The sequence below is a fragment of the Psychrobacter aquimaris genome, assembly GCF_016107525.1.
Lineage (GTDB): Bacteria > Pseudomonadota > Gammaproteobacteria > Pseudomonadales > Moraxellaceae > Psychrobacter > Psychrobacter aquimaris.
Map to the genome: position 1 here is coordinate 1 of NZ_JABASR010000017.1, position 57,671 is coordinate 57,671.

Annotated in this window: 60 protein-coding genes (1 of these 60 running past the window's edge); 14 read left to right on the top strand and 46 right to left on the bottom strand. The window is 41.9% G+C overall.

The annotated features are described in order from the left end of the window. Nucleotides 1-453: 453 nt before the first annotated feature. On the bottom strand, nt 454-1,356 hold the full coding sequence (pssA, locus tag JFC10_RS13225) for a CDP-diacylglycerol--serine O-phosphatidyltransferase (protein WP_226914340.1): 903 nt from the start codon (nt 1,354-1,356) through the stop codon (nt 454-456). A gap of 42 nt (nt 1,357-1,398) precedes the next feature. After that, nucleotides 1,399-2,274: a 23S rRNA (adenine(2030)-N(6))-methyltransferase RlmJ gene (locus tag JFC10_RS13230; RefSeq protein WP_045446718.1), complete on the bottom strand. Its 876-nt coding sequence runs from the start codon at nt 2,272-2,274 to the stop codon at nt 1,399-1,401. 129 nt (nt 2,275-2,403) lie between these two features. On the opposite strand from JFC10_RS13230, the gene JFC10_RS13235 reads away from it, so the two are divergent. Both JFC10_RS13235 and dapE read left to right on the top strand, forming a co-directional pair. Continuing rightward, on the top strand, nt 2,404-3,159 hold the full coding sequence (locus tag JFC10_RS13235; RefSeq protein WP_198333313.1) for a 2OG-Fe(II) oxygenase: 756 nt from the start codon (nt 2,404-2,406) through the stop codon (nt 3,157-3,159). A 113-nt stretch (nt 3,160-3,272) separates the two neighbouring features. Then, on the top strand, nt 3,273-4,487 hold the full coding sequence (gene dapE, locus JFC10_RS13240; RefSeq protein WP_198333314.1) for a succinyl-diaminopimelate desuccinylase: 1,215 nt from the start codon (nt 3,273-3,275) through the stop codon (nt 4,485-4,487). A gap of 116 nt (nt 4,488-4,603) precedes the next feature. Here dapE and JFC10_RS13245 read toward each other — a convergent pair whose 3' ends face one another. The 6 genes from JFC10_RS13245 to JFC10_RS13270 all read right to left on the bottom strand — a co-directional run bounded on the left by JFC10_RS13245 (nt 4,604) and on the right by JFC10_RS13270 (nt 9,249). Beyond that, nucleotides 4,604-5,086 (bottom strand): GyrI-like domain-containing protein, encoded by a 483-nt coding sequence (locus JFC10_RS13245; protein ID WP_193011527.1) that lies wholly within the window; start codon nt 5,084-5,086, stop codon nt 4,604-4,606. Nucleotides 5,087-5,161: 75 nt separating this feature from the next. After that, entirely contained in the window at nt 5,162-5,371 is a 210-nt protein-coding gene (iscX, locus tag JFC10_RS13250; RefSeq protein ID WP_011279849.1) for a Fe-S cluster assembly protein IscX, read from the bottom strand. A 130-nt stretch (nt 5,372-5,501) separates the two neighbouring features. Then, nucleotides 5,502-6,065 (bottom strand): acyl-CoA thioesterase, encoded by a 564-nt coding sequence (locus tag JFC10_RS13255; RefSeq protein WP_198333315.1) that lies wholly within the window; start codon nt 6,063-6,065, stop codon nt 5,502-5,504. Nucleotides 6,066-6,224: 159 nt separating this feature from the next. Continuing rightward, nucleotides 6,225-7,625 (bottom strand): NAD(P)(+) transhydrogenase (Re/Si-specific) subunit beta, encoded by a 1,401-nt coding sequence (locus tag JFC10_RS13260; RefSeq protein ID WP_406947308.1) that lies wholly within the window; start codon nt 7,623-7,625, stop codon nt 6,225-6,227. After that, nucleotides 7,622-7,966 carry a proton-translocating transhydrogenase family protein gene (locus JFC10_RS13265; RefSeq protein ID WP_198333355.1) on the bottom strand — a complete coding sequence of 115 codons (345 nt, stop codon included), beginning with the start codon at nt 7,964-7,966 and terminating at the stop codon, nt 7,622-7,624. The genes JFC10_RS13260 and JFC10_RS13265 overlap by 4 nt, the downstream gene beginning before the upstream one ends. Before the next feature lie 116 nt (nt 7,967-8,082). Then, entirely contained in the window at nt 8,083-9,249 is a 1,167-nt protein-coding gene (locus tag JFC10_RS13270) for a Re/Si-specific NAD(P)(+) transhydrogenase subunit alpha (protein ID WP_198333316.1), read from the bottom strand. A 493-nt stretch (nt 9,250-9,742) separates the two neighbouring features. Between JFC10_RS13270 and yaaA the strand changes: the two genes are divergently transcribed. Next, nucleotides 9,743-10,543: a peroxide stress protein YaaA gene (yaaA, locus tag JFC10_RS13275; protein WP_198333317.1), complete on the top strand. Its 801-nt coding sequence runs from the start codon at nt 9,743-9,745 to the stop codon at nt 10,541-10,543. 103 nt (nt 10,544-10,646) lie between these two features. Here yaaA and JFC10_RS13280 read toward each other — a convergent pair whose 3' ends face one another. The 3 genes from JFC10_RS13280 to JFC10_RS13290 all read right to left on the bottom strand — a co-directional run bounded on the left by JFC10_RS13280 (nt 10,647) and on the right by JFC10_RS13290 (nt 14,870). After that, nucleotides 10,647-12,260, bottom strand: a complete 1,614-nt coding sequence (locus JFC10_RS13280) for a glucosamine inositolphosphorylceramide transferase family protein (RefSeq protein WP_198333318.1) — start codon at nt 12,258-12,260, stop codon at nt 10,647-10,649. A 555-nt stretch (nt 12,261-12,815) separates the two neighbouring features. After that, on the bottom strand, nt 12,816-14,465 hold the full coding sequence (groL, locus tag JFC10_RS13285) for a chaperonin GroEL (RefSeq protein ID WP_193011518.1): 1,650 nt from the start codon (nt 14,463-14,465) through the stop codon (nt 12,816-12,818). A 111-nt stretch (nt 14,466-14,576) separates the two neighbouring features. After that, complete coding sequence (locus tag JFC10_RS13290; RefSeq protein WP_025652227.1) at nt 14,577-14,870, bottom strand: co-chaperone GroES; 294 nt, start codon at nt 14,868-14,870, stop codon at nt 14,577-14,579. A gap of 549 nt (nt 14,871-15,419) precedes the next feature. Between JFC10_RS13290 and JFC10_RS13295 the strand changes: the two genes are divergently transcribed. Further along, entirely contained in the window at nt 15,420-16,190 is a 771-nt protein-coding gene (locus JFC10_RS13295) for a DUF3108 domain-containing protein (RefSeq protein ID WP_193011516.1), read from the top strand. A 91-nt stretch (nt 16,191-16,281) separates the two neighbouring features. Here JFC10_RS13295 and JFC10_RS13300 read toward each other — a convergent pair whose 3' ends face one another. Beyond that, complete coding sequence (locus JFC10_RS13300; protein ID WP_198333319.1) at nt 16,282-16,764, bottom strand: hypothetical protein; 483 nt, start codon at nt 16,762-16,764, stop codon at nt 16,282-16,284. Nucleotides 16,765-16,826: 62 nt separating this feature from the next. Then, on the bottom strand, nt 16,827-17,444 hold the full coding sequence (gene wrbA / locus JFC10_RS13305) for an NAD(P)H:quinone oxidoreductase (protein WP_193011513.1): 618 nt from the start codon (nt 17,442-17,444) through the stop codon (nt 16,827-16,829). Nucleotides 17,445-17,757: 313 nt separating this feature from the next. Here wrbA and JFC10_RS13310 point away from each other — a divergent pair, with 313 nt between their 5' ends. From JFC10_RS13310 to JFC10_RS13325, 4 genes are all read left to right on the top strand, one after another. After that, nucleotides 17,758-19,299, top strand: a complete 1,542-nt coding sequence (locus tag JFC10_RS13310; RefSeq protein ID WP_198333320.1) for a YihY/virulence factor BrkB family protein — start codon at nt 17,758-17,760, stop codon at nt 19,297-19,299. A gap of 210 nt (nt 19,300-19,509) precedes the next feature. Then, nucleotides 19,510-22,281: a M66 family metalloprotease gene (locus JFC10_RS13315; protein ID WP_227698059.1), complete on the top strand. Its 2,772-nt coding sequence runs from the start codon at nt 19,510-19,512 to the stop codon at nt 22,279-22,281. Nucleotides 22,282-22,474: 193 nt separating this feature from the next. Continuing rightward, a complete protein-coding gene (locus JFC10_RS13320) occupies nt 22,475-24,103 on the top strand; it encodes a DUF2254 domain-containing protein (RefSeq protein ID WP_320159289.1) in 1,629 nt (542 codons plus the stop codon). A 126-nt stretch (nt 24,104-24,229) separates the two neighbouring features. Continuing rightward, nucleotides 24,230-25,504 carry a cation:proton antiporter gene (locus JFC10_RS13325; protein ID WP_198333321.1) on the top strand — a complete coding sequence of 425 codons (1,275 nt, stop codon included), beginning with the start codon at nt 24,230-24,232 and terminating at the stop codon, nt 25,502-25,504. A gap of 173 nt (nt 25,505-25,677) precedes the next feature. On the opposite strand, the gene JFC10_RS13330 is transcribed toward JFC10_RS13325, so the two are convergent. Genes JFC10_RS13330 through JFC10_RS13340 form a run of 3 tightly spaced genes read right to left on the bottom strand, consistent with a single transcriptional unit; the run spans nt 25,678 to nt 28,564 of the window. Next, the gene (locus tag JFC10_RS13330; RefSeq protein ID WP_227685803.1) at nt 25,678-26,226 is read right to left on the bottom strand and encodes a DUF2127 domain-containing protein; all 549 of its coding nucleotides are present in this window, start codon (nt 26,224-26,226) and stop codon (nt 25,678-25,680) included. After that, the gene (locus JFC10_RS13335; protein ID WP_198333323.1) at nt 26,219-27,430 is read right to left on the bottom strand and encodes a dihydroorotase; all 1,212 of its coding nucleotides are present in this window, start codon (nt 27,428-27,430) and stop codon (nt 26,219-26,221) included. Before JFC10_RS13335 ends, JFC10_RS13330 begins: the two co-directional genes overlap by 8 nt. A 60-nt stretch (nt 27,431-27,490) precedes the next feature. Next, on the bottom strand, nt 27,491-28,564 hold the full coding sequence (locus tag JFC10_RS13340) for an aspartate carbamoyltransferase catalytic subunit (RefSeq protein WP_198333324.1): 1,074 nt from the start codon (nt 28,562-28,564) through the stop codon (nt 27,491-27,493). Between the two features lie 416 nt (nt 28,565-28,980). Here JFC10_RS13340 and JFC10_RS13345 point away from each other — a divergent pair, with 416 nt between their 5' ends. Together JFC10_RS13345 and JFC10_RS13350 are read left to right on the top strand one after the other, a co-directional pair. Then, nucleotides 28,981-29,964 (top strand): class 1 fructose-bisphosphatase, encoded by a 984-nt coding sequence (locus tag JFC10_RS13345; protein ID WP_193011086.1) that lies wholly within the window; start codon nt 28,981-28,983, stop codon nt 29,962-29,964. 103 nt (nt 29,965-30,067) lie between these two features. Beyond that, the gene (locus tag JFC10_RS13350) at nt 30,068-30,862 is read left to right on the top strand and encodes a TrmH family RNA methyltransferase (RefSeq protein ID WP_198333325.1); all 795 of its coding nucleotides are present in this window, start codon (nt 30,068-30,070) and stop codon (nt 30,860-30,862) included. A gap of 85 nt (nt 30,863-30,947) precedes the next feature. Here JFC10_RS13350 and JFC10_RS13355 read toward each other — a convergent pair whose 3' ends face one another. The 8 genes from JFC10_RS13355 to JFC10_RS13390 form a co-directional block, all read right to left on the bottom strand. Then, nucleotides 30,948-31,880, bottom strand: coding sequence for an electron transfer flavoprotein subunit alpha/FixB family protein (locus JFC10_RS13355; protein WP_198333326.1), 933 nt, complete (start codon nt 31,878-31,880; stop codon nt 30,948-30,950). 156 nt (nt 31,881-32,036) lie between these two features. After that, nucleotides 32,037-32,786, bottom strand: a complete 750-nt coding sequence (locus JFC10_RS13360) for an electron transfer flavoprotein subunit beta/FixA family protein (protein ID WP_198333327.1) — start codon at nt 32,784-32,786, stop codon at nt 32,037-32,039. A 464-nt stretch (nt 32,787-33,250) separates the two neighbouring features. Continuing rightward, nucleotides 33,251-33,631, bottom strand: coding sequence for a DUF421 domain-containing protein (locus JFC10_RS13365; protein ID WP_227685802.1), 381 nt, complete (start codon nt 33,629-33,631; stop codon nt 33,251-33,253). Between the two features lie 253 nt (nt 33,632-33,884). After that, nucleotides 33,885-34,097 (bottom strand): cold-shock protein, encoded by a 213-nt coding sequence (locus JFC10_RS13370; RefSeq protein WP_057758834.1) that lies wholly within the window; start codon nt 34,095-34,097, stop codon nt 33,885-33,887. 379 nt (nt 34,098-34,476) lie between these two features. Further along, complete coding sequence (locus tag JFC10_RS13375; RefSeq protein ID WP_198333328.1) at nt 34,477-34,902, bottom strand: hypothetical protein; 426 nt, start codon at nt 34,900-34,902, stop codon at nt 34,477-34,479. 296 nt (nt 34,903-35,198) lie between these two features. Then, nucleotides 35,199-36,215, bottom strand: a complete 1,017-nt coding sequence (gene ilvC, locus JFC10_RS13380) for a ketol-acid reductoisomerase (RefSeq protein ID WP_198333329.1) — start codon at nt 36,213-36,215, stop codon at nt 35,199-35,201. A 147-nt stretch (nt 36,216-36,362) separates the two neighbouring features. After that, a complete protein-coding gene (ilvN, locus tag JFC10_RS13385) occupies nt 36,363-36,860 on the bottom strand; it encodes an acetolactate synthase small subunit (RefSeq protein WP_198333330.1) in 498 nt (165 codons plus the stop codon). Further along, nucleotides 36,860-38,572, bottom strand: a complete 1,713-nt coding sequence (locus JFC10_RS13390) for an acetolactate synthase 3 large subunit (RefSeq protein WP_198333359.1) — start codon at nt 38,570-38,572, stop codon at nt 36,860-36,862. Before JFC10_RS13390 ends, ilvN begins: the two co-directional genes overlap by 1 nt. Before the next feature lie 983 nt (nt 38,573-39,555). Between JFC10_RS13390 and JFC10_RS13395 the strand changes: the two genes are divergently transcribed. Further along, complete coding sequence (locus JFC10_RS13395) at nt 39,556-40,053, top strand: DUF4124 domain-containing protein (protein ID WP_198333331.1); 498 nt, start codon at nt 39,556-39,558, stop codon at nt 40,051-40,053. Between the two features lie 8 nt (nt 40,054-40,061). Here the strand turns inward: JFC10_RS13395 and JFC10_RS13400 are convergent, their stop codons facing one another. Beyond that, a complete protein-coding gene (locus JFC10_RS13400; RefSeq protein WP_198333332.1) occupies nt 40,062-41,789 on the bottom strand; it encodes an NAD(P)H-hydrate dehydratase in 1,728 nt (575 codons plus the stop codon). A 192-nt stretch (nt 41,790-41,981) separates the two neighbouring features. On the opposite strand from JFC10_RS13400, the gene queG reads away from it, so the two are divergent. Further along, nucleotides 41,982-43,214 (top strand): tRNA epoxyqueuosine(34) reductase QueG, encoded by a 1,233-nt coding sequence (queG, locus tag JFC10_RS13405; RefSeq protein WP_198333333.1) that lies wholly within the window; start codon nt 41,982-41,984, stop codon nt 43,212-43,214. Between the two features lie 98 nt (nt 43,215-43,312). Here queG and lysM read toward each other — a convergent pair whose 3' ends face one another. From lysM to JFC10_RS13435, 6 genes are all read right to left on the bottom strand, one after another. After that, on the bottom strand, nt 43,313-43,822 hold the full coding sequence (gene lysM, locus JFC10_RS13410; RefSeq protein ID WP_055125278.1) for a peptidoglycan-binding protein LysM: 510 nt from the start codon (nt 43,820-43,822) through the stop codon (nt 43,313-43,315). A gap of 286 nt (nt 43,823-44,108) precedes the next feature. Beyond that, on the bottom strand, nt 44,109-44,345 hold the full coding sequence (gene acpP / locus JFC10_RS13415; protein ID WP_025652201.1) for an acyl carrier protein: 237 nt from the start codon (nt 44,343-44,345) through the stop codon (nt 44,109-44,111). A gap of 282 nt (nt 44,346-44,627) precedes the next feature. Continuing rightward, nucleotides 44,628-45,356 (bottom strand): 3-oxoacyl-ACP reductase FabG, encoded by a 729-nt coding sequence (gene fabG / locus JFC10_RS13420; RefSeq protein ID WP_198333334.1) that lies wholly within the window; start codon nt 45,354-45,356, stop codon nt 44,628-44,630. Then, entirely contained in the window at nt 45,353-46,321 is a 969-nt protein-coding gene (fabD, locus tag JFC10_RS13425) for an ACP S-malonyltransferase (RefSeq protein WP_193011075.1), read from the bottom strand. Before fabD ends, fabG begins: the two co-directional genes overlap by 4 nt. 437 nt (nt 46,322-46,758) lie before the next feature. Continuing rightward, nucleotides 46,759-46,941, bottom strand: a complete 183-nt coding sequence (gene rpmF / locus JFC10_RS13430; RefSeq protein WP_011512869.1) for a 50S ribosomal protein L32 — start codon at nt 46,939-46,941, stop codon at nt 46,759-46,761. A gap of 337 nt (nt 46,942-47,278) precedes the next feature. Further along, complete coding sequence (locus tag JFC10_RS13435) at nt 47,279-47,872, bottom strand: YceD family protein (protein ID WP_198333335.1); 594 nt, start codon at nt 47,870-47,872, stop codon at nt 47,279-47,281. Between the two features lie 184 nt (nt 47,873-48,056). Here JFC10_RS13435 and JFC10_RS13440 point away from each other — a divergent pair, with 184 nt between their 5' ends. Both JFC10_RS13440 and JFC10_RS13445 read left to right on the top strand, forming a co-directional pair. Next, nucleotides 48,057-48,788 carry an elongation factor P hydroxylase gene (locus JFC10_RS13440; protein WP_198333336.1) on the top strand — a complete coding sequence of 244 codons (732 nt, stop codon included), beginning with the start codon at nt 48,057-48,059 and terminating at the stop codon, nt 48,786-48,788. A 218-nt stretch (nt 48,789-49,006) separates the two neighbouring features. Beyond that, nucleotides 49,007-49,627, top strand: a complete 621-nt coding sequence (locus JFC10_RS13445) for an L-threonylcarbamoyladenylate synthase (protein WP_193011072.1) — start codon at nt 49,007-49,009, stop codon at nt 49,625-49,627. 79 nt (nt 49,628-49,706) lie between these two features. Here JFC10_RS13445 and rplQ read toward each other — a convergent pair whose 3' ends face one another. The 15 genes from rplQ to rplE all read right to left on the bottom strand — a co-directional run. After that, complete coding sequence (rplQ, locus tag JFC10_RS13450) at nt 49,707-50,066, bottom strand: 50S ribosomal protein L17 (RefSeq protein WP_021813387.1); 360 nt, start codon at nt 50,064-50,066, stop codon at nt 49,707-49,709. 19 nt (nt 50,067-50,085) lie between these two features. Continuing rightward, on the bottom strand, nt 50,086-51,093 hold the full coding sequence (locus JFC10_RS13455) for a DNA-directed RNA polymerase subunit alpha (protein ID WP_045446643.1): 1,008 nt from the start codon (nt 51,091-51,093) through the stop codon (nt 50,086-50,088). Nucleotides 51,094-51,173: 80 nt separating this feature from the next. Next, on the bottom strand, nt 51,174-51,815 hold the full coding sequence (gene rpsD, locus JFC10_RS13460; RefSeq protein WP_010196731.1) for a 30S ribosomal protein S4: 642 nt from the start codon (nt 51,813-51,815) through the stop codon (nt 51,174-51,176). A 48-nt stretch (nt 51,816-51,863) separates the two neighbouring features. Next, nucleotides 51,864-52,253: a 30S ribosomal protein S11 gene (rpsK, locus tag JFC10_RS13465; RefSeq protein ID WP_045454458.1), complete on the bottom strand. Its 390-nt coding sequence runs from the start codon at nt 52,251-52,253 to the stop codon at nt 51,864-51,866. A gap of 20 nt (nt 52,254-52,273) precedes the next feature. After that, on the bottom strand, nt 52,274-52,630 hold the full coding sequence (gene rpsM / locus JFC10_RS13470) for a 30S ribosomal protein S13 (RefSeq protein ID WP_021813384.1): 357 nt from the start codon (nt 52,628-52,630) through the stop codon (nt 52,274-52,276). Nucleotides 52,631-52,883: 253 nt separating this feature from the next. Continuing rightward, nucleotides 52,884-53,000, bottom strand: a complete 117-nt coding sequence (rpmJ, locus tag JFC10_RS13475; protein WP_010196721.1) for a 50S ribosomal protein L36 — start codon at nt 52,998-53,000, stop codon at nt 52,884-52,886. Between the two features lie 31 nt (nt 53,001-53,031). After that, nucleotides 53,032-54,363, bottom strand: a complete 1,332-nt coding sequence (gene secY, locus JFC10_RS13480) for a preprotein translocase subunit SecY (RefSeq protein ID WP_193011088.1) — start codon at nt 54,361-54,363, stop codon at nt 53,032-53,034. Nucleotides 54,364-54,382: 19 nt separating this feature from the next. Continuing rightward, nucleotides 54,383-54,823 carry a 50S ribosomal protein L15 gene (gene rplO / locus JFC10_RS13485; protein WP_193011071.1) on the bottom strand — a complete coding sequence of 147 codons (441 nt, stop codon included), beginning with the start codon at nt 54,821-54,823 and terminating at the stop codon, nt 54,383-54,385. After that, the gene (gene rpmD, locus JFC10_RS13490; RefSeq protein ID WP_010196714.1) at nt 54,823-55,002 is read right to left on the bottom strand and encodes a 50S ribosomal protein L30; all 180 of its coding nucleotides are present in this window, start codon (nt 55,000-55,002) and stop codon (nt 54,823-54,825) included. Before rpmD ends, rplO begins: the two co-directional genes overlap by 1 nt. A gap of 20 nt (nt 55,003-55,022) precedes the next feature. Continuing rightward, on the bottom strand, nt 55,023-55,538 hold the full coding sequence (gene rpsE / locus JFC10_RS13495; RefSeq protein WP_010196711.1) for a 30S ribosomal protein S5: 516 nt from the start codon (nt 55,536-55,538) through the stop codon (nt 55,023-55,025). 2 nt (nt 55,539-55,540) lie between these two features. Next, on the bottom strand, nt 55,541-55,891 hold the full coding sequence (gene rplR, locus JFC10_RS13500) for a 50S ribosomal protein L18 (protein ID WP_193011070.1): 351 nt from the start codon (nt 55,889-55,891) through the stop codon (nt 55,541-55,543). Between the two features lie 11 nt (nt 55,892-55,902). Then, nucleotides 55,903-56,436: a 50S ribosomal protein L6 gene (gene rplF / locus JFC10_RS13505; protein WP_021813380.1), complete on the bottom strand. Its 534-nt coding sequence runs from the start codon at nt 56,434-56,436 to the stop codon at nt 55,903-55,905. A 167-nt stretch (nt 56,437-56,603) separates the two neighbouring features. After that, on the bottom strand, nt 56,604-57,002 hold the full coding sequence (gene rpsH, locus JFC10_RS13510) for a 30S ribosomal protein S8 (protein ID WP_193011069.1): 399 nt from the start codon (nt 57,000-57,002) through the stop codon (nt 56,604-56,606). 11 nt (nt 57,003-57,013) lie between these two features. Then, a complete protein-coding gene (gene rpsN, locus JFC10_RS13515) occupies nt 57,014-57,319 on the bottom strand; it encodes a 30S ribosomal protein S14 (protein ID WP_021813378.1) in 306 nt (101 codons plus the stop codon). 12 nt (nt 57,320-57,331) lie between these two features. Then, nucleotides 57,332-57,671 carry the 3' portion of a 50S ribosomal protein L5 gene (rplE, locus tag JFC10_RS13520; protein WP_068408463.1) on the bottom strand. Its footprint extends 197 nt past the window's final position, so only the last 340 of its 537 coding nucleotides appear in the window; the start codon falls outside the window, past its right edge — the gene reads right to left on this strand; the stop codon is at nt 57,332-57,334.

The window sequence follows — 57,671 nt, forward strand, 5'->3', positions numbered from 1 at the left end:
TCATAATGATTTGAATTGTCAAGCTTTTTTATAATTTGTTTCTTCAAGTTAACTGCGTTATTTATGTGTAATCTACACACTAATCACTGCCAGCTCGTCTTGTGTGGGCGTATTATAGACGCTTTAAATCTTGAGTCAAGAGGTAATTTCTATTTAGTGTGAAATAGCTTGATTATCTAAGCTTCCAAACCACTTGCCTTTCGAAAAGGGTGGCAGTCTACGAGGGTTTTATATATAAAACAAGGAAAGTCTATAAATAATCTTTGTTATTTTCTATTAGCAGAACTTTATGCACCTAACTCGTTGTTATAGTTGTACAACTCATTAAATTAGCTCTTATGCCTACACATTAAACCTTTTCATTACAGTAACTTTTCTAGTTCTTTATATAGAGCGCATAAAAAAGGCACTTACCTGACGGTAAGTGCCTTGATATATACATCAAAAATATTGTTAGCTTTTTACTTTTGTCTTAACGGTAGTGACGATACCCGACAACGCATAAATAATACCAATCGCCAAGATACCAACAGGTATATCATAAAGCACGATACTCATAACGAGTACGCCAATGATAAGAACGACGAAAGGGACTTTCTTTTTATCAAACTCTTTAAAGCTATAATATTTAACGTTACTGACCATCAGCAAGCCACAAACAACGACCCAAGCTGCGAATAAGAACATAACTGCCGTATCGTACTGTCCAATCCACTCATTATGATCAACCGCAACCATCACAGCCGCAGTAACCAAAATAGCGGCAAGCGGACTTGCCAAACCAACGAAGTATTTTTTATCGACGATACCAACCTGCACGTTAAAGCGTGCCAAACGAAAAGCACCGCAAGCGGTAAAGACAAACGCACAGCCAAGACCAATACGACCAAGTGGTTCTAGAGCAAAGCTATAAATTAAAATAGCAGGTGCTACGCCAAACGCTAGCATATCGGCAAGCGAATCATATTGCTCGCCAAAGGGGCTTTGCGCATTAAGCATACGTGCGACCCGCCCATCAGCGCCATCAAGAATAGCGGACAAAAAAATGGCTAGAGACGCTTTGTAAAACTCGCCTTGCGTACTGGCCAAGATCGAATAGAAGCCGGAAAGCAGTGACAAGGTTGTAATCAAATTTGGCGCTAGATAGACACCGCGACTTACAACCCTCTGCCCTTCAGCAACTTCTGCTTCAATCACCTCAAAGGTCAAGCCATCATAATTTTCATTATCCGCTAAGCGAATATTAAACTCGTGCTCATCGACAAAGGGTGGCTGTGTTGCCGCACTGTCTTGCAACAACCCATCATTTAGGGGCGGATGATTTGATTCGTCTTTAGGTAATTGCACGTTAGTCATCTCAATATCCTTATTTGCCGACATTGTTATTCGCAGAGATTGTTATTCGCCGACTAGCCAGCGTACATTGGTTGCGCTATCAGGCGTTAAGTCTGGAGCATCAGCCACTTTTAACGCAGGCTGTAAGAAACGTAATATCTCACGTGCATGATTATCAAATTGCCAAGGTGGATTGATAACCAATAAACCTGTTCCGTTAAGACCAACCGCCACATCATTTGGATAAATATTCAGCTCACAGACCAGCTGGCGGCGCATTTCAGTACGCTTGAGCTTTTTATAAAACAGCTCAACAGCTTCAACGTTCTTAATAGGGAACCAAAGCGCGTAAGTGCCTTGTGGCCATTTATTATAAGCCGCAACGAGTAGGTTTATCAGACGGGTAAAATCTTTGTGCTCTTGCTCATAAGGAGGATCAAGAAAAATCAGACCACGCTTTTCTTTTGGCGGAATAACGGCGGTAATACCTTCAAAGGCATCACGATGCTGTATACCAATGGGTAACTTGTGCAACTGATAATTTAGCGCATCATATTCGCTAGCTTTGGCTTCAAAAGCTTCACCGCGCACACCCGCATCTGGATTTTTCTCGATATGATGGGCAACCCACCAAGGAGAACCAGGATAGACTTTATTGTCATAAGTGAAACGGGCTTGCTTAATGCCTTCCATATAATCTTTGACAGCAGCGGGTGCCTTATCGGTATTGGCATTTAATAACGCTTGGATACCACCTTTAGCCTCACCTGTCTTGCGCGCTTCTTCACTGCTCAGTGAATACAGTCCGCGACCACCATAAGCATCAAGCACATAAAAAGGTTTGTTTTTTTGCCCCAATTGATTAAGGAGTTGTACCAATAAAATGTGTTTAACCACATCAGCAAAGTTACCAGCGTGGTAGGCGTGTTTATAGTTCATAATCTCAAAAGTTTAAATAAGAAAAATTACATCTATGGTAGCATAGGCAGAGTAAAAGATAACGATGGTTTTGGTAAAAAGGCATTGATTGGCTATGTATTGCTAGCTAACTGACCATAGTGAGACGAAATGACAGAGATTATTAGCAATCTTGATGTGACAAAGTTGGTGATTGATAATCCGATAGGAGAAGATAATCCACCTTTATTGTTTCCACATAGTGATGATCCAAGCCAAAAGTCACTGACTCAGCACATATTACAACCGTCTGATTTTGAGATCAGTTGGCAAGATAAGCTGACTGATACACAACTGGATACATTCGTTGAAGATGGCTGGATAATTATTGATGATGTCTTTGAAACGAAAGCGCTGTTAGCCTTGCAAGCAGAGAGTGGCTTTATTAACTATCGTGACGCAGAGCTCACGGCCGGTATTCGTGTCAGCGATATTCGCGGTGATCGCATCCGCTGGATTACAGAAAACTTCTTTGCAGGTTATTATTATTTGCAAAGCATCAATGCGCTTGCCGCCTTGTTTAATCGCAGTTTATTTGCGGGTATTCGCCACAGTGAAGCGCATTACGCTTGCTATCCGGTGGGGTTTGGCTACCAATGGCATAGTGACAATCCGGCTGGGCGTGATGAACGCGTTATCTCTGCGGTGTTTTATCTCAATGACGAATGGGAACCAACTGACGGCGGCGCACTAGAAGTCATTGATAAACATGGCGTTCATCATAACGTCATGCCTGTCGCCAATAGATTGGTGATATTTGACAGTGACCTACAACATCAAGTGCAAATTGCCCATCGGCAGCGTTATTCTATCGCTACGTGGATGCGCCGTGATGGTTTGGTGCCTTTTGTTGAAGACAATATTTAAAATTCATCAGCTATCAGAAAAAGTAAGTAATAAGTATAAAACAATGACTGATTTTATCGTGGCTGCCAATCTTAAAAATTTATCATTTTAATTCATAATAAAAAGGTTTATTCATGTCGGACTTCAATAAACAAAGCACCCATCAACAAGAAAACCATCAGCAGCAAACACTAGATTTAAGTATTGCGCTACTTGAACGTCCTTCCGTCACACCAGATGATGATGGCTGCCAAGATATCTTGTCAGAACGATTATCACAAGCTGGGTTTGACTGCGAATTTATGTATTTTGGCGATAGAGATCAAAGCGGCGAACATGCAGAAGTCAAAAATTTATGGGCGCGCCGTGGCACCACTAATCCAGTCATTTGTTTTGCTGGTCATACCGACGTCGTGCCAACAGGTGATGAAAACAATTGGACTTATCCACCATTTACGCCAACCATCGCTGATGGTTACCTATGGGCGCGCGGTGCGGCTGACATGAAAACGGGGATTGCTGCTTTTACCGTCGCTGCCGAGCGTTTCGTCGCTAATTATCCTGAACATAACGGCTCTATTGCTTTTTTAATTACCTCAGATGAAGAAGGCCCGTCTATCAATGGCACGGTCAAAGTCATTGAGACCTTAGAAGCCCGTAACGAAAAAATCACGTATTGCCTCGTTGGCGAACCATCGAGCACGGATACGCTTGGCGATATCATTAAAAACGGTCGCCGCGGCTCATTGGGTGCGGAACTTACGGTCACTGGCAAACAAGGTCATGTTGCTTACCCGCATTTAGCTTGCAACCCTATTCATGCAACGATGGCAGCTTTGGCGGAATTGACTGCCGCTACTTGGGATAATGGCAATGACTACTTTCCTGCGACTTCCCTGCAAGTCTCTAATATCAATGGCGGTACAGGTGCCACCAATGTCATTCCTGAAACGTTAAAAGTTATCTTCAATTTCCGCTTTTCAACGGAAACCACAGAAGATGAGCTAAAAGCCAAAACTCACGCTATCTTTGATAAGCATTTTGCTGACAGTAAAGCCAGTTATGACATCCATTGGAAGTTATCTGGTCAGCCATTTCTGACCCCTGAAGGTAAATTAGTTTCTGCCTGCCAGCGTGCGATTAAAGCAGTGACCGATGTTGATACCACATTATCTACGTCTGGTGGCACATCAGATGGACGCTTTATCGCCCCGACTGGTGCACAAGTGGTTGAATTGGGTGTACGTAATGCGACGATTCATCAAGTTGACGAAAAAGTAGAAGTCGATGATCTAGGAAAGCTTGCGCAAATCTATGAGGGAATTTTAGAGAATTTACTGTTAGATTAGCTTCTAATTATCATTTAAAAAGCGCCAAATCTGAATAGGATTTGGCGCTTTTTTTGTCGTTATTTTTTATCGATAATGACTTGAACAGCTTAAGTCAATTAAGCTACTTACTCGCTTCACTCAATACCAATATAGAGATCAACTTTACCATACTCTAGATTGCCACCGATATAATGCTCAAAATCAACATTGTACGTTCTTACATGCTCACAGCTGCGATCATTAAAGTATGTCCATGCCTTTTCCCAAGCATTCATCACAGTATTAGGCATTCTGCCCTCTTCAGAAAAGACCAAATATTTCCCTGCAGGAATATTGACCGTTACTAAATTACCAGCGCTTTGCTGCTCTTGCTCGCTGTCTACTTTCCAACCTGCCACAACATCAAAAGCGCCTACTAAGTCATCGCTCTCATAGTTATGGAAGATACCATAAATATCTTCACCTTCAGAAAGATGCGACTTATGGTTTTGATAAAACTTTTGCCATAATCGACCCAATTTGGCCGTGTCATGGCTGATTTCTGCATTGTTAGTGGTACGAGCACTGATACCCTTGCACACTATCGCTTCGGATAGCTCTTTAATTTGTGAAGTCATGATGCCGTCTATCCTATATATTTACTTGGTTTTATTTAAAATCATATTTAAAATGATTAACGTTGCAACGTTAGTCTAATCTGCTTCATCAATCCAGTTCATTTGAATGGCTTCTAAGATACCTTCGTTTGAGCGCTGTGGATCATCATCAAAGCCTTCAAGCTCAGTCACCCAGCGATGCAAATCGGTAAAACGTATGTACTGCGGATCGGTCTCTGGAAACTTCTCATACAGCTCAATCGCGATATCTAAGCTGTCTGTCCATTTTAATTTTTGCGGGGTCATGGTGGCTCCTTAACTTTGAATCATTTTTATACACGTCATCGAACCAGTGGTCAATTTGACTGGTGATTTGATTGGCGACTTCATAACCGCTATCCTACCAAAATTCGCCCACTGATTATAGACAAGTTCGTTATGCAGCACTTGTTGTTTTAGTCGGCTCAGCAGATTTGGCAGATTTAATCGCCACTTGATGCTGATTCCAAGTATCAATGACCTCATTCAGCCGCTCGCCTATCATATCCAATATCTCTGGTGCACATTTGCCTTTTTTATTGGTCAATACAAACTTCGTCATACCAACGCCCATCAGCTGTTTTTTTACAAAGAAGCGCGTTTCAAAATAAACGTATTTTTTATCCCATCCGACAAGTGTACTATTTACCGTCATCTTATCTAAGAATTTAATTTCTTTCAGATAAACCATCTCTTGCATGGCGATAACCCAACCTAATGTTTTAATACCTTTTTGATGACAGCATGCCATCAGCCAGCGAGTAACGTTGAGTTCAATAAAAGACAAATAACGATAGTTGGGCAAATGATCGCGAAAACCCATGTCATGTGGTAATACACGATACTGACGAACAACGGGAGCGGTCAACATCTCGACACTCAGGTACTCACTGACTGATTGCTGTTTTAACTGTTGCTTTAGCAAGCTAACCATAATAAAAAAACGTATCAACATATTCATAAATAACTCTCTTAACGCTTATTTTGTGTAAACTTATTTTCTATAAACAATGATTCAATATAAATTCTGCATACCTTAACGCAAAAAAGCCACCGTAGTGACTTTCTTTGTTTAAAAACTTATAGGTAAAAGCGAATAGTCAAAAACATATTTTAATTATTAATGACCGCTACCATTGATACTACGTACCATCTCTTCTACCATTTTCTTGGCATCACCAAAGATCATCATAGTTTTGTCCATATAGAACAAGCTATTATCTAAACCCGCATAACCTGTACTCATTGAGCGCTTGATGACCATCACAGTTTGGGCTTTGCTGACTTCTAGAATCGGCATACCAAAGATTGGGGAGGTAGGATCATCTTTCGCAGAAGGGTTTACAACATCGTTTGCACCGATAACCAAGACCACATCTGTACTCGCGAAATCTGAGTTGATCTCATCCATCTCTAAAATATCATCATAAGGTACGTCAGCTTCAGCTAATAGTACGTTCATGTGGCCCGGCATACGACCAGCAACTGGATGAATGGCAAAACGAACGTTAACACCTTCTTCTTTTAGCAGCTCATATAGCTCTTTTACCGCATTCTGTGCTCGGCCCTGTGCCATACCATAACCCGGTACGATGACCACGCTGCTGGCGTTAGACATCAAAAAACCTGCATCTTCTGCTGAGCCAGCTTTATAGTTCTTCGGTGCACCATCATCACCACCTGCCGCCACAGCTGACGTACCCATACCACCGAACAATACATTCAATAATGAACGGTTCATGGCTTTACACATGATGTAAGACAAGATCGCACCTGATGAACCGACCAACGAACCCGCGATAATCAACATCGAGTTGCCAAGGGTGAAACCAATGCCTGCTGCCGCCCAACCTGAGAACGAGTTCAATAGTGATACAACCACTGGCATATCACCGCCACCGATTGGCGCAATCCACATCCAACCAAAGATTACCGCAATCACTGCCATCGCATAAAACGCTGGTAATGAGTCCGTGACGAAATATACGCCACCGAAGCCGATCATAGCAATGAATAGTAGCGCTTGGACAGGTTTTACCCAGCCGCCAACCAATGTTTTCGCCCAACTTTTTGCCGCCAGTTTACCAAAGGCAAAGACCGAAGCTGAGAACGTAATCGCACCGATGAAGCAACCGATAAATAGCTCAACACGGGCAACGGCGCCATGCTGCTGCTCAGTATGCAATACCGTCGCAAGTGCAATCGCAACCGCTGCCAAACCGACGAATGAATGCATCAAGGCAACGGTTTCTGGCATTTGGGTCATCGCGACTGTTTTTGCTTTCCACATACCGACAAGGCCACCCAAAACCATCGCACCAATAATTAACCAAAGAACAGGGCCTTCTGCTAAAAAGAACGTCGTAACAACAGCAATCGCCATCGCTGCCATACCAAAACGGTTACCACGGATAGCGGTCTTTGGACTAGATAAACCACGTAAGGTCAATACAAAGAGGATAGCGCCTACTAAATAAAACCAATCAGCATTTGCCGCAATCATTGTTGAGAAATCATTCATGCGTCGCCTCCATTGTCAGTCGTCGTCTCAAGAGCGGGTGCTTTTTTCACTTTAGGTTTAAACATCGCAAGCATACGTTCAGTCACGGCAAAGCCACCAAAGATATTAATACTAGCCAAAAATACCGCAAAAGCACCAAGCAAACTGGTCGGTGTAAACATAGAGCCGTCAATGGTGACGGTCTGTAGCATCGCACCAACGATGACGATACTTGATAAGGCATTGGTTACCGCCATCAATGGCGTATGCAATGCCGGCGTGACGCCCCAAACGACGTAATATCCGACAAAAATAGCAAGCACAAATACCGTAAAAATTGCTACAAATGGTGTGCTACTCATGGCCGCACCGGCTGGCGCTGCAGCTAAAATAGTGGCAATCATCTAATCCTCCTCAAAATTTATTCATTAAAGGCAAATATATAGTGACAAAATCTGTAGTGATAAGCCGCCAGAACTTAGCGTTTGGCTAGCCGTACCTGACTGTCATGTGTCACTGCCAGCGCGCCCTGAATCTCGTCTTCCATATCTAAGTTAAGCGATAAGTTAGGTGATGCGTCACTTGCTGAAGCGTCGTCATTAGAAGACGCAATCAAAGTCGTAATAAAGTTAACCAAGTTATTGGCGTACAAGTCTGAAGACTGAGCGGCGAGCATTGATGGAATATTGGCAGCACCAACAATACGCACACCATTGTCCGTGGTGATGGTCTCATTAGGTACACTGCCTTCGACGTTGCCACCCGTTCCAGCAGCCATATCGATCAGGACAGAACCCGCTTTCATGTTGGCAAGGGTTGCCTGATGTACTAAGCGTGGGGCATTACGTCCAGGAATCTGTGCCGTGGTAATAACGATATCAGCATTGCTCAAGGCTTTATCCACGACAGCCGCTTGATCTTTGACATATTGCTCTGATGGCGTCCAAGCATAACCACCTGTGGACTTAGCTGTCTCAGCCTCCTCTGCACTCATCGGAACATCAAGCCATTTACCACCGAGTGATTCCACTTGCTCGCGAGCGGTCGGACGTAAATCACTGGCTTCAACGACTGCACCTAGGCGCTTTGCCGTTGCAATCGCTTGCAGACCTGCCACGCCAACGCCTAATATGACTACTTTGGCTGGCTTGACCGTCCCTGCTGAGGTCATAAACATAGGAAAAGGACGTGAATATTCATTAGCTGCTAGCAATACCGCTTTATAACCGGCAAGGTTAGCCTGCGATGACAATACATCCATATTTTGTGCGCGTGACAATGTGCGAGGCAAGAGTTCCATTGCAAAGGCCGTCGTACCTTTAGCCGCATAAGTGTCAAGCTGAGTATTACGATAAGGATCAAGCATGCCAATGACAATCTGACCATGTGACAAGTCATCAACGGCTTCCGCTGGTAGGTCATTGACGGTGGTAATAATTCGAGACTGTGTGATTACCTCGGTACTACTGTTGGCAATGTCGGCACCTGCAGCCTGATACAGCTCATCAGCATAATATGCTGCTTGACCTGCACCTGACTGTATGACAACTTCAAACCCAAGCTTACGCAATTTTTTAACTGCATCTGGGGTTAGCGCTACACGGCTCTCGCTCGCGATATCCGCACTGATTACACCGATTTTCATACCGTCTCCTTACTTACGTCTAATGACTATACTTACGTCTCACGACTACCTTTAATACCCTCAACGCATATTTAAAAAGCACAGGGGACAAAAAGACCTTTGGTCATTATTAATGTAACATTACGACCGAAGGTCATCAATTTAATAAATGATAGATACTTTTCCATCATTCCTTTTTATTATAGAGATATCATCTGCCAACTTTCATTGCCTAATGATGACCCACAAGTAAAATAAAAAGTTAGGTATTTACACCATCTACATAACTTTTATTGTTATATTAAAAATTTTCCCTTTTCAATGAAACGCTAAGCCTGACAAGATATCTGCTCGTACCCCTAAAAATCGCTTAAATGTTTGTCATTTTTAGGGGTAACGTTAAAAAACACAAAACAGCGATGAGTAGGTCAAGATAAAATGCTGCATATCGTATAATAAGAAAACTTGATACATAAGTAGAATGCCCATTGAATCACTATAATAAGGAATGACGATGTATTTTTTACTCTCCCCTGCCAAATCTTTAAATGAGAAAGACGCTGTGCCAGTAAACCTAGGCAACTACTACAGTCAGCCAGAGCTTATCGAGCATTCGCAAGCATTAATGAAAAATTTAAAATCAAAAGAACCAATTGATTTACAAGAACTGATGAGCATATCTGACGACTTAGCGCAACTAAACGCTGAACGCAACCAACAATGGAGTTGGAGCAAAGATAAGCCATTTACTTTAGACAATGCCAAACCTGCAGGCTATTTGTTCGATGGTGATGTTTATACCGGTCTCGATATGTATCATATGGATAAAGACACCGCCATCTATGTCAATGAACATCTGGGTATTTTGTCTGGGCTATATGGCGTGTTAAAACCGTTGGATTTGATTCAGCCTTATCGCTTAGAGATGGGCACCAAGCTAAAAAACGAGCGTGGTGATAATCTTTATGAGTTTTGGGGAGAAGAAGTGACTAACGTTATTAATGCGCGTGTGGCAGATAGTAATGACAAGGTTTTGATTAATCTTGCGTCTAATGAATATTTCAAAGTTATAAAGAAAAAGGGGCTAGACGCTGAAATTATTACGCCACGATTTGAAGATGAAAAAAATGGTCAATATAAAGTGATTAGCTTTTACGCCAAAAAAGCACGTGGCCTAATGGTCAAATACGCAGCAGATAATAAGCTGGCCAATGCAGAGCAGCTAAAGCAGTTTGATTTAGCAGGGTATTATTACTGTGAAAAGGCTTCTGATGATAAAACGTGGACGTTTAGACGAGATGCGGCGGATCAGTAAAACTAACATTTATACTGAATTTGTAGAAAACCCCCGATAAGCTCAGCCTATCGGGGGTTGTTGGCAAAATTTTATCACCGGTTGCCGTAAAACGTCTCAATGACTATATGGTAAAGCGCGATTTATCTCTGGAAACATCAAGTACGACAGTTTGATCATATACGTTATAGGTATGGAGACGATCGATATCAGTCTCCCAGTTAGGTTCAATATAACGCACAAAGGTCTCTTTATAGGAGGTCGGCGTTAACTCTTCTACGAGATATAAAGCCACCCTACGTCCATACCTAATAGTGCCATCCTGAGCCGTACGAAAAAGCTGGCCATCTCTCTTAAATAGTGCGCCTGCTAATCGTGATCCACGCACATCAATCTTTAGAGGCGCACATGGGTGAATACTCCAATTATCTGACTCCAACTTATCAGAAGTATAAATATGCAACTCTAAATCCATCGTAAGGACTGAAATTGAGCCATGTGTGGTAAAAAGATACCATAAGCCATTGTACTCAATAACCGCACTATCCGCTGCCTGAACCCCAGACACTAACTCATGAACTTTCTCCCACTTCTGCGGAAAGTTGGTCGCTTTTAAGAGATTAATACAATTGGTCTTTGCGGCTTCTGGAATCATATATATAGCATTGTTATGCTTGAATACATTTGGAAAACTTAGATGCGAGCTAATACCTAAATCGACTGGTCCAGCATTGATCACTTGATGGTCCTCATCGAGTTCCACCCATTCTATGCGGCCAATACCTTTTTTATAGTTTAGGCTCTCAAAGAATATATAGCGCCTTGAGTCTTGCTCAATATAAAAAGGGTCAGCCCAAAAACAGCCTTTTTCAGGTAATATTTCCGTGTATGTTTGCATCGGCTGATCAATAGAACCAATAAAAATACTCCATTTATTGCGATAAAGGCTCTTATAAAAAGTTTTTATCGTATAGTTTTTAAAAAAATTCGTCAAATGCCGTATGGCCGTTAGCTGTTGGGGTACTTTATAAATCGCACCATCAAAAATTGAATTCGTCAAACTTTCACTCTCAACGCCAATTTTGTTTTTATGGAAATACCAATACAATATCGATGCTGCAACCCCATTTAACTTATCCGCAGTTAAGTTATAGTCCCAATAGAATAAAGTGCCATAACCTCTTCCTACCACTTTATCTACCTTAAGATGATTACTGAGTAATTGTAAGGTCACGACGCTATTTTCCCATTTTTCGGCGAATTGCCAATATAGTGCAGGTGTACCTCGCTGTATGGTTTCATCGCCATAATGAAATAAGAGAATACCTTTTTTTGAAACACTTAGAATTCTCCCTGTTAAGGTGCGAAAGCCCATGTTAATGAGATAATCTAGATTTGCAGCTTCTAGTCTTGCAATCACTGAATCTTCAATTTCGTCAGTAGATTTACCTTGCTTCGGTACTGATGTAATGACAGGCATCTTCCCATTAGCCGCTAAGTCATGAATAGAATAATGCTTAGCATTACGCTTAGTTCGAGAAAGAAGGGAAAATATTTTTTGATTAATAGATGGAATGATCTTCGATAAACGCGATATATTAGATTTTTGTTTTTTATCTTGTTGGACAGCAATGCAAACCTCTACTACGCCTTCATCTATTAGAGATTTTAATGGCATAAACTTATACCATGCCAATGTTTCATCTTCTACGAGAATGCCAAGCCTAGTTTTTTTCATCTCTATTACCTTAAGTTGCACGTGAGCTTTTATAACTGCTAAGCCACAACAAGCGCTCAATTTCCCTTTGAGTAAAGTATCAGTCAATTTTTATATATTCTTATATTAACATATACCTTGATAAGGTGGATATATTGAATGACTTAGACAATTCTAAGCTATATTTATTAACCTATCTTGAATACTTCTCATTTTGAACCATAGATATACGACATTTAAGACATAACATTAGTTTATATAGCACAATTCATCACAACCTATATTAGTGAAAAACTTAATACTGAACATCATGGTTTTTTTATTGCAAAATTTGGACATTTTTAGACCATTTAGTCACTTTCGTTCAGATTGAGGACACGACCTAATATAAAAATAAAATACACGATAATAATCAGGCACAAAAAAGTCCTGCTATCTTACGATAACAGGACTTTCGGTATTTCAAGCGCTTTATGGGTTGACTAAAGCAGTACGGCTAGGCGACCGAGTGAAGGTTGTACATGACGTACATCAAACGAGGTCAACAGCGTCGTACAAATTTAGTCGAAGCATAAATTACATCATGCCGCCCATTCCACCCATGCCGCCCATTCCACCAGCACCGCCCATGCCAGCCATACCATCATCTTTTTCTGGTAGGTCAGTAATCATGGCTTCGGTAGTCAGCATTAGGCCAGCAACAGACGCAGCGTTTTCTAGTGCTGAACGAGCAACTTTCGCTGGATCAAGGATACCCATTTCTAGCATATCGCCGTATTCACCAGAGGCAGCATTGTAACCGTAGTTACCAGTACCATTCTTCACTTCGTTAACCACTACTGATGCTTCTTCGCCTGCGTTGGTTACGATTTGACGTAGTGGCGCTTCCATCGCGCGGCGTAGGATATTGATACCTGCATCTTGGTCATCGTTATCGCCTTTTAGTTCAGACAATGCATTCATTGCACGTACTAAGGCAACACCGCCACCAGGGACAACGCCTTCTTCAACCGCTGCACGAGTCGCATGTAGCGCATCATCAACACGATCTTTCTTCTCTTTCATTTCGGTTTCGGTCGCTGCGCCAACTTTGATAACTGCTACGCCGCCTGCCAGTTTCGCAACACGCTCTTGTAGCTTTTCTTTATCGTAGTCAGACGTTGATTCTTCGATTTGACGATTGATAGACGCAACGCGATTATCGATATCAGCTTTGTTACCAGCACCATCAACGATTACGGTGTTTTCTTTACCGACAGTAACTTTCTTAGCCGTACCCAATTGCTCAAGCGTCGCAGTCTCTAGGCTCAGACCGATCTCTTCAGAGATAACAGTACCACCAGTTAGAGTCGCGATATCTTCTAGCATGGCTTTACGACGATCACCAAAACCTGGTGCTTTAACCGCACAAGTTTTTAAGCCGCCGCGCATGTTGTTAACAACAAGAGTCGCTAGCGCTTCGTTTTCTACGTCTTCAGCGATGATTAGCAATGGTTTGCTCTGCTGCATTACTTGCTCAAGTAATGGCACAATCTCACGGATGTTGCTGATTTTTTTGTCAACAAGCAAAATGTATGGGTTTTCAAACTCAGCGGTTAAGCTGTCTTGCTTATTGGCAAAGTACGGGCTGATATAACCACGGTCAAACTGCATACCTTCGACAACTTCTAAGGTATCTTCAAAGCTTGAACCTTCTTCTACCGTGATAACACCTTGCTTGCCTACTTTTTCCATCGCTTGCGCAATCAAGTCACCGATTTTGGTGTCTGAGTTTGCAGAGATAGAACCCACTTGAGCGATTGCTTTTGAATCGTCAGCTGGTGTAGAAAGCAGGTGGATTTGCTCAACAGCCGCGCGAACTGCTTTGTCGATACCGCGCTTAAGATCCATTGGATTCATGCCAGCAGCAACTGATTTCATGCCTTCTTGCAAGATTGACTGAGCCAATACTGTAGCAGTGGTCGTACCATCACCAGCGACATCATTTGTGCGGCTAGCGACTTCACGGACCAATTGAGCGCCCATGTTTTCAAATTTGTTTTCAAGCTCGATTTCTTTGGCAACTGATACACCATCTTTAGTGATGGTAGGTGCGCCGAAAGATTTATCGATAACCACGTTACGACCTTTAGGCCCTAGGGTTACGCGTACTGCGTTTGCTAGAACGTTTACGCCGTCCATCATTTGTTTACGGGCATCAATGCCGAATTTCACGTCTTTTGCCATGTTAAATTACTCCACTATTATAAGTATGAGAATGCAATTAAATGAGTTGATATATTCTTATCAAAAACTATTGTCAAAAATGTGCTGAGTATAAAAATATACTCAAAATGACTAACCTTCTAGCACACCCAACACATCAGATTCTTTCATAATCAATAGTTCTTCGCCGTCAACTTTCACGGTTTGACCAGCATATTGACCGAATAAGACTTTGTCGCCAGCTTTTACATCTAACGCGCGAGTTTCACCATTGTCACGAATCTGGCCGTTACCAGTTGCTAGCACTTCACCTTGTGAAGGTTTTTCTTGAGCAGAACCAGGAAGCAAGATACCACCAGCCGTTTTTGTTTCTTCTTCTATGCGGCGGACAACAATACGATCATGTAAAGGACGAATATTCATCAATATGTCTCCAATAATTTGGTTATTTACAGTAAGGGTTTATTTGAATTAATAGTCTCAATACCAATACCTGTAGGCATTACTGCTTAAAACAGCATTCTAAAGATAAGCTTTGAGCTTGTATCAAAAAGTGGGGGCAAAGTGAGTTAGCTTCAAGTGTAAAGCCCAAAAATTTACAAGAATTTTGCATATCATGGGTTATTTAGGTGGTAATAACGTTTATGAAAAGTCATTTGATTGGATTGCACTGTATTAAAGGCTTTAGCAGAATTTTAAAATCAGCGATCTGAGAGGTAAATTTCAATACTGAATTGAATTAGTTAAGCTACCCCATATCGTTTGCAACTGACCGATCAACTTATCCTTTCTTAGGAAACTTACAGCAAGTGACGTCTCATGATATCGTACTCAAAGCCAGCAACGTTGGCTACAATAGCAACACCACAGGGACGGCCTTCACTCTTGAAAAGGCAACAGCCCATGACCATTATAGTTCTTGGGATTACAATAATAGTTATAAGCAATGCCATAAATAGCAATTAAGGAATATCCATGAGTTTTTTATCAAACAATCAAAAATCATCATCAACCGATGCTGATAATACCAAACGCCGCCAGTCTAAGTTTTTAACCGCTTTAACCACTGGGGCGAGTATTGCTACGATTGGAGCTTTAAGTATGACTGCACCTACCCTTGCCAGCGCAAAGAGTATCGAACCTTCAAGCGCCAACTACAGCTTTACGGTTGAAGACAAATATAAAGGTACTGCCACTCGTACTTTGGAAAAAGCTGGTAATACTTGGAAATATAATGTCAATGCTCGGGTGGCAGGTGTCGCAAGCGCTTCGCAAAACAGTACTTTTACCATCAACGGCAATAATGTCATTCCGAGTCAAGCAAGCACCACTTATAAGCTATTAGGCGTTGGCCGTACGCACAAATTAGACTTTAATCCAAGTAGTAAAAAGGTGGTGAGTAACTATAAAGGCAAATCGACAACCATGAACATGGCACAACAAGCCTTTGATGATTTGAGTTTGGAAGTACAAATTCGCCAAGATTTATTAAACGATAAATTTTCTGGCAACTATTACATGGCGAAAAAAGACAAAATAGAAAAAACGCCTTTCAAAAAATCGGGTAATACCAAGATTACCGTTCCAGCGGGTACATTTGATACCGTACGTGTCGACCGTATCCACGATGACAATAGTCGTTCTACCAGTTTTTGGCTAGCACCAAGCTTAGATTACCTACCAGTAAAAGTGAGCCAAATTAATGATGGCAAAAAGATGGATTTAGAGTTAACCAAGGTGAATTAAACCCTGTATGAATCAAGCAAAAATAGTATAAAAAAAAGCGGCGCTCTAAATAGAGTGCCGCTTTTTTATGTCTTAAACTTAGCTAAATTAATTAACGTGGTTGCTTAACGACGTTGTTCATTGAAGGGAGGCGTTTTAGTAGAATAAATAACCAGACATTGATTGCCAACAATAAGACAAAATCAAGCAGATAAACCACTATCTCCGCCCAACTGCTACCATAAGCGCGGGTAAACAGCACCACACCACTCGCCCCCAAATAAACCAAGGTAAACATACTGCCTATCAATAGCACATACGGCGAACGACCACGTAGTATCGCTGGCGTTAAGACAAATGCAGGTATTAGCCACAGCGCTTGCCATGCGATACCGCCAATGATATCAGGGCTACTGGGATTGAAAACACTAATAAAAATAGGTAGCCCAAGCAGTCTATAAACCAACCAAATCAGCCAAGTCATCATCAGGCGTTGACGAATGGGCGTAATAGGCTTTTTGCCCTTAACAGCTTTGGCAGATTTTTTTGCTGGTGCGCTTGCATTTATCTCACTATCGGAGCGGTTTGTGACCATTAGATATACTTATTTCCTAATTAATAGCGTTATATAAGACGTTGCATGCTATAAAAATCCACTTAACGAGTCCAGTTCGCTTGCGCCAATGCAGTAGCACTAATAGCCAAGCGTCGACCTTGGGCGATAGCCAACTCGCGCTCATCAGCTGAGACGGGTTGATCATGTAACGCGCCACTCACGTGACTGGCACCATAAGGCGATCCACCACGATGCGTACGATTGAGCGCAGGCTCAGCATACGGCACGCCAACAAGGATCATGCCATGATGCATCAATGGCAACATCATGGTCAACAACGTTGTCTCCTGCCCGCCATGCATCGAGCCGGTGGCAGTAAATACAGCAGCAGGTTTGTTCTGTAGATTACCTGCTAGCCAAAGGGTAACAGTATTGTCCCAAAAGTATTTCATGGGGGCAGCCATATTACCAAAGTGCGTCGGGCTACCAAGCGCCAAACCCATACAGTCTTTTAAATCGTCCATGGTGCAATATAAGTCACCTTCATCAGGTATTGCAGGCTTGCTCGATGTGGTTTCGGGTGCAACCGTTGGTACCGTGCGGATACGGGCTGTCATACCAGCATCCTCAATACCTTGAGCGATAGCATAAGCCAATGTCTTAGTCGTACCGTAATTTGAATAATAAAGCACCAAAACATAAGGGGCGGTCTGACTCATTAGCAATACTTCCTCATAAAACCATTAATATTATTGTTGATTCTAATCACCTACAACAGCTTCTATATAGCCACATCTTAAGCATAAAGCTTTGCTTATTACATAGCTATACGCAACCTGTGACAGATAGCCTAAATGCAGGTATATATTATGCCCCAGTCATTCACTGACATGCAAACAGCCTTGGTACACCTTGTCGCTAATAACCTGTTAGATAGGTTGCCACTGTGCATTTTGACACAATTAAACCGCAGATGGTAACAGCCCATGTTTGTTACACTACTGTCACTCAAATACCTGCTAAATGGTCGATATGGAAAATTTATCAAAAAAAATCCCGTTTTTACATCAACGCTGGTTTCAATTCTTACGATTCTTGACTCGACACTTTTTTGAAGACAATTGCCAGCAAAAGGCCGCATCGCTGACCTATACGACTATGCTGTCGATTGTACCAGTCCTAACTGTCCTATTGATGATTCTATCTTCGGTACCAGCACTTGCGTCCGTTAGAGCACAGATATATGAAGTGATTTACAGCAACTTGCTACCACAATCAAGTATGCAGGTCAGTGAGTATATCAATAGCTTTGCTGAAAAATCATCAAATTTAACCATCATTGGGGCGATGGTGTTATTTTTTACGACCATTATGACATTAACAACTATTGAGCGCGCTTTTAACCAAATCTGGCGAGTAGAAAATCGCTCAGGCGGCATAAAAAGCATGCTGCGCTATTGGACCATAGTGACATTAGGACCACTGGTCTTGGGTACGGCTTTTATCGCCTCAAGTGCTGTGCAAAGCTTGAGTTTTTTAAATCGACAAATTGCCGGTTATGGCATTGACTGGTCTTTTTGGGTACAAGCCGTATCCATTGGTATCACTGTCGCAGGCTTCATTGGTATGTACTGGTTCATCCCAAAAGCGCGCGTACCCGCGAAAAATGCTGCCATTGCCGGTCTCTTTGTCGCTATCGTATTTGAGCTGATGAAGAATCTGTTTGGTACAGTAATGGCAAACTTCACCAGTTATGAAGCGATTTATGGGGCTTTCGCGGCACTGCCCATCTTCTTACTATGGATATATTTGTCTTGGAATTTAATCCTATTAGGCGTTGAAATCAGCTATACCTTGACGATTTTTGAGACTGAAGAAGTCTATCCACGCCACCCGCTCCTAAGTTTGCTCGATATGCTAAATCTCGTTTATACCCATCATTTAAAAGGGGAAGCGGTAAGCGAACAAGCGCTACGTAATGTGCTAGGACGCAAAGAGTTGCCAAAATGGTATACCTATATTAATTATTTGCAAGACAGCAACTTAATTACTATGACTGAAGATGATGATTATGTGCTCAAGAAAGATTTGAGTAAAATGACGTTATGGGATTTTTATCGCACGCTACCTTACCCTTTACCTATCAAAGATGAGCTAGATGAGATGAGCCCAGAGGATCAAAAACCTTGGCTTAGCTTGCTAGTCAATCGTTTTGAGAATACGGAAGCTTATGCCAAGCAACAGTTAGATGTACCGTTAAATGCTATTTTTGCCAATAGCGAGCCACGTAAAAAAGCCGATTCTAATGGAAAAGGTGTCAAAGGCAGTCAATCAAGTTTATTTAGAAAAACCTCGGCGACCACTATGCCACTAGCCCAGAGTGAGCCAATTGAAGGCACGCCACACTTTGACCCACTAGCTTATGATAAAGACAGTGATGTTGAATGCGACGAGCACGATAATGAGATTCTTATTCCTAAAGATTTGAATGACTCTAAAATTAAAACCAATGCTAATCTCTTTAATCATAAAGGCGATATCATTACTGAAGCAGACAACCCAAAAATAAATTAACAAGAGCATTAGTAATAAATGAAACATATTAAACAATAAAAATTAGTTTTTATAACATATAAAAATAAAACTTATTATTATTAATTGAACAAAAGTCGTACAATATACTAACACAGCTGTTATATTGCCCTAAACTATTATTAGGGTAACAACTTGAAAAATACAATAGCATTTCCAGTAAAAGCGCTAAGCATTGGTGTCGTATCTATTATGCTTTCTGCTTGTGGTGAAGGTGATGGAAGCACATCATCACTTGTACCACCAGTAACCAGTATTCCTGCAACGCCACTTGAACCAAGTACACCAATCAAATATCCAGAACCAAAAAAGGATATTGCTGATTTTTATTTATTAGGGTTTTTTGACCACGATGGTAGAGCGGGAGAAATTCGAGAAATTCGTCCAGATTTAGTTGGCGATTTCAAAGCGATGATTCAGTTTGGTCAAAATCATACTGTTGATCCACAGGGTAACGAAGCAAAAAATATGCCGCGCCTGACGGCAGAAAAAGAAGCGCTGTTATTAGTGACGCCTACTCTTGAAATGGGTGATATTAATAAATTAGCGGCTGAAATTTACAAAGATGGGGTTTTATTAAGAACTGTCAATTTAGCCGATCCTACTCAAATTCCAGACACGGATCAGACCAATACTGACCAACGTCCCCGTGTCTCTTATAGTAAGCGCGCATGGTCGACTAAGCTCAACTGGGACGAAGTACAAGGTGGTCTCAAAATCCGCATTGTGGATGAGCAAAATCGTAGCGGTGAATTGTTAGAAAATAAAATAGATTTTGCTGCACCAGGCGAGTTGGTATTGACCAATATTCGTCTAGGTATGCTAACGGATGCGCCTCAATCTTGGGGTCATTACATGTTACGCGACCCAGAAAGAGCCGGTTCAGACTACTTCCAAACCATTCCAGCGGCACAAATGACCGTTGCTAAATATGATGACCTCAAGCTTGATCGAGTAATGGTTGCCAATGGCACTATTTATGATTCAGTGAGTAACTCAAATGGTGGTGTTTATGAAGGCGATATGCGTGAAAATACCGGTAAATCAACTTTTGGTGTCGGCATTAACTTAGCCAATTGGGGCGTCACCAGTGCCTCAATGCAAAGCCAAGAGCAGCCACAATTGACCCAAAACGTCAATGCGCACCACGCCCGCGGCAAATATGCCAATGGCGAAAGCAACCATGGCTTAAGCGGTGGCAATGGCATGCTGACTTTAATCGACTCTGTTGGCAATGAGTTCAGTCATGAAATCGGCCATCATTATGGCTTAGGTCATTACCCTGGTAAAGTCGGCGAAGATTATTTTTGGGCAGAGCATCATGCCAATAGTGGCTGGGGCTATAACAGCGTTAGAAATAAAATGCGCAGTAACTTAGACTGGCCACGAAACAACGTGGGTGATGGTCTAACTGGCAAACCTACGTTTTTAAGCACCTATGGCTATGGTCGCGATGCTATGTCTGGCGGATCACATAGCGGCGCTTATTCAGACTATACTCATTATACGGGTTACAGTACAAAAATTAAAATACAGCCAGCATTTGATCGGGCAATATTTGATGCTGATTCACCGACCGGCTATAAGAAATGGAATGCTGATCTTAGAAAGATGGAAGTCATCCAGCCTAAAGTACCAAGATCTACCAATGTGTGGTACAACAGTGCCGATGGTAATTACTTAAAAGCACGTTTGCAGGGTGTGCCTGTTTTCACTATTTTAGGTGGCTATGACCCTGTCGCGCAAAAAGGCATCATTTATCCAGCAGCACGTGGTAACTGGGGTAACGTTTTTGATTTACCAACGCCCAATAACTCGCTAGAAGCAGCAAGCTGCTGGTTGGCGGTCACTTATAGTAATAACGCATTTAATACTATTGCTTTGGCACCTAATCGAATGAATGGCAATGCCAATAAATTTCATGTCAATTTAGCAATCGCTGAAGATCCGAAAAAGGTGGATTTGTACTGTAAAAAGGCCAATGAAGCACAAGTGTTATTGTCTTCAATAGATATTGGTCAATATAGCGATGCCATTAAACCAGCTGTGACTTTTGGTAGAGAACATGGCTATACAGCACTTAGAAAAGTTGAATTACCGATCTTAGAGCAGAAACTCCTTGCTCAAGCTGAAAATTCGACTATTAGCTTAGACGCCAATGGTGAATTAATATATAACTCTTATAAAAACGATCGTAATGAGCTAAGTCAAGAGCTTAGTCCTGTAGCACTCCAAACATTAGAACGTTATGAGCAGCAACAACAAACCATGTACCGCTTAAATCGTTGGGTCAATGTCTATCGTACTGATTTAATTAAGAACGAGCCTGAAGCACTTACTGAATTTCAAAAGTTTGTTGTAGAGTTAGACCTACAGGATGACAAACCTTTAGAAAACGCCAGTCCTATGCTTAACGGTAATAATTGCCTTAAAGCTGAAACACTAGAAGATGGTAAGCTAAATGCCTTTATTAGTGGTCCAAGCGCTTGTACGGGTGACGACTCTGAACAATGGATTCAAGATACGAAGGGTAAAATCCACAGTAAAATGGCGATGGATCAGTGTCTAACGACTCAAGGTGGTGTGGTTAATTTGGCAGCTTGTAGTCTTAATATTGATACGCAGCATTGGGAAATGGTCACTAGCACTAAAGAAATCAAGCAAGGAAATCAGTGTTTTGATTTAGAAGGTGGTCATTTAAAAGAAAACCGCGCACGCTTAATTCGTTATGGCTGCAACGGTGGCGGTAATCAAAAATGGACGATGATGACGAAAAACCCAAGCTTTATCTTAGCAACAGCCGGCAACAACCTACCATTAATTGTGGACAGTATGCAAAAACAAACGGTAACGATGGACAGTAGGCAGAAACAGTCGTTAAGTGTGGATAATACAGCAGCACCATCAGTACTAGGGAAATTAAGCACCGCGATAAGCACTTGGATTGACGATTTAGCTAGTTAGTCAATAGATAACACGAAAGCTTCATCACGTTAAAAATAAGCTCCTATTACAGGGGCTTATTTTTTACTAAATTTTTAATCTTTATTGCTTATATGGTAAGGTAATTTACTTTTAATAGATTTTATTAGCCAAACAAAATCATAGCTTATTAATAAAAAATGGATTCTTTCTTAGGTCGCTTTTTAGGTCATTTGTGGAGCATATAATATTGGATAAACACCCTGAAAGTGGCTGGTTTAAATCTGCATGGCTGGCAGTCATACACAGACTAAAACAGTTTGCCCAGTTATGGTCGCTACAAACACTGACCGATTTGCCCGATCGCCTAAGAAACCTATGGCAGCAGCTTATTGGCTCTTATTGGTTTATCCCAACTGCGTGCGTCATTGCAGGTATATTGCTTGCGCCTTTATTAGTGACTATCGATCAACACTTTGACCGCGAAACTGTCAGAGAAATCACTTTTGCTTTTACTGGTGACGACGATGCTGCACGTGCCATCATGACAGCAATTGCAGGGGCTGTATTGGGCGTTGCTGGTACCACGTTTTCAATTACTATTGCCGTCCTATCAATGGCCTCCTCACAATTTGGCCCTCGATTATTACGTAACTTTTTGACGGACACGCCCAATCAGTTTGTCTTAGGCGCATTTATTGGCACCTTTAGCTATAGTTTATTGGTCTTAAAATCCATCCATAAATATGACGTCGCTTTTGGTGTGCCACAGCTCGCTGTTACCTTTGCCATTATTATGGCGATTATCTGCGCACTTTTATTGGTGTACTTTGTACAACATATGGTACATGCCATTCAGGCCTCACATGTTATTCAAAACGCCAGCAATGATGCTATTGATAATATTCACTATTGGTATCGCGATCATTGCGATATCCAGCATCAACGTGATATAGAACATCATGATACTGAGCAGTTTCATAAATGGTCAGCGATGCCCATCTATTCACCAAGCTCAGGTTATGTTCAGCAAATCTACCTTGAGTCACTGATTACACTGACACAAGACTATGGCGGCGTGGTACAGATACATACCAATCTTGGTGATTATGTCACTGACAAAAACGTCATTGGCTATTTTTACCAGCGTCCAGCAAATCACCCAAATAATCAACAAAAAACAACGACACCACATTTAGCCGTTGTACCGCGTGCCACTGACGGACTTTTTTGGCAACGCTTTGCAGGCTGTATACGTATCGAGCAACGACTGGCTAATTCTAACGATATTGCTTATAGTTTAGGGCAAATGACTGAAATCGCCGTGCGAGCATTGTCTCCTGGTATCAACGATCCAAAAACAGCAGTCAACTGCGTACAATCACTGACCAGCTGCTTAAGTATCATGATGCGTCGTCAGCCGCCCAGTCCCTATCACTTTCACACCCTCTCATCAGATGATGATGCTCCCAAAACCGAGGTTGAAAAGCAGCGTTTGGCCATTTTAGCCGTGGTTACCCATATTCCCAAGATATCCGATTTTATCAATACATCGCTTGGCGAAATACGTCGTTATGCAGCCGCTGATTTAATGGTATTGAAAGCGCTATGTCAGGCGATGGTAAATCTAAATTATGCTCGCGTAAATCAAGCGCAGCAGCAGACTTTACTGCATGAGTTACAACTGATTAAGCGAGCAGGAGAAGAAAACCTAGGCTATCAAGAGCTGATAGATGATTTGAGCGCGATGTGCCAACAAGCCCAACAATTCATTCTTAGCAACGATGCTCATCATCAGTATTTTAACTATGTTAGTGAGTTTGACACCCATATTCGTCAGGCATTACAAACGCAATCAAGATAAGCTTTTGCTACTGATAATATGATACATACCGCTGAGGTAAAAATGAGAAAACAACCAAAATTAAAACCTTCTAATCCTTATAAGCGCTAAACTTAAGACCATTCATCATTACTTGAGACTTTTTTCATGGCCCCTACCAGCAGCCTGACCATACTTGAAATCAGCGCGATATTTTTATCTATCACAGCCTTACTGACCTACGTCAACCATCGCTTTATTGGCCTACCGACCACGATTGGTGTGATGGTTATCTCCATTTTATTATCTATTGGCGCGATATTTTTGGGGTTTTTGGGATTTGATCAGCTTATTGATTATGAAGTAAGCTTATTAGAGCAGCTTGATTTTACCGAAGTCTTATTAGATGGCATGCTCTCTATGCTTTTATTTGCAGGGGCACTGCACGTCAATATCAGCGATTTAAAGCGTTATAAACTGCCTATTGGCATCCTTGCTTGCGTCGGCACCATCGTCTCTGCCGTGCTTATCGCCACGGCACTTTATTTTATGCTGCCACTGTTCGGCTTTGGCTTGCCATTTCTTTGGTGTTTGTTATTCGGTGCTCTAATATCACCGACCGATCCTATTGCCGTAATGGGCATCCTGTCATCCGCAGGTGCACCAAAAAGCATAGAAACAGTCATCGCGGGTGAATCATTATTTAATGATGGTATCGGCGTGGTGATTTTTGTGTTGCTGCTGGGAATTTTATCAAGTGGTGATATACCGACGGCCAATTATGTGGCGCACACCTTAGCGGTTGAAGCCGGTGGCGGTATTATTTTTGGGTTGGTGCTTGGGGCGATTTTGTATTACATGCTTAAAAGTATCGATAGTTACCAAGAAGAAGTGTTGTTAACGCTTGCTGGTGTGATAGGTGGTTATGCACTGGCCAGCCATTGGCATTTATCAGGACCACTTGCCATGGTAATGATGGGGTTGATGGTTGGGAATCGCGGACGAGCATTGGCGATGAGCGATAAAACGCGGCATTATATTGATTTATTTTGGGAGTTAATCGATGAAATTCTCAACGCTATTTTATTCGTACTCATCGGTTTAGAAGTAGTGATGATTGCGTATTCGGGTAATTTATTTATCGCCGCTGGCTTAACGATTGTCATTGCCCTACTTGCGCGTTTTATTGTTGTGGGTATGACGACCAAAACCTTTCATCGTCAGCTCGATTTGCCGACTGGTGCTTGGAAAGTGCTGACATGGAGCGGATTACGTGGTGGTATTTCGGTTGCCTTAGTGTTGCAACTACCGTTGGGAACCGAACGCGATATCTTGTTGGCGCTCACTTATGCGGTGGTAATATTCTCGATCTTGGTACAAGGTTTAAGTGTTGGCAAAGTCGCCAAAAGCATTCGCACTGATAAAGATATAGCAAAGCTATAAGCTATAAGCTATAAGCTATAAGCTATAAGCTATAAGCTATAAGCTATAAGCTATAAGCTATAAGCTATAAGCTATAAATAGTTTTAAGCCAGTCGTTTTAGTAAAAGAAAAGCCAGCATAAGATAGTATCTTGCGCTGGCTTTTTCATATACATTCAGTTTTTTTGATAAGCGCTATATCAAGCCTTTGCGCTTCATATTACGATAAACCACGACCACAATAAGAAGGTTTGAGACTAATATTCCAAGCTTAAACCAATCAAATGGACTAACGATTAGATAGTAAAGCTCAATAGGAATAAACACCCCATAACCAAGCACACCAAACCAATACGCCCATGTTTTATCTTGCCATAAGCCATAAGCCTCAAGGAAACGCAGACTGGCGTAAGCAAATATCAATAACAAGAATACTGGCCAGTTTTTACTTGCCTGCTGGGCAATCCGAACCGCACTGTCAACTTGCGGTGCCAGTAGCTGTCCAAAAGTCTGTTGCCAAGAATCTGTCGCGGTCGTCAGCCAATGCTCAAGATCGGTATGCCACGACCACAATGCGCCTGCACCTAATAACGCACCAACGCCTTTGACAACTTCATAAATGGCCACCGCTTTGATGGATTCACTGGCAGTACCGTGCGACTTGATGGTTTGATTGCGCAAGTGATGATCGTTATCCTTCGGAGATGGTTGCAGACTATCATTCTGCCTAGGCAAATTAGCCAAAGAAAGTCTCCACAACGCGGCCTTGCAACTGCTGATTAAAGAATGGCGTGTTTTTACCATTGGACAGCATGGATTGGGCAGTCACTTGCCACTCCAGATTGGGATCCACCAGTACTGCGCCGCCGATGTTTTCATACTGCTCGCTAATACCAGCAATTTTTGCCGGATTGAGACAGATTTTATCGACGAGTTGCTCTAAAGTTAACACGTCATCATTTACTAGCTGACAAGCCAGTGCCATAAACGTATCAAAATTTGAGATACCTGGCGTGCTCTCAGCAAATGGGGCTTTTTTGGCGGTACTGTTCAATGGTTCATGATGGCTACATATCGCGTCAATGGTGCCATCTTTCAAACCACGGCGGATGGCTTGCTGATCGGTATTGCTACGCAGGGGTGGTAATACATAGGCTTGGGCGTTAAAACCCTCTAAATTATCATCGGTCAAATACAACTGATGCATCGCCACATCACAAGTCACGGGCAGACCTTTATCTTTTGCCCAGCGCATCAATTCGATTGAAGATTTGCACGACAGTTGACTAAAGTGAGCGGCGATGCCCGTTTCTTCAACCATTAGCAACTGCGTTGATAAGGCAACCGTTTCAGCAATCCAAGGAATCCCCTGCAAGCCATGATATGAAGCGATATAACCTTCATGAGCCACGCCATCACCAGATAGACTTGGCTCATCAGGGTAAAAGAATACTTTCATATTAAAAGTCGCGGCGTATTCCAGTGTACGCAGCAATACTAAATCATTGCGAAAAGGACGGCGCGCATTAGAAACTGCTATACAACCGCCTTTTTTAAGCCCAGCGATATTTGATGGGCGCTCACCTTCTAAACCAGCAGTCAATGCACCCAAAATATGCAAATATATGCCGCCATCACCAAGCGCGCGCTCACGTAAACCTTTTAATAATGAACCGTTCTCTAAGATAGGATTGGTATCAGGAGGAATGACCACATGCAAAAAACCATTGCCACGAGCAGCGCGCCCTTCTGACTCCAAAGTGCCATGTTGTTGTTGACCTGGTTCACGTAGGCGGGCGCACAGATCAACCAAAGGCGGCAGTAGCCACATTTCACGGCCAGCTTCAAGTGAAGCCAACTTATCTGTCGCAGTACTTGATAGTGAGTCTTTAAATGATTGAGGAAGATGATTAATTATCGGTGCATCCGTATTTAACATAGTTGTCATGAGCGTTATTACCGTATCAATAAAATGGGATAAATAAATATAAAACAGCGAGGCAGAGGATTATTTGCTCGTGGCTTGGTGAGCGCGCTGACCTTCCATAGCTAGCGACAGTACTGCCATACGAATAGCGATGCCGTTATTCACCTGTTTTAAAATCACTGACTGGTCGCCATCGGCAACGCTTGATGCAATTTCAACACCTCGGTTCATCGGCCCTGGATGCATAACCAACGCATCGGGCTTAGCCAATGCCATACGCTCTGGCGTAATACCATAGTGTTTATAATATTCACTCGATGATGCCAGCAGCGGCGAGCCGATACGCTCGTTTTGTATTCTTAATCCCATAATGACATCACAGTCCGTGACACATTCATTCATATCTTCATAGACTTGTACCCCAAAGCGCTCAATGCCTTTAGGCAATAAGGTGCGCGGCGCACAGACACGGATGTCTTTGACACCTAAGGTCTGTAGCGCACTGATATCTGAGCGTGCCACTCGCGAATGCTTGATATCACCGACGATAGCCACTGACAATTCCTCAAATGGGCGCGGTGCTTCACGATGAATAGTGAGCATGTCGAGCATCCCTTGCGTCGGATGTGCATGCCAGCCATCACCACCATTAATAATGGCAATATCTGGTGTTACTTCGGTTGCCATAAAATGGGCAGCACCTGACGCTGAATGCCGTACCACAAAGATATCTGCCGTCATGGCTTGTAGATTCCACAGCGTATCGCGCAAGCTTTCACCTTTTTTGGTACTAGAGCGCTCGATATCGATATTGAGCACATTGGCACCGAGACGCTTTTCGGCTACTTCAAAGGTCGTGCGGGTACGCGTTGACGGTTCAAAAAACAAATTCATCACCGTATAGCCCTCAAGCTCAGGACGGTTGATGAGCTGTCCGTTATCATCAAAAAACGTCTCTGCTTTGGCAATAATCGCCTGCAACTGCGCTTTATTAAGACCTTCTACCCCCAAAAAATGGCGAATACTGCCATCGCTATTAAGCTGCGGACGACTTAACGACGCATCCAGTTTCTCGTGAATGGTATCAGGGTCGAATTTGGCATAATCCGTTGGCGAGACGGTCTGAATTGAGCGACTATCGATAGAATTTGACATAATGGCAGGTCTTTATTGTTGGTTTATATAATTTAATAATCATCATTTATGCGTTTTTTGGCGATTTATAGTCGACGATAAGCACAGAGACAAGGACATTTTGGCACTTATTTGCTACAATTTACCCCAGTGGCAGTGATAGACATAGCGCCGTAAAAAACAGACGTTGTCGTCCTCTTGGGCAATAGCCATACACCTGTCGAAACCATCATCAAAAATCCGCTTATCCAAACGATAAATAAATAATAATAGTGATAGTGTAGCTGATTTTGTGGTCAGGACAAAGATGCCGTGCAGGGTATTTAAAAATTTGACAACTTTAGGTCTGTAAAGTGCCACCTAACCAATTTTTCAATCCCTTATTTAATCCTTAGTTTCAGTAGCATTTATTTTAACAGCATTTATTAGGAAGCCTTATGACAACCCTTACAGACTATCTCAATGATTATTCACCCAATCCTGCACTGAGTGACGTTATTACGACTGTCACTGACGTGGGTAAAACCATCTCACAATTATTGAGAAAAGGGGCGCTAGCCGACATTCTAGGCGAAGCTGGCAACCAAAACGTCCAAGGTGAAGACCAGAAAAAACTGGACGTACTGGCCAATGACTTATTATTAGACGCTTTAGCAAAAAATACTCATTGTGCAGGCGTTGCCTCAGAAGAGCTTGACGATGCTACTCCTGCCAATGCAGATGGCAGTTTGTTGGTATTGTTCGATCCTCTTGATGGCTCATCAAACATCGATATTAATATGGCCGTCGGCACTATCTTCTCTATTCTACCGTACCAACGCCAAGGTCAAATCAGTGAGAATGCTGATTTTTTACAAGCAGGTAATCAACAGTTAGCAGCAGGCTATTTGTTATATGGTACCTCTACGGTATTGGCGCTGACCATCACCGATCATGTCGTGATGTTTAGTCTAGATCCAGACACCAATGATTATGTGCTCATAGAAGAAAACGTGAAAATCGATGCGGATACCAGCGAATATGCTATCAATGCTTCAAACTACCGTTACTGGCGCGCACCCATGCAGCAGTATATCGATGAGTTGATTGCTGGCGAAACTGGTGTCCGTGGTCGCGATTTTAATACACGCTGGGTGGCGGCCATGGTCGGTGACGTGCATCGTATTTTATGTCGCGGCGGCCTCTTCACTTATCCGTTCGATACCAAATATGCCAATAAAGCAGGCAAATTACGCTTGATGTATGAAGCCAATCCAATGAGCTTATTGATTGAGCGTGCGGGTGGCGCTGCCACTGATGCAGTCAATCGCATTTTAGATATAGAACCTATCGATATCCACCAACGCGTTCCTGTGGTACTTGGCAGCAAAAATGAAGTCGATTATGTTAAAAATCTGCATGTAAATTACGCTGATAAATAAGCCCTTTAACTTTACTTTGATAACAATCAGTATAAAACTACAGCATGTATAGGCTTTATACTGATTGTTTAATTTTTCTATATTTTTCTCTAAGCGATCCACTATGGTAGCAAATCCCACCGAGCTTATTACCTCAGATAAAAATACGACCGTTAAACTTGTCAAATCGTTGCTAACGCAAGCGCGACAGCGTAAGAAGCAAGGACAAACGGTGATTGAGGGCGTCCATCTCATCGATGCGGCGCTGCGTAGTGACTACCCGTTTGCCCAAATCCTACTCGCAGAGTCTGCACATAACCATCCTGAAGTTCAGCAGGTTTTGACGCGCTTGCCTACTTATACGCCTATTTTAACGTTATCAAATTCGCTGTATGAGAGTATTCGTAGCTTAGGTACTGGTATCGATATCATGGCAATCATTAAAGTACCAACGCCTAGTTTATCGATGATTGATGATGACTGCTTGATTTTGAATGATGTGCAAGACAGCGGCAATGTGGGCACCCTATTACGCACCGCAGCAGCGGTCGGCATCAAGAATATACTCTGTACCAGCGCTACAGCGCAAGCCTGGTCTCCTAAGACTCTACGAGCAGGTATGGGCGCTCAGTTTTCTTTGACTATCTATGAAGGTCTAAGTGTGCAAGATGTTTTGGACCATGTGCAAACGCCGCTGTTTGCGACCAGCTCACATACCGATACGGTGATTTATCAACATGACTTAAAAAAACCTATCGCTTGGATTATGGGTCATGAAGGACAAGGCGTTTGTGATGAGCTGATGCAGTGCGCGACCCCTATCGCTCTACCACAGCCCAATGGTCAAGAAAGCCTTAATGTCGCCATTGCAGGCTCATTATGCTTATATGAAACTTTGAGACAGAGACAGTACTCTTAGCCTATATCATATGATTTTGATATAAAAACCCCCGCTATCAATTGATAGCGGGGGTTTTTATTATACGTCTATTACTACTGATAGATTAAACCTTGCTTGTCAGCTCAGGCAATGCTACAAACAAATCTGCTTCCAAGAAGTAATCAGCAACGCTAGCGATAGGCGCTTCTGGATCATTGTTGATAGCAACAATAACCTTAGAATCTTTCATACCCGCTAGATGCTGAATCGCGCCTGAAATGCCCGCTGCGATATATAAATCTGGTGCAACGATTTTACCCGTTTGACCGACCTGCATATCGTTTGGTACATATCCTGCATCAACAGCAGCACGTGATGCACCAACAGCCGCGCCTAGCTTGTCAGCCAATGGCTCGATGTATTTAGTGAAGTTTTCACCGTTTGCCAATGCACGACCACCAGAAACCACGATGCTTGCTGAGGTCAATTCAGGACGATCAGACTTAGCCATTTCTTCATTTACAAAGCTAGCTTTGCCAGTTTCTTGTACGTTGTCGATAGTTTCAACAGTCGCTGAACCACCTTCACTTGCCACTGGGTCAAACGCAGTTGTACGTACGGTTAGTACGACTTTATCTTCTGTCGTTTTTACGGTTGCCGTTGCATTACCTGCATAGATAGGACGCTCAAACGTTTGTGCATCTATGACAGCAGATATTTCTGATAGCATACTTACATCAAGTAAAGCCGCAACACGTGGCATAAAGTTCTTACCAGTGGTGGTAGCAGGTGCGATGATATGGCTATAATCACCAGCGATATCAGCAACCAATAGCGCTACGTTACCCGCCAGTTGATGCTCATAGGCAGCGTTATCTGCTAATAGTACTTTAGTCACGCCTTCTGCTTTAGCTGCTTCATCAGCGACTGCTTGAGCACCACTACCTGCAACCAACACATGGATATCATCACCCATTTGCTTAGCAGCAGCGATGGTGTTCAAAGTTGCCTTTTTTAGACTGGCATTGTCATGTTCTGCATATACCAAAATTGCCATGGTTCTAGTCCTTTTTTTGTTCGTATCATCTATTCATGCGGTTGTTTGTGTACAAAGCTATTTGAAAAGCTATTATTTTATATAAAATAAATCATCCAAATCTATATATAGCCTTGTACAGGATATGCCGTAGCGAAGTATCCAATCATTGAAACATTAAATGACTTTTGCTTCGTTTCTTAGCTTATCGACCAACTCATCCACTGACCCTACTGTAATACCAGCTTTGCGTTCAGCAGGTGGCACGACTTTAATGATCTCTTGCTTAGATGCCATATCAACACCAAAATCAGCTGGCGTTTTTTCATCAAGTGGCTTTTTCTTCGCTTTCATGATGTTAGGCAATTTAGCATAACGAGGCTCATTCAAACGTAAGTCAGTAGTAATAACCGCTGGTAGCTCAAGTGCTAGCGTCTGTAAACCACCGTCAATTTCACGAGTCACGTTTACTTTATCGCCTTCGACTTTCACTTCTGAGGCAAACGTACCCTGACCGATACCCATCAATGCCGCTAGCATCTGACCAGTCTGGTTGTTATCGTCATCAATTGCTTGCTTACCCAATAAGATAATATCAGTGCCTTCACTCTCGGCGATATTTTTGAGTATCTTAGCAATTTGTAGTGGATACGGCTTGTCGTCAGTCAACACTAGAACACCACGATCAGCACCCAATGCTAACGCTGCACGAATTTGCTCTTGTGATTCTTTTGGACCGATTGAAGCAACAATGATTTCATCAATCACACCCGCTTCTTTTAGACGAACCGCTTCTTCTACTGCGATCTCATCAAAAGGGTTGATTGACATCTTAGTGTTTGATAGATCAACGCCAGAGTTATCAGCTTTCACACGAACTTTTACGTTATAATCAATGACACGCTTGACCGCTACTAATGCTTTCATACGTTCCTCGTTTATTAATGTTATGAATTAAAAATTGTCAGTTAAGAACCAAAGGTTCATTTTTTGAAACTGTTATTCAAACTGTCGTTCAAAATACTACTTAGGGTTATTACTACGTCAACAGATAGTAGTTAATTAAGCAAGAAGAAACAATACCGAAAATGGTAATAGCCTCACACCACTCCTTAATAAAATCTGCTAAAGCTAAGCCAACCGTTATTATCAGACCTATGTATCTTGCGTGAGCACAGTCATAAGGTCAAGACAACGCCGTGAATAATGCGTCATAAATTTGTCACCATTCTATAATAAATAGTTTATAAGTACACAATTTTGCAGTTCTCTTTAGCTTACATTTTAATATTTTACATATTTATAGCACTGTCAACACCATAATTACTTAACGTTTTGTGGTGATTTATCTCGTTGGGATCAATCGATAACAATAATTAGGCACTCAACATCTACGATTTGCTATTTTTACTGGAACCAACCAGCAATTCACTGTCGCGTATATCATCGAATAATACACAGTCAGGCTTAACCGCATTATTGTTGATGACACTCATATCACCTGTGGTTTCCATAGTGACAGCAAATACTTCAGTTTTAGACTTGATCCCATTCTTGCGCAAAACCTGTTGAACATCGCTGGTACTGAAATTGGCTTCTTTTAAATTTTCACTAAAATACTCACCATTCGCCATCAATATGATGGCTCGATTATCTATCAAAGATTTTAAAAGTTTAAATTTACGCCTGATGAAAGAGATAACACCTTGAAGCACAAATAATACCGCGACGGCAAACAACCCTTGCAGCAATGACGGTGTATCAGATAGCACCGTTGAAGTGAGTATGCTACCAATTTTTATATCTTTATTGAGTCAGTGCTCATAGCTGACATTAGTATACTTTTGACGACCTTACGTTTTTAGCGAGAAAAATGGCATAAAAAAAGCAACCTGAGAAGAGGTTGCTTTTTTTTAGAGTTGAAACAGTATTTTTATTGTTTTAACAAACAAAGGTATCAATGCGTTATGCTAATCTTACTACAATTGAGCGACTAAAGATTAGTTTACTCAATGGCAAATGAGATTAGATAGCTTCGATTTGCTCAGCTTGTGGGCCTTTTTTGCCATCACCTAAGATGAAAGACACTTTTTGGCCTTCGGCTAGAGTTTTGAAACCGTTACCTTGGATAGCGCTGTAGTGAGCGAATACGTCTTGTCCGCCATTGTCTTGAGCGATAAAACCAAAACCTTTAGCTTCATTAAACCACTTTACAGTGCCTTCAACTTTATCTGACATAAATTTTCCTAACTCTTTAACTGTTGGCGAGACGTGTGTCGTCACCGATTAATTGATATATACCCAAACTATTTTCTGCTAACTGCAACAGTCAGTATTATCAAAATATCGTTAGATAACTTGAAATTACGACCTAAAATATTTTGAGTACAGTCTGATTATAACAGCTTTTTCTAAGAGCAACAGGTTAAATTGATGATTTTTGTAAACAGCAATCATCTGTTTTTAGAAGTCACAATATTCAATAAATTACCACCTAAGTCATTGATATAAAATATTTTTTATCACCGGCCATCTATTATACAAACATAAGAGAGACATATAAGTTAATAGAAAGCATTATCTCAAATAATAAACAGATGATGCACTAGCGTATATCTCATTGAGATATCGGTAGCCATGGTGAACTTAATACCAATACACAAAGTGCAAAAAATATCAGCGAAAATGACTGACTATAGGCGATGTATTTAGCAGGTATTACCAAGTCTTTAGGAGAATCAGGAATGCCTTTACGTTTTAGTAAACGTGTCCCGTATATCCAGCCAAAGGTAGTATAGATTCCATACGCAGCAGGTACCGTAATAGCCAGTGGTGTTAAGTCGATCACATATAATATGACAACGGAAATAAAGAACCACAAGGTATCCAAGAGTGAGCTGATTTTAAAAAACTTAGATTGAGGCAATTTGCCATCGGTTTTTTTGAGCATCTCCCCTTCTATCCATATTAAAACGGCTACCACAGCGCTAAGAGTAATGTATACGAATTGCGGCGTTAGCCAGTCTGGATAAGATATTTGCACAACACACAACCTATAATCTATAAAAAATAAGAACGCGCAACTCAATCGTCCTGATAATTAACCAGCAATTGGTTCCACTAAGAATATTCAAAAAAAATCAATTAAGGCTAGGTATATGAGGCATCAATTGGTAGTTTTCAACCAATACAAAAGCGATTGTGGTTGAAATATCACTAAAATAATTCAAATTAAAAAAGCCCATGCTATCAAGTAATAGCATGGGCTCTTGGTTTTATATCAGAGCATGGGCTCTTGGTTTTATATCAGCGAGTAATTTCTTAATAACCGATATTGAATTAGTTTTTATCTTTATCAATAATCTTATTACCGCCGATCCAAGGCATCATACCACGTAGCTTAGCACCAGTGATTTCGATTTGATGCTCTGCATTGTTACGACGACGAGCAGTCATTGATGGATAGTTGGTTGCACCTTCAGAGATAAACATCTTCGCGTATTCACCAGACTGGATACGTTTTAGGGCATTACGCATGGCTTCGCGTGATTGCTCATTGATGACTTCAGGTCCAGTCACATATTCGCCATACTCAGCGTTGTTACTGATTGAGTAGTTCATGTCAGCGATACCGCCTTCATACATCAAGTCAACGATAAGCTTTAGCTCATGTAAACACTCAAAGTATGCCATTTCTGGAGCATAGCCGGCTTCTGTTAATGTTTCAAAGCCCATTTTTACGAGTTCTACAGCGCCGCCGCAAAGAACGGCTTGCTCACCAAATAGATCTGTTTCAGTTTCATCTTTAAATGTTGTTTCGATAATACCTGAACGACCACCACCAACACCAGCAGCATAAGATAGTGCTAACTGTTTGGCTTGACCTGACGCATCTTGATAGATAGCGATAAGATCAGGGATACCACCGCCTTTCGCAAACTCTGAACGAACGGTATGACCGGGTGCTTTTGGCGCAACCATAATGACATCAAGATCACCACGTGGTACGACTTGGTTATAATGAATCGCAAAACCATGAGCAAACGCTAGGGTCGCGCCTTCTTTGATGTTTGGCTCAATCACGTCGTTATAAAGCTCTTTTTGAAACTCATCGGGTGTCAAAATCATGATGACATCAGCGGCTTTGACCGCTTCTTCTACTTCAGCCACTTTTAAGCCTGCGTTTTCCGCTTTTTTCCATGAGCCAGAATTGGCACGTAGACCAACCGTTACATCAACGTCTGAATCTTGTAGGTTAAGCGCGTGTGCATGACCTTGTGAACCATAACCAATAATGGCGACTTTTTTACCTTGGATAATCGATAGATCACAATCTTTATCATAATAAACGTTCATAAATAGAGTCCTTTTCCTAAATCATGGCTTGCCATGGATAAATAAACACTTAAATTACAATCACCTTATCGAAGTGATGGGTGAGATAAGCGCTATGTTAATGTTTGAGTAAATAATTTAATCTACAATATGTGTAATAAGCGCTCGTTATAAACTGAGCGTTTTTTCGCCGCGTGCAATACCAATCACACCCGAGCGCACCACTTCCATAATACGTTCGCGACCAATCACATCAATAAAACCGTCAAGCTTGGCTTTGTCACCGACGATTTGAATGGTATAAAGATTGGAATTCACATCAACGATTTGTGCGCGAAAAATATCGGCACTGCGTTTAATTTCTTCACGTACGCCGCCCGTCGCCCGTACTTTTATGAGCATTAACTCGCGTTCGACGTGTACGGTATCTGACAAATTAAGCACTTTAACCACTTCAATCAATTTATGCAATTGCTTGGTGATTTGTTCTATTTTTTCAGGTGACGTAATAGTGGTCAATGTTAAGCGAGAAATACTCGGATCGTCTGTTGGCGCAACGTTTAAGGTTTCGATGTTGTAGCCACGTTGAGAGAACAAACCGACCACTCGCGACAACGAACCCGCTTCGTTTTCCATCAATACCGAAATCAGATGTTGTTGTTGCATTAGGTACGCTCCCCTTTTGTTAACCACATATCACGCATCGCTTGCCCAGCGATTTGCATCGGATACACATGCTCGTTACGATCGACATAAACGTCAATAAACACCAGTCTATCTGTTATTGCCATGGCTTCCGCCAACTGTGCTTCCATAGTCGCAGGATCGGTAATTTTGATACCGACGTGACCATAGCTTTCAGCGAGTTTGACAAAGTCTGGTAGTGAATTCATATAAGAATGTGCATGACGACCTTCATACAGCATATCTTGCCACTGCTTCACCATACCTAATTGAGCATTGTTTAGATTCAAGATTTTAACTGGCAAATTATATTGTAAGCAGGTTGAAAGCTCTTGAATATTCATCTGAATAGAGCCTTCACCCGTGATACAAACCACATCACGCTCAGGGTTGGCAAGTTTGGCTGCCATCGCGTACGGCAATCCAACACCCATCGTACCAAGACCGCCTGAGTTTAACCATTGACGCGGCTCATTATAGGTATAGTAAAGCGCGGCAAACATCTGATGCTGACCGACGTCACTGGTAATAATCGCATTACTATTAGTCACTTTATCTAAAGCTTGCACGACCGCTTGTGGCTTAATACCGTTATCGGTACTGGTGTCATAACGCAGACCATGACGCTTACGCCACTCATTAATTTGTGACCACCAATCCAACAATGCATGTTGTTCAAGTTCTTTATCCTCACCGATAATCTCTAGTATATCGGTAAGGACAGATTTGACATCACCCACGATTGGGATATGCGCATTAATCGTTTTTGAAATGGACGTAGGATCAATATCAATATGAATAATCGTCGCATTCGGACAGAATTTTTTGACATTATTGGTTACGCGGTCATCAAAACGTGCACCTATTGCCAAGATTACATCGGCGTGATGCATGGTCATATTGGCTTCATAAGTGCCATGCATGCCGAGCATACCTAAGAACTGACGATCCGAACCAGGAAAGGCACCCAAGCCCATTAAGGTATTGGTTACTGGTAAATTGAGGCGATGCGCAAGATCGGTTAGCTCTTTATGTGCATTGCCTAAAACAACACCACCACCAGAGTAAATAATCGGACGCTTTGCAGCAAGCAGCGTTTCAACCGCTTTTTTAATTTGACCACTATGACCTTTTAATGACGGCTGATACGAGCGTATAAACACTTCTTCTGGATAAGCGTAAGCAAACTTTTCACTTGGCGCGGTCATATCTTTTGGCACATCAATGACTACAGGACCTGGGCGTCCAGACTGGGCAATATAAAAAGCTTTTTTGACAATCATTGGGATTTCGCTAGCATGACGCACTTGAAAGCTATGCTTCACGATAGGACGTGATACGCCAACCATATCTGTTTCTTGAAAAGCATCTTCACCGATTAGGCTGCTAGGTACCTGACCTGCGATGACTACCATCGGCACTGAATCCATAAACGCCGTTGCGATAGCCGTCACCGTGTTAGTAGCACCCGGACCTGATGTCGCTAATACTACACCAGTTTCACCAGTCACTCGCGAATAAGCATCTGCCATGTGACCGGCTGCTTGCTCATGACGCACCAAGATGTGCTCGATATTCTCTTGTTGAAACAAAGCATCATAGATATGAAGAACTGCACCACCTGGATAGCCAAAAATATATTTGACGCCCTCATCAGTCAGTGATTGCACCAACATCTCAGCACCAGATAGCATTACAGGTTGCTCACTACCTTCAGCAAGGCGTTGTTGCTTTTCTTCAAAATTTTTGGCGGCATTTCCCGTTTGGGTATGTCCCGTCATATTCGGACTTTGCGTGGTTTGCGTCACTGTCATCACCTTTTTTTTGTCAAGAATTGGTGCTCATTCGTAAGAGAAAACAATGCTATTTACACAAGGTTGTTCGTCTCATAGAAATGGCTGAAAATTCTTGTCCATATCAAGAATGTATGCCCGCTATATTTTAGTAAGGCTGCCTTATAAGACAGCATGCTACTCAAACACAGCAATATATGTAAGGTCAGTTTTATGGCAGGAGTCTATCGATGTACAGTGATAAGATGCGAGTGCATCTATAAAAGAAGCTTATTATTGATAAATAGCAGACAGCATTTACAACAGATTGATCTATACAGAGAAATCAATATCCGCAATTTAAATCACCTTCATAGCCAATAATAATTTGTAAAATGGTTTAGATTTTACAACAGGCTGATTAAAAACATTTAATTGCTGAATATTTTTCTATATTTAATACAACCGCTAGAGTCACGCTTAGCGCATTTCAAATAATAAGTTTATCTTAGTCATTGTAGACAGATAAGTCCGGAGACAATGCATAAAGTTATCGATAACAATCATTATAATTACTATCTTTGCAATATCATTGTCACAAAGAAAAGAAAACTGCGTAAGCCACTGATAAGTAAGCTATAGTCCTCTTTTTCAAGTGCCACGGCAATATCATAAAAGCCGCTCACTGACCAATCAACTGCTATCATATTCGATGGTTTATGAGCTATTGTCAAGAAAAACTTCTAAAGCCCATCCCTAACTATTAGTTATTAAATAATATACATTCATAAGGATTATTTGGTAGAATCAAAAGCTGGTACATTTTTAGTACCATTCCAACACTTAAATGATATATTGACACATATATACACATCTGTTTTTTACCCATTAAGAGGACTGCTACTATGGCATATGCGTTTAAGATAAACACCGCTGCCAAATTGCTTGTGAGTACTGTGTATATGCTGATGCTGTCGATGAATGCCAGTCATGCTATTCAAGTTTATAAATCTGTGGGTGCACATGGTGAAGTCAAATATAGCCAACATGCGCCGCAAAATGGCAAAAATATTGAGCTGATAGAATTTCGCAGTGATGGCAGGCAAAGCAATGCTGGACAATTGGCTGGCAAAACAGATGCCAATCAAAGCAACAATACTCAAAGCGTAGAAGAACAAAGAGTTGCAGCGCTTGAAGCACGCATTAAAGAGCAAGAGGCACAAGCCAATGCACAGCGTTGCCAGTCACTACGCAATAACCTGACCAACTTGAATGTCGGCGGACGCATCTATGAGATGGATGCCAATGGCAAACGACAATATCTAGATGGCCGAGAAATTGAGCTTAAACGTGAACGTGTCCAGCAGGCAATCGACCAATATTGTGGCAACTCGGCTACCTAGACTCAATGCTAATTAGAGACATTAATCAGTAGCTGCATCACATGGCGAATGGCTGCTGGCATATCTTGAGCCTGTAGCCCTCGTTGTCCTATCAATAGCGTATTATGTGGTGAGCTGACTAGTGTATCCCCTGCTAATCCATGCACCACAACTGCTTGGTGCAAGCTTTGTATGCTTGATGGTAAGTCTTGTTGCGCTAGCAGACCAGCAATGATGCCAGATAACACATCACCCATGCCAGCTGTCGCCATCCCAGCATTACCGACAGCGCAGACATAAACTTGGCGCTGACCTGAGCCTTGCTCTAATATCAAAGAGCCTGAGCCTTTTAGCACCCATTCACCACCATAAGTTGTAGTGCACTCTTTTATAGCTTGCAGTCTATCGCTTTCCACCTCACTGATCTTTTTATCAAGTAATCTAGCGGCTTCGCCACTGTGAGGCGTCAAGCGAACTTGATAATTAATGCTATATTCTCGCAGCTGACTTACCAGTTCATGATGCTCCAATTGCAACGATGCCAAATGATAAAGTCCATCGGCATCAATCACTAGCGACTTTTTCTCTTCAATAGCAGCTTGTAGATACTTTATAAATAAAACTTTTGCTTTTTCATCACGGCCGAGCCCCATACCAATAGCAATCACTGTGGCTGACTTGATTAACTGCTTCACTCCGTCCACATCATGCAAATTGATCGTCATTGCATCTGGTAATGAGGTTAATAAAGCGCTATGAAAGGCCTCATGGCAAGCAACCGTAATTTTACCTGCTCCTGCCGCCATCGAACTCGAAGCAGACAGTATCGCAGCGCCGCCCATACCTTGTGAGCCATCGATACGATTGCCACCAATAACCAGCACATGACCATAGCTGCCTTTATAACTATTTTGACGGCGAGGATATAGGCCATATGCACTAGCAATCAGTTTTGCTACTGGCATGAACCTTTTGTCATTTACTTGATAGGGTATCAGCGGTATATCAATTACCTTTCCGCTATAATCCACACCATCCTTGGTATGCAAACCGAATTTCCGTGCAATTAAGCATAGCGTTATATCAGCCTGTATAGCTACGTGCTCAAATACTTCACCAGTCGAAGCCACCAAACCACTTGGAATATCAACAGCAATTGCTAAGGTATTATTTCGTTCAGATAACTCATTGAAAGCGCTAATTGCTGTTTTATAAGTACCTGTAGGTGCACGATCCAGACCAATACCAAACAACGCATCAATATAGACACCGGCTTGCAAATTACTATCTATTCCTTCCTCTATATTATAAGCACTACTTTCAAAGCGTTGATAAGGGCAATTAGCCAAAAGCGCTACTTTTAGCGCTTTTTTTGCATCGGAAAAGCCGGTGGTGTCACTGATATAAAAATCATCACTCTCAAAACCAACTGTCACCACTTGTACCTGCCAACCCATCTGCTGTAAATAATAAGCAATGAGCCAACCGTCGCCACCATTATTACCCTTTCCAACCCAAATGCTCACTCGATGCTGACGAGAAGCATAAGTAGTGGCTGATGAATATATATTTAATTGCTTTTGTTCATATAATTGCTCTATGTGTTGCACCATTTGCCAGGCTGCTTGTTTCATCAACCCAAAACTATCATGCCCCTCTACAAACCATGCTTGCTCCATCGCATAGAGTTGTTCACTACTATATAACGGGATAGACTTTGTATTTTTTATAGGTGATAAATTGCTCTGATTGTTCATAACTAATCCTTGAGTATTTTTTGCTGATTTTTTATTTTATCGAAATATGCTTATTATCATTTAGCTTCAGCTTAGCAAACGCTTACGTCAACGTATGTATCAATATGAATGTGAAATTATTTGCTTTTATACTTGCGCTCTTAGCTCACTGGCTTATCATAGCGGTATTCACTCTATCACCTACTGTCACACATGAATAATCCTCCTAAAGTAAACTCGCCTATCTCTTCAACCCAGCAGAAATCAGCTAAGCAAACATCTTCTGAACCTAAGCCTGCGTCCGAAAAAAAGATTAATGTTAATAATAGCCCAATATTTACCACCACAGCAGATGTCAAACAATGGATTAAAACCCAAGCACAGGCTTTAGGGTTTGCCGACTGCGGGTTTTTATCGGTGCATCATCCTTTGTTCGCTAAACAGATTACACAATTGCAGCAATGGCTTGATAAAGGTTATGAAGGGCAGCTGCAGTTTATGCATAACAACCATGAACTGCGGGCAAATCCTGACCAACTGGTAGAAGGAGCAAAAACCATCATCAGTGTCCGTATGGATTATCTGACTCAAGCACCAACCCCACGTACGGTCACTGACAATGACTATCCCAATCAAGGCATCATCGCTCGTTATGCCAGAGGACGCGACTATCATAAAACGATGCGCAGTCGTTTGAAACAATTGGCACTAAAGATAGAAGCCATGCTTCCCGAATGGCAACACCTCAATATTGGTTCAGAGCAAGATTTTATTTTTAGGCCTTTTAGCGACTCTGCTCCTATTTTCGAGCGACCTATTGCCAACGCTGCTGGTCTTGGCTGGACAGGAAAGCATACCCTACTCATCAATAAGCAAGCGGGTTCATTTTTTGTATTGGGTGAACTATTTATTAGCCTTGAGTTACCTGATGACAAACCCGTCAAAGAGCATTGCGGCAGTTGTAGCGCTTGTATTGATATTTGTCCTACTCAAGCGATTGTCGAGCCCTATGAACTCAATGCTTCAGCTTGTATCTCCTACCTCACTATCGAGCACGATGGTATTATTGATACAAAATACCGCCGCGCGATTGGTAATCGCATCTTTGGCTGTGACGATTGTCAACTCATCTGTCCTTGGAATCGCTACGCCAATCTTACACCCGTAGAGGATTTCGCAGCACGGCACAATCTTGATAGCAGCAGTCTGCTTGAGCTATGGCAATGGCAAGAAGCTGAATTTATGAAAAAAACTGAAGGCAGCCCACTTAGACGCACAGGCTATGTGAACTTTTTGCGCAATATTGCTATTGGTCTTGGAAATGCTAATGGTCATCAAGACACCATTACTCAGTTACAATCAAAGCTAGGCATACACAACGAGATGCTTGATGTACATATCAACTGGGCCATAGCTGAACAGTACGAGAAATTAGAAAACATTTAAATCTTAAGCTTATATTTATATAAACCCGAAAAAAATGCCTCTTAATAGAATAAGAGGCATTTTTTACTCACACATATTTTTGACAGTTCAAAACCATATTATGGCTTAGGAATACGTAGCACTTGGCCAGGATAAATCTTATCAGGACTAGATAGCATCGGCTTATTGGCTTCAAAGATTTTCATATAATCATCCGCTGAACCATAAACCTCTTTTGCAATCTTAGACAAGCTATCACCAGATTTCACCGTATACATCGTTGACTCAGGCGCATCTTCTTCGATATCAATATTATCGATTACCTTAGCCACATTTTGTACATTACCAATGGCGATAATCGCTTTTTCGCGGTCTGCTTGCGTTTTGGCCTTACCGCTGATCTCTGCGGTATCTGTTGAGCCGTTATACTTGATTTTCAAATCGCTAATATTGAGATTCTGCTGCTGAATACGACGAAGTAAAATATTGGCAACTGATTGCGCAGAAGGTTCGCTACTTTGTACTGGCGTATTAGCATCTGCTTTTGTTTCTGACTTAGCATCGTGTTTGGCGTCATCACGATTGAAAATTTTATCACCAATATCTTTTGCGAAACTGAACATACCCATGTACATACTCCTTTAAATATTATTATTTACTATTTATCATTATTTTTTTAATGGCATATATAGTTTTATATATCACCACACTTTGTTACTGCTTACTATTATGAGTATAGACAAAGATAGGTGAGGTAGATAGTAATAGTATGTTGAGTAATGTTGATTTGGCGTAGCTTATGTTAACGCAATGATTAGTCGGATAAATGTCTGTGCCATAGTAAATAATGAGCATAAAAAAACCGCCTATCTATGCAGATAGGCGGCTAAAATAACTCGCTAAGCCACTAGCTAATTATAGCTGCGCTTGTACATAATCAATAGCTTTTTGAACAGTTGTTAATTCTGCTGAATCTTCATCAGGAATGGTAATACCAAAGTCACTTTCAAATGACATGACCAACTCAACTAGGTCTAACGAATCTGCACCTAAGTCTTCCATAAATGACGCATCATTGTTGATATCTTCAACATTCATACCCAATTGCTCAGCTACTGCAGCTTTAACTCTTAGCTCGGTATCATTACTCATGTAGATTTCTCCTTTTTGATCTATTATTTTGGCAAAATGCCATAGCCCTATCATTAGGCTCTATAGCATTTTATATAAAATGACATCTTCAGACTAGCACAGCTATCTGAGTACTTTGTAACTTGTTTTATAACTGGTTATACGTTTTGACTAATGTCCGGTACAGCCTTGCTATAATACAGGGCTTTGACATAAAAGTATTCGCCATTATAGCACCCTTTATTATAGTTTACACTCGTACACAGAGTTTTTTATTATAACTGTGTAACACTTATTTACCACCTACATATACATACCGCCGTTGACAGGAATAACAGCGCCTGTGATGTAACTGGCCTCATCGCTGGCTAAGAAATGTACGGCTGCTGCAATGTCTTCTGGCTGTCCAAGACGGCTGATGGGTACAGCGTCTAGCATAGAGTTTAGTAGACGTTCGTCGAGCTCGTCCGTCATATCCGTTTCAATTAAACCTGGGGCTACGCAATTAATCGTTACTTGTCGTGAGCCAATTTCACGCGCGAGCGTACGGCTGAACCCTTCAACGCCAGCTTTGGTCGCAGCATAGTTAGACTGACCTGCATTACCCATTTGAGCAACAACCGAGGTTATGTTGATGATACGACCACGGCGCGCTTTCATCATACCGCGCACGGCGCGTTTACTCATGCGGTATACCGATGTCAAATTGGTATCGATGACATTTTCCCAATCTTCATCTTTCATGCGCATCAATAGACCATCTTGGGTGATCCCCGCATTATTGACCAAGACCTGTACTGCGCCATAAACGCTCTCAATCTCTTCAAACAGTTTATCAACTTGCGTGGTATCACGCACGTCTAAGACACGTCCAATACCACCACTATCATGGAGATAACCATCAATCAGCTCAGCGCCCTTTTCCGTGGTCGCTGTGCCAATAACAAAATGTCCTTCTTTGGCGAAACGTTTGGCAACAGCTTTACCAATACCGCGGCTAGCGCCTGTCACTAAGGTAATCGTACGACTCATGATAACACCTCCATTAATTTATCAAGACGAGCGGGCTTGTCGGTAGGATAGCTAGTAATTGGCTGTGCTTGACGCTTCGCCAAGTTGCTCAATACATTACCACTGCCACATTCGATTAAAATATTAATTTGTTTGTCAGCCAGTTCTTGCATGGTTTTTGACCATAATACTGGTTGGCTTAATTGCTCTGTTAATGCCTGCTTGATACCTACCGCACTGCTCTCAACACGCGCATGTCGATTTTGAATAACAGGAATCATCGCTTGATCGAATTTTATTTCTGCCAAAATCTCAGCCAATGCACTACTAGCTGGCTCCATGAGTGCACAATGTGACGGTACGCTGACCTTTAACGGGATAGATTTTTTGCCTGTGTTTTGCACTTTATCGATAACAGCATTAACACCAGCAGCATTACCCGATATCACCACCTGCCCTGGACTATTAAAGTTGGCTGCACCTACAATGGCACCCTCGACATGTTCAGTCGCTTGCTCACATAGGTTTTCAACTCGATTGTCTTCAAGTCCTAACACTGCTGCCATAGCAGTATCGACACCTACAACGGCTTCTTGCATCAGTTGACCGCGCTTGTGTACCAATTTAACCGCATCAGCAAGCGATATGACCTCAGCTGCGCAAAGCGCACTGTACTCACCCAAAGAATGACCCGCTAAATAACAAGGCGCTGTGGCTATTTTTTGTTTCAAGATACGCCAAATGGCGATGCTGGCCGTCAGTAATGCCGGCTGAGTATATTGCGTTTGATTGAGTTTTTCTTCATTTTGACAGATTGCCCATAAATCTTCACCAAGCGCTGCGCTAGCTTCAGTAAAGGTATCGAGAATCTCTGGATAGATTTCAGCAAGCTCACTAGTCATCCCGACTACTTGCGATCCTTGACCAGGAAAAATCACCGCAATACGTGTTGGCGGCTTTTTTACCATATCGGGTACAGAGGCCATAACCAATATTCCTTATTTAATTGGAAATATCCCTAAAAACAATTGGGGTTTATTATATTATTAGAGGCGATATAAAACCGTTGCTTTAGTATTTGTCTAAAAAAACGGATTATCGATAAACTATACACTGACGCACACTATTATCATAGCGGATGCGACCTAAACACGTACAGTAAAAGATACCACTCAAATTAGAATGATAGAACATATCAGTTCATTTTCATATTTTCTAAAGGCTCAAGGTAAAAGGTTATTCAAATAACTACTATAAAAGCCAATAGCAAAAAGCCAAGTTATCTAGCCACATAATATATGATAGCGAAATAACTTGGCTTTCTTCAGCTCAAAGCATATTACCTAATAACAGCGTTGCAGGAATAATGACAGTCACCAGTACTATCATTATTTTTGCAATTAGCTATCGAATAGCCAACAACTTAAGCGTCTTGACTAACTTTAAACAACTGGCGACCACGGTAGAAACCATCTTTAGTCATGTGATGACGACGATGTTTTTCACCGGTGGTAGCATCTACGCTTATCTCAGCGATTTCCATACGATGATGCGAACGGCGCATGTCACGACGAGAACGACTTTTACGACTTTTTTGAACGGCCATGATATAGCTCCTATACTTAAAAGGGGATAAGCTTGAAATTCAGCTTTAATCGACACTGACAGAGGCTATATAATCACAACAACCTAAGTCTTACGCATCATTAGTTAAATAGATTGCCACGTATTAAAGTGTTGATTACGTCTAAAATCTATAGTTAGTTTGCAAGATCAGCATCTATCTGCCAGTAGCAGATTGCTAGAATGCAATAAACGGGACATTATACGCATGTTTAGCGGATTAATAAAGCCCTGCTTCTCACTCTTTGGTAGAAAGCTGATGAAAGGTATCATAAACTTATTAAGTAGTACATTGATATATGACTTGTCTCTTAATAAGATTACAACTTGCCTTTTAGTGAGGCTAAAGCAGCAAAAGGATTTTCGCTTTCTTCCTCTTCTGGAATCTCACCAAATTGCTCTACCGTCATTTCACAGTCGTCATGCTTTGGTGCCATTGGCGTCTTCAGCAATATCTCATCTTCTACCAATTTTTTAAACGGTAATAAAAGCTCTGGTGCAGGCTCAGTAATAATTTCATTAAGTAATAAATAATCTTGTTCATCATTGATTGAACGTGCTTGGCTTTCATCTTCTAGTAGCGCAATATTATAATCATCAGACAAATCGATAGCTACTGGCTGTAAACAACGTTGACACGTTAACCAAACTTCACCAGTCAATGTAAATGCCAAATGTAAGACATTATTGCGGCGATACAAATTAGCATTGAGCGATATTTTTGCTTGTTCATGTTCAGTGGCTAAGGTAGCAGCAAGACGTTTGAAAGCGCTTGGCTCTATCTCGCCTGTCCATTCATAACCAGTATCTGCCCATTTATCCAAAGAAATAGATTCAGGCATACTAGTAGATAAAGGCGCTTTTTTATTATCAGCATAAGCTGCTGACGGTTTACTTTCTGGAGTGCTTGACATGCGCGGCCTCATTCATCAAAACGGTGTATAATATTGCCTGCCATACTAACGGAAAGCATTGAACGACGCTAGCGCTAGTATGTTAAATTTTTTGATATGCGCTCTATTTTCATCTCTTTATTTCCTCTATTTATATTCAAAGATAGTTCTTATTTTTATCTTTTATTTAACCAGTGTTTTACCTATGAATGTGTTTAATAATAAACCTGATTTCTCGAACCTACTCTCTGCACTCGAAGCAAAAATCTTGTTGCAACGTCTCACCACGTTAACCAATAATGTTAATACATCCTCTACTGACTCGTGGAGCTTTAAAAAAGATCAGGACTTAGAGGATGTAAAAAGCGAATGGCAAAGGTTATCTGCTATCAAAGGCTTAGATGATACTCAATCATTGGTTAATAAATACGAGCAAGCGGCTACTGCTTGGCTCATCCAATTATTCAACACTTTATTCGCTCATCAAAACGTTATATTGGTTCGTGGTCAAGGAGACCCAGAGTACTTTCCGGCACAAAATAACGAACCCGCAAAAATTGAATTCGCTCATGGATTTTTTGCTAGCGCATTGCATGAACTAAGCCATTGGTGTGTGGCTGGAGAGGCTCGTAGACGTTTGCCTGACTTTGGCTACTGGTATGCACCAGATGGTCGTACCGCCGCTCAGCAGCAAGCATTTGAACGCGTAGAGATTAAGCCGCAAGCGTTAGAGTGTCTATTCACTCTTGCTTGCGAACGGTCATTTGAGGTGTCACAAGACAATTTGTTCGCTGACTTCGATACGAGCGATAGTACATTCGCAAATGACGTCTATCGACAAGCGCAACAATATATTGCTGAGCCCAATATACTGCCACGTGATGCTAAAACGCTATTACACGCATTACTCAGTATCTCTACAGCTGATCCAGAATAATAGCAACATATCAGCTTAAAGGTGCAGCATTTTTGCGTTAACGATTGTCTACGCACAGTAACGCCTTGCTACCAAACTTATATTGGCTTTGCGCTATACTAAGGAAGCAGTGATACTTTTTTAGCAAATTTAGTGAAAGGAGCGTGACCGCTAAAAACGGTCTACTTAGTCAAAAACTTCATATTCAACAACCCATAATTATAAAATAAGGAACTGCTATGCAAGTATTTTATATTCATCCAGAAAATCCACAGCCACGTCTTATTGAGCAAGTAGCAGATCTGTTACGCAAAGACCAACTCATTATCTACCCTACCGATACCAGCTATGCTTTTGGTTGTCGCTTAGGGGCAAAGGATGCACTCGATAAGCTTAAACAAATTCGTGAGCTTGATGATAAACACCAGTTTACCTTGCTATGCCGTGACTTAAGCGAAATTGCCAACTATGCCGCAGTAGACAATGTACAATTTAAACAGCTCAAAGCACACACTCCTTCGCCCATTACCTTTATCCTCAATGCCACGAAAGACGTGCCAAAGAAATTAGCACATGCGAAGAAAAAAACCATTGGCATCCGGGTACCTAGCAATCCCATTGCTCAGGCGCTTTTAGAAGCCATGGATGAGCCGATCTTAACCAGTTCATTAATTCTACCCAATCGCGACGACATACTAGATGATCCCTTTGAGATTGAGGATTTATTAGGCAATCAAATTGACGCTTTGATAAATGCAGGTGTAAAGACCACTAAGCTAACTACTATCGTTGATATGACTGGTAGCCAACCTGAAATTATCAGACAAGGTGCCGCTGATGTAGATTCACTACTGCGGTAATAGACTAAAATATCAGACACAAAAAAAAGCTCCAATTCAATTGGAGCTTTTTTATATACATCTTTTGCTTATTGTAAAATTAGTCGCGATCAACCAATTCTACATAAGCCATTGGCGCATTGTCACCATCACGGTAACCACATTTTACGATACGCAAATAGCCACCTGGACGCGTCTGGTAACGAGGACCTAACGTGCCAAATAGTTTGCCTACCATAGCTTTGCTACGCATACGGCTAAACGCTAAACGACGGTTAGCAACGCTGTCTTCTTTAGCCATAGTGATTAATGGCTCGGCAACGCGACGTAACTCTTTTGCTTTTGGTAAAGTTGTTTTGATCAGTTCATGCTCAAATAATGAGTTAGTCATGTTCTGAAACATTGCCTTACGATGACTGCCGGTACGACCCAGCTTGACTCCACTCTTACGATGGCGCATAGTCAAAAATCCTTAAAGTTTAACGGCTACGATAAGAAAAGCGATCATCAACACGAAGGTCAGCTGGTGGCCAGTTATCTAGGCGCATACCGAGCTCTAAATCTTTAGACGCTAGTACGTCTTTGATTTCCGTTAATGATTTCTTACCAAGATTTGGGGTTTTTAGAAGTTCAGTCTCTGAACGTTGTACCAAATCACCGATATAGTAAATGTTTTCAGCTTTCAAGCAGTTGGCTGAGCGAACCGTTAGTTCAAGATCGTCCACAGGGCGTAATAGCACCGGATCAACCTCTTCTTTCTCTTTCACAGGCTCAGGCGCTTCTTCAGCTTCTAGGTCAACAAAGATAGAAATCTGTTGTTGTAAAATAGTGGCTGCTTTACGAATTGCTTCTTCTGGATCTATAGTGCCATTAGTTTCAAGCTCAATGATAAGACGATCAAGATCAGTACGCTGCTCTACACGAGCGTTCTCAACCTGATAAGCAACACGAAGCACAGGACTAAAACTTGCATCAAGCTTTAAACGTCCAATTGCTTTGGTATCACCATCTTCACGGCGCTGGTTTGCTGGCTCATATCCACGACCCATTACTACGCGCAAACGCATCTTAAGATGACCACGATCACTCAATGTACCCAACACCAATTCTGGATTGACGATGTCTACATTATGCGGTAACGCGATGTCTGCAGCAGTAATAGTGCCTGGACCTTGTTTATCCAAGGTCAAAAATACTTCATTTTGGTCATGAAGCGTAATAGCCAAGCCTTTTAGGTTCAAAAGCAAGTCAAGTACATCTTCTTGTAGCCCTTCAAGCGTTGAGTATTCATGGTCAACACCATCAATCTCAGCTTCAATGACTGCAGCACCAGGTAATGAAGATAACAAGATACGACGTAAGGCATTACCAAGGGTATGCCCAAAGCCGCGTTCTAACGGTTCGAGCGTGACTTTCGCAATCGTTTCATTAACCGTATCCACATTAATGGCATTCGGCGTTAGAAACTCAGTTGCATTTAGCATCATGATGTCACCTCGATTTATTAAACTGGTTTAATTAACGTTGATTGCTCAATGCCGTTTTCACGACATCGAGCAGTACGTCATTACTTAGAGTATAGCTCAACGATCAAGCTTTCGTTGATTTCAGCAGGTAGATCAATACGATCAGGCGCTTGTTTAAACGTGCCCTGTAGTTTGCTGTGATCAACATCTAGCCATTCTGGAATACCACGTTGTGTCGCTAGTTCAATAGCGTTTTTAATACGTAGCTGTTCGCGAGACTTCTCTTGGATAGCGATGACATCACCATCTTGAAGCTGAATTGATGGAATGTTCACACGAACAAACTCATCACGGCCAGCTTTTTTTACCATAACAGTACGATGACTGACTAGCTGACGTGCTTCAGCGCGAGTTGAGCCGAAGCCCATGCGATATACCACGTTGTCTAGACGGCTCTCAAGCATAGCTAACAAGTTTTCACCAGTAGCACCGCGCTTACGAGCAGCTTCTTTATAGTAATTAGCGAACTGACGCTCTAATACACCATAGATACGCTTAACTTTTTGCTTTTCACGCAACTGTAGAGCATATTCTGAGGTCTTGTTACGACTTACACCGTGTTGACCTGGTGGACGACCAGCTTTTTTCGTTTTTACGTCGTATGGTTTAACGCCAGACTTAAGACCTAAGTCAGTGCCTTCACGACGTGATAATTTAAGTTTTGGTCCAATATAACGGGCCATTGTTATGTCTCCTATAAGCTTTTGGGATAAAAAGCTTCGTCTTTAATATTAGACGCGGCGCTTTTTCGGCGCACGGCAACCATTGTGTGGGATTGGGGTTACATCAGAGATGCTGTTAACTTTATAACCCAATGCACCTAGTGCTCTTACCGCAGACTCACGACCCGGTCCTGGTCCTTTGACCAAAACGTCGATATTCTTAACACCATATTCTTGAGCCGCTTTACCAGCGACTTCAGCTGCAACCTGCGCTGCAAATGGTGTAGATTTACGTGAACCACGGAAGCCTTGTCCACCTGAAGTGGCCCAAGCCAGTGCATTACCTTGACGATCGGTAATCGTAACAATGGTGTTATTAAAAGACGCATGGATATGGGCAATGCCCTCCGATACTGAACGACGAGTCACTTTCTTGCGACTACGAGTGTCTTTAGCCATCTTTTAGCTTCCTAAGTTAATTATCTTTTGAGAGGGCGTGTCGGACCCTTACGAGTACGAGCGTTGTTCTTAGTATTCTGACCTCTAACTGGTAGGTTACGACGATGGCGGATGCCACGGTAACAACCAAGATCAACTAAACGCTTAATATTCATTGACACTTCACGACGAAGGTCACCTTCAGTCATGTAATTTGCAACTTGTGCACGGATAGCATCTAACTGTGTATCATCTAACTGACTAACTTTAGTAGTAGGGGCAATGCCAACTGCTTCTAAGATTTTCTGAGCAGTGGTACGACCTACACCAAAGATGTAAGTTAGTGAAATAACAGCATGCTTATTATCCGGAATGTTTACGCCGGCAATACGAGCCATTGATTTCTCTCCATTAAAGAAAAATAAGCGTTATTTATCAATAAGGCTTTATTTTTCAGATTTGTTGCTGTCAATACTAAAGCTTTTATAATTATTATCGCTGCTTTGACTTGGTTACAAGCCTATTCATTGACGGTCTTATAAAAGTTTTTGCATAAACTACGGCAAGTGGCGGATGATATCCCATCCGCCGTCATTTTTCAAGTGTTAATTAAAATAGTAACAAAAGTCTAAAACTTTACAATACTAAATATTAACCTTGACGTTGCTTGTGGCGAGGTTCTGCTGTGCAGATGATATGTACACGGCCTTTACGGCGCACAACTTTACAGCTACCACAAATCTTTTTAACTGATGCTTGAACTTTCATAGCATGCTCCTTGAAATATCGTACCGCTCATTTAAGGTTGAGTGGGCGATTGAATTAACGTCTGATCATGATATTGATGGGTCATCAAATGTGCTTGAATTTGCGAAATGAAGTCCATTACCACAACCACCATAATCAGTAAAGACGTACCACCGAGTTGAAACGGTACACCAAACGATGACTGGACGACCATTGGCATTAAACAAATAACCGTCATATACATCGCGCCAATAAAGGTCAGTCGGTTTAATACATGATCGAGATAACGCTGAGTTTGTTGTCCGGGGCGAATACCTGGGATATACGCACCACTACGTTTAAGGTTTTCAGCTACTTCACGTGGACTAAATACCAATGCCGTATAGAAGTAACAGAAGAAAATAATCATCGCGCCAAACAGAACCAAATATAGCGGCTGTCCTGGAGACAACACCAAGGCCATATTCTGTAATATCTTTTGTGTAAGAGTAGGATCAGTTGATTGACCGACCCACTGCCCTAAACTTGCTGGAAACAACAATAACGAGCTGGCAAAAATGGCTGGGATAACCCCTGCCATATTAAGCTTTAGCGGCAAATGAGATTGCTGCTGAGCATATATTTTGCGACCTTGTTGTTGCTTCTGTGCATAGTTCACTGGAACACGGCGCTGAGCACGTTCAATATAAACGATACCAGCAGTAACCGCGATGCCTAATAGCACAAAAATAAACAGTACAATCAAGTTCATCTGACCTTGATTGACCTGTTCAATAGACTGCGAAATCATACCTGGCGTACCAGCCACAATACTCGCAAAAATGAGCATTGAGATACCATTACCTACGCCGCGCTCTGTAATCTGCTCACCAAGCCACATTAAGAACATAGCGCCCGCTACTAAAGACGTAACGGCTGGAATATAAAAAGTCAGGCCAGAAGATAAGGTAAGATTTTGACTGATTAAGCCAGCACACATTCCTAACGACTGTACTAGCGCTAAAGCAAGTGTCCCTTGACGGGTGTACTTGTTTAGCTTGCGTCGTCCCGCTTCGCCTTCTTTTTTGAGGGCTTCAAGCGATGGCAATACCGCAGACATCATTTGTACAATAATCGATGCTGAGATATACGGCATAATGCCGAGCGCCATAATGGACATACGCTCTAGTGCACCACCTGAGAACATGTTAAACATACTCAAAATGGTATTTTCGTTGCGCGAAAACAGATCAGCCAAGTTAACCGGATTAATACCCGGCACCGGAATATGTGACCCTAAACGATAAACAATCAATGCGCCGATTAAGAATAACAAACGCGTCCATAATTCATCATACTTTCGTATGAAAGCAAATGGATTGAGCGGTATACCAGCCGATGACATTGATTGTTTTGACACGTTACTACTCCTCGATGCTACCACCAGCAGCTTCGATTGCTAGCTTAGCGCCTTTAGTCACTTTGATACCTTTAAAAGTATAAGCCTTAGTGACTTCGCCTGACAACATGATACGAGCACGCTTCATGTCATGACGGATAAGGTTGGCAGCTTTAAGTGTTTCAAGGCTAACCACATCACCTTCAATTTGATTTAGTTCAGAAAGACGTACTTCAGCAGTCTTCATTGCCATTTTACTGGTAAAACCAAATTTTGGTAAACGGCGGTATAAAGGCATTTGACCACCTTCAAATCCTGAGCGAATGCTAGAACCTGAACGAGATTTCTGACCTTTTACACCACGACCACCAGTCTTACCAAGACCTGAACCGATACCACGACCACGACGTTGGGCAGTTTTCTTTGCGCCAACACCTGGTGATAATTCATTTAATCTAAGACCCATTACGCTTCCTCCACTTTTACCATGTAGTTAACGCGATTGACCATACCACGGGTTGAAGGAGTATCTTCTACTTCAACAGTATGATTAATACGGCGTAAACCCAATCCTTTCAAGCTCGCTTTGTGGCTCTTTAGGCGATGGGCACCCGATTTAAATTGAGTGACTTTCATTTTTTTCATCGTAACTCACCTAGTCTAAGTTAACCCAAGATTTCGTCTACAGATTTACCACGTTTAGCTGCCATCTTCTCTGGAGTTGACATATCACGTAAACCGTTAAACGTTGCGCGAACAACGTTAGCAGTATTGGTAGAACCATAACATTTAGTCAAAACATCTTTGACACCAGCAACTTCTAATACAGCACGCATTGCGCCACCAGCGATTACGCCAGTACCTTCAGATGCAGGCTGCATATAAACTTTACTAGCACCATGACGTGCTTTGATCGGATGATACAAAGTTGCATCATTTAGCTCAACAGTAATCATATTACGTTTGGCAGCTTCTAGTGCTTTTTGAATAGCAGCTGGCACTTCACGTGCTTTACCGCGACCAAAACCAACACGACCATTGCCATCGCCCACTACGGTTAACGCAGTGAAAGAGAAAATACGACCACCTTTAACAACTTTTGCAACGCGATCAACGGTAACTAAGCGTTCTACTAGACCGTCAGTCTGTTCATTTTTATCATTTTTATCATTTCTAGCCATGATTAAAACTCCAATCCGTTTTCGCGAGCTGCTTCTGCTAAAGCTTTAACTCGACCATGATATTTAAAACCACTACGGTCAAAGGCAACTTTAGTAATACCAGCTGCTTTTGCGCGTTCTGCGATCATTTGGCCCACAGACGTTGCTGCATCAGCATTGCCGGTCGCGCCTGAGCGCAAGCTGCTGTCTAAGGTAGATGCCTGAGCAATCACTTCACCACCGGTAGGAGAGATAATCTGGGCATAAATATGTTTTGGCGTGCGAGTAACCGTTAAGCGATGAACGCCTAAGAAACGGATATGCGCGCGGGTTTTCTTAGCTCGACGCAGACGAGCTGCTTTTTTATCAAACATTTCAACTCACCTTATTTTTTCTTGGCTTCTTTGCGAATCACATGCTCGTCACTATAACGAATACCTTTACCTTTATAAGGCTCAGGTGGGCGGAAACCACGGATATTAGCCGCTGCTTGACCAAGCTGCTGTTTATTGTTTGATTTCAAAACAATTTCAGTCTGCGTTGGGGTTTCAGCTGACACACCTTCAGGCAACGTATATTCTACTGGATGAGAGTAACCAACGTTCAAAGTTACCTTGTTACCAGCAACTTGTGCGCGATAACCAACACCAATTAACTGAAGACGTCTTTCGAAGCCTTCATTTACGCCTGTAACATAGTTGTTTAGCAGAGCGCGCATGGTGCCAGTGTGCATCATAGCTTCTTTTGAATCGACTGTAGGTGAGAAAATGATCGCATCATCTTCCTGTTTCAGCTCGACCAATTCATGCAGGCGTAAAGACAAATTGCCGTTCTTGCCTTTCACTTCGACCTGCCGATCGTTCAAAGTAACACTTACGCCGTTTGGCAGTGTCACTGGGGCTTTAGCCACACGAGACATAGGAATATTCCTTAAAAAATTAACTTCTTTATATTAGCGAAAAAACTAACAGGCTAAAAAGCGTGTTAGTTTAGCATAGTTGACCGCGTTAGACACCTATCAATTTGAAATAATTCATCATCAATAGAGGTCTAACAACCATCAAATAGACTTCATCGTCGTATAGCTTACGCTACAAATGCGACGATTTCACCACCGATACCAGCAGCACGTGCAGCACGATCACTCATGATACCTTGGCTAGTTGATACGATAGCAACACCCATACCTTGCTTAACAGTAGGGATAGCGTCTTTACCGCGATGCTGGCGTAAACCAGGACGGCTAAAACGTTGAATCGTTTCGATGACAGCTTTGCCTTCGAAGTATTTTAATTCGATAGATAGGGTTGCTTTGTTGTTTGCTTCTTCAGTAACAACAGCGCTCGCCACATAACCTTCGCTAACTAGTAAATCAGCAATTGATTTACGTAATTTAGAGCTCGGCATTGCTACCGATACTTTGTTAGCCATTTGTGCGTTACGAATACGGGTTAGCATATCCCCAACGGTATCTTGCATACTCATATAGTTACCCCTTACCAGCTTGCTTTACGAACACCAGGCACATCGCCTTGCATGACACGCTCACGCAGCATATTGCGTGATAAGCCAAACTTGCGGAAGTAACCGTGAGGACGACCGGTGATAGCACAACGATTGCGCAGACGTACTGGTGATGAGTTGCGTGGTAGGGCTTGTAGCTCTAGCATCGCTTCCATACGAGTTTCGTCACTTGCAGTCATATCACTGATAGTTTCTTTTAGCTTGATACGCTTATCAGCGTACTTAGCAACCATTTTTTCGCGCTTTAATTCGCGGTTGATCATGCTCTTCTTTGCCATAACGTCTTTACCTTATTTAAATGGGAAGCCGAATGCTTTAAGCAACGCACGACCTTCTTCATCATTACCAGCTGACGTGGTGATCGTCACATCCATACCGCGGATACGATCAATCTTGTCAAAATCTACTTCTGGGAATACAATTTGTTCTTTGATACCCAATGAGTAGTTACCACGTCCGTCAAAGGCTTTAGGTGAAAAACCGCGGAAATCACGAATACGAGGAATTGCAATGGCAATGAGACGATCTAAAAATTCGTACATTTGCTCACCGCGTAGCGTTACTTTACAGCCAATTGGCCATTCTTCACGAATCTTAAAGCCAGCAACTGATTTACGCGCTTTGGTGACG

Coding starts and splice junctions, on each gene's coding strand:
- acpP (WP_025652201.1), bottom strand. CDS start 44,345: ATGAGTAATGATACCGAGCTAAGAGTTAAAGCTGCAGTAGCTGAGCAA.
- fabG (WP_198333334.1), bottom strand. CDS start 45,356: ATGAGTCGTACGATTACCTTAGTGACAGGCGCTAGCCGCGGTATTGGT.
- JFC10_RS13400 (WP_198333332.1), bottom strand. CDS start 41,789: ATGAACAATCAGAGCAATTTATCACCTATAAAAAATACAAAGTCTATC.
- JFC10_RS13350 (WP_198333325.1), top strand. CDS start 30,068: ATGGTAGCAAATCCCACCGAGCTTATTACCTCAGATAAAAATACGACC.
- queG (WP_198333333.1), top strand. CDS start 41,982: ATGAATAATCCTCCTAAAGTAAACTCGCCTATCTCTTCAACCCAGCAG.
- JFC10_RS13245 (WP_193011527.1), bottom strand. CDS start 5,086: ATGACTTCACAAATTAAAGAGCTATCCGAAGCGATAGTGTGCAAGGGT.
- rplR (WP_193011070.1), bottom strand. CDS start 55,891: ATGTTTGATAAAAAAGCAGCTCGTCTGCGTCGAGCTAAGAAAACCCGC.
- JFC10_RS13445 (WP_193011072.1), top strand. CDS start 49,007: ATGCAAGTATTTTATATTCATCCAGAAAATCCACAGCCACGTCTTATT.
- JFC10_RS13280 (WP_198333318.1), bottom strand. CDS start 12,260: ATGAAAAAAACTAGGCTTGGCATTCTCGTAGAAGATGAAACATTGGCA.
- JFC10_RS13270 (WP_198333316.1), bottom strand. CDS start 9,249: ATGAAAATCGGTGTAATCAGTGCGGATATCGCGAGCGAGAGCCGTGTA.
- rpsM (WP_021813384.1), bottom strand. CDS start 52,630: ATGGCTCGTATTGCCGGCGTAAACATTCCGGATAATAAGCATGCTGTT.
- rpsD (WP_010196731.1), bottom strand. CDS start 51,815: ATGGCCCGTTATATTGGACCAAAACTTAAATTATCACGTCGTGAAGGC.
- rpsN (WP_021813378.1), bottom strand. CDS start 57,319: ATGGCAAAGAAGAGCATGATCAACCGCGAATTAAAGCGCGAAAAAATG.
- rplF (WP_021813380.1), bottom strand. CDS start 56,436: ATGTCTCGTGTGGCTAAAGCCCCAGTGACACTGCCAAACGGCGTAAGT.
- JFC10_RS13360 (WP_198333327.1), bottom strand. CDS start 32,786: ATGAAAGCATTAGTAGCGGTCAAGCGTGTCATTGATTATAACGTAAAA.
- wrbA (WP_193011513.1), bottom strand. CDS start 17,444: ATGAGTCAGACCGCCCCTTATGTTTTGGTGCTTTATTATTCAAATTAC.
- JFC10_RS13230 (WP_045446718.1), bottom strand. CDS start 2,274: ATGAACTATAAACACGCCTACCACGCTGGTAACTTTGCTGATGTGGTT.
- JFC10_RS13370 (WP_057758834.1), bottom strand. CDS start 34,097: ATGTCAGATAAAGTTGAAGGCACTGTAAAGTGGTTTAATGAAGCTAAA.
- JFC10_RS13435 (WP_198333335.1), bottom strand. CDS start 47,872: ATGTCAAGCACTCCAGAAAGTAAACCGTCAGCAGCTTATGCTGATAAT.
- JFC10_RS13295 (WP_193011516.1), top strand. CDS start 15,420: ATGAGTTTTTTATCAAACAATCAAAAATCATCATCAACCGATGCTGAT.
- JFC10_RS13455 (WP_045446643.1), bottom strand. CDS start 51,093: ATGATGCTAAATGCAACTGAGTTTCTAACGCCGAATGCCATTAATGTG.
- ilvN (WP_198333330.1), bottom strand. CDS start 36,860: ATGCAACAACAACATCTGATTTCGGTATTGATGGAAAACGAAGCGGGT.
- secY (WP_193011088.1), bottom strand. CDS start 54,363: ATGTCATCGGCTGGTATACCGCTCAATCCATTTGCTTTCATACGAAAG.
- rplO (WP_193011071.1), bottom strand. CDS start 54,823: ATGGGTCTTAGATTAAATGAATTATCACCAGGTGTTGGCGCAAAGAAA.
- JFC10_RS13235 (WP_198333313.1), top strand. CDS start 2,404: ATGACAGAGATTATTAGCAATCTTGATGTGACAAAGTTGGTGATTGAT.
- JFC10_RS13265 (WP_198333355.1), bottom strand. CDS start 7,966: ATGAGTAGCACACCATTTGTAGCAATTTTTACGGTATTTGTGCTTGCT.
- JFC10_RS13260 (WP_406947308.1), bottom strand. CDS start 7,625: ATGAATGATTTCTCAACAATGATTGCGGCAAATGCTGATTGGTTTTAT.
- JFC10_RS13395 (WP_198333331.1), top strand. CDS start 39,556: ATGGCATATGCGTTTAAGATAAACACCGCTGCCAAATTGCTTGTGAGT.
- rpmJ (WP_010196721.1), bottom strand. CDS start 53,000: ATGAAAGTTCAAGCATCAGTTAAAAAGATTTGTGGTAGCTGTAAAGTT.
- iscX (WP_011279849.1), bottom strand. CDS start 5,371: ATGACCCCGCAAAAATTAAAATGGACAGACAGCTTAGATATCGCGATT.
- rpmF (WP_011512869.1), bottom strand. CDS start 46,941: ATGGCCGTTCAAAAAAGTCGTAAAAGTCGTTCTCGTCGTGACATGCGC.
- JFC10_RS13300 (WP_198333319.1), bottom strand. CDS start 16,764: ATGGTCACAAACCGCTCCGATAGTGAGATAAATGCAAGCGCACCAGCA.
- JFC10_RS13335 (WP_198333323.1), bottom strand. CDS start 27,430: ATGACAACTATGTTAAATACGGATGCACCGATAATTAATCATCTTCCT.
- rpsK (WP_045454458.1), bottom strand. CDS start 52,253: ATGGCTAAAGACACTCGTAGTCGCAAGAAAGTGACTCGTCGTTCAGTA.
- JFC10_RS13355 (WP_198333326.1), bottom strand. CDS start 31,880: ATGGCAATTTTGGTATATGCAGAACATGACAATGCCAGTCTAAAAAAG.
- JFC10_RS13255 (WP_198333315.1), bottom strand. CDS start 6,065: ATGAATATGTTGATACGTTTTTTTATTATGGTTAGCTTGCTAAAGCAA.
- rpmD (WP_010196714.1), bottom strand. CDS start 55,002: ATGAAAAAAATGAAAGTCACTCAATTTAAATCGGGTGCCCATCGCCTA.
- lysM (WP_055125278.1), bottom strand. CDS start 43,822: ATGGGTATGTTCAGTTTCGCAAAAGATATTGGTGATAAAATTTTCAAT.
- JFC10_RS13345 (WP_193011086.1), top strand. CDS start 28,981: ATGACAACCCTTACAGACTATCTCAATGATTATTCACCCAATCCTGCA.
- JFC10_RS13310 (WP_198333320.1), top strand. CDS start 17,758: ATGGAAAATTTATCAAAAAAAATCCCGTTTTTACATCAACGCTGGTTT.
- fabD (WP_193011075.1), bottom strand. CDS start 46,321: ATGGCCTCTGTACCCGATATGGTAAAAAAGCCGCCAACACGTATTGCG.
- JFC10_RS13315 (WP_227698059.1), top strand. CDS start 19,510: ATGCTTTCTGCTTGTGGTGAAGGTGATGGAAGCACATCATCACTTGTA.
- JFC10_RS13325 (WP_198333321.1), top strand. CDS start 24,230: ATGGCCCCTACCAGCAGCCTGACCATACTTGAAATCAGCGCGATATTT.
- rplQ (WP_021813387.1), bottom strand. CDS start 50,066: ATGCGCCATCGTAAGAGTGGAGTCAAGCTGGGTCGTACCGGCAGTCAT.
- rpsH (WP_193011069.1), bottom strand. CDS start 57,002: ATGAGTATGCAAGATACCGTTGGGGATATGCTAACCCGTATTCGTAAC.
- dapE (WP_198333314.1), top strand. CDS start 3,273: ATGTCGGACTTCAATAAACAAAGCACCCATCAACAAGAAAACCATCAG.
- JFC10_RS13390 (WP_198333359.1), bottom strand. CDS start 38,572: ATGCTATCTGGTGCTGAGATGTTGGTGCAATCACTGACTGATGAGGGC.
- JFC10_RS13340 (WP_198333324.1), bottom strand. CDS start 28,564: ATGTCAAATTCTATCGATAGTCGCTCAATTCAGACCGTCTCGCCAACG.
- pssA (WP_226914340.1), bottom strand. CDS start 1,356: ATGACTAACGTGCAATTACCTAAAGACGAATCAAATCATCCGCCCCTA.
- rpsE (WP_010196711.1), bottom strand. CDS start 55,538: ATGGCTAGAAATGATAAAAATGATAAAAATGAACAGACTGACGGTCTA.
- yaaA (WP_198333317.1), top strand. CDS start 9,743: ATGTATTTTTTACTCTCCCCTGCCAAATCTTTAAATGAGAAAGACGCT.
- groL (WP_193011518.1), bottom strand. CDS start 14,465: ATGGCAAAAGACGTGAAATTCGGCATTGATGCCCGTAAACAAATGATG.
- JFC10_RS13440 (WP_198333336.1), top strand. CDS start 48,057: ATGAATGTGTTTAATAATAAACCTGATTTCTCGAACCTACTCTCTGCA.
- ilvC (WP_198333329.1), bottom strand. CDS start 36,215: ATGAACGTTTATTATGATAAAGATTGTGATCTATCGATTATCCAAGGT.